The 53,500-nt window shown below is 63.0% G+C and carries 63 protein-coding genes and 3 pseudogenes (2 of these 66 cut by a window edge); 50 read left to right on the forward strand and 16 right to left on the reverse strand.

What is annotated here, in order from left to right; all coding sequences use genetic code 11:
* On the reverse strand, positions 1 to 309 hold the 5' portion of the coding sequence (locus tag ACSQ3Z_RS28160; protein WP_436174535.1) for an RDD family protein. Its footprint begins 162 nt before the window's first position; 309 of the gene's 471 nt are visible here — the first part of the coding sequence; its start codon is at positions 307 to 309; the stop codon falls past the left edge of the window.
* A 216-nt stretch (positions 310 to 525) separates the two neighbouring features.
* Between ACSQ3Z_RS28160 and sthA the strand changes: the two genes are divergently transcribed.
* Positions 526 to 1,914, forward strand: coding sequence for a Si-specific NAD(P)(+) transhydrogenase (gene sthA, locus ACSQ3Z_RS28165; RefSeq protein WP_436174536.1), 1,389 nt, complete (start codon positions 526 to 528; stop codon positions 1,912 to 1,914).
* 12 nt (positions 1,915 to 1,926) lie between these two features.
* Here the strand turns inward: sthA and ACSQ3Z_RS28170 are convergent, their stop codons facing one another.
* On the reverse strand, positions 1,927 to 2,598 hold the full coding sequence (locus tag ACSQ3Z_RS28170) for an alpha/beta hydrolase (protein WP_436174537.1): 672 nt from the start codon (positions 2,596 to 2,598) through the stop codon (positions 1,927 to 1,929).
* A 218-nt stretch (positions 2,599 to 2,816) separates the two neighbouring features.
* Between ACSQ3Z_RS28170 and ACSQ3Z_RS28175 the strand changes: the two genes are divergently transcribed.
* Positions 2,817 to 4,034, forward strand: coding sequence for an OpgC family protein (locus ACSQ3Z_RS28175; RefSeq protein ID WP_436174538.1), 1,218 nt, complete (start codon positions 2,817 to 2,819; stop codon positions 4,032 to 4,034).
* A 15-nt stretch (positions 4,035 to 4,049) separates the two neighbouring features.
* Here ACSQ3Z_RS28175 and ACSQ3Z_RS28180 read toward each other — a convergent pair whose 3' ends face one another.
* Positions 4,050 to 5,132, reverse strand: coding sequence for a LacI family DNA-binding transcriptional regulator (locus ACSQ3Z_RS28180; protein ID WP_436174539.1), 1,083 nt, complete (start codon positions 5,130 to 5,132; stop codon positions 4,050 to 4,052).
* Positions 5,133 to 5,264: 132 nt separating this feature from the next.
* On the opposite strand from ACSQ3Z_RS28180, the gene ACSQ3Z_RS28185 reads away from it, so the two are divergent.
* Both ACSQ3Z_RS28185 and ACSQ3Z_RS28190 read left to right on the forward strand, forming a co-directional pair.
* On the forward strand, positions 5,265 to 5,408 hold the full coding sequence (locus ACSQ3Z_RS28185) for a hypothetical protein (RefSeq protein ID WP_436174540.1): 144 nt from the start codon (positions 5,265 to 5,267) through the stop codon (positions 5,406 to 5,408).
* Positions 5,409 to 5,471: 63 nt separating this feature from the next.
* On the forward strand, positions 5,472 to 5,621 hold the full coding sequence (locus tag ACSQ3Z_RS28190) for a hypothetical protein (protein WP_436174541.1): 150 nt from the start codon (positions 5,472 to 5,474) through the stop codon (positions 5,619 to 5,621).
* A 22-nt stretch (positions 5,622 to 5,643) separates the two neighbouring features.
* Here the strand turns inward: ACSQ3Z_RS28190 and ACSQ3Z_RS28195 are convergent, their stop codons facing one another.
* The 3 genes from ACSQ3Z_RS28195 to ACSQ3Z_RS28205 all read right to left on the reverse strand — a co-directional run bounded on the left by ACSQ3Z_RS28195 (position 5,644) and on the right by ACSQ3Z_RS28205 (position 7,780).
* Positions 5,644 to 6,018, reverse strand: a complete 375-nt coding sequence (locus tag ACSQ3Z_RS28195; protein WP_436174542.1) for a DUF423 domain-containing protein — start codon at positions 6,016 to 6,018, stop codon at positions 5,644 to 5,646.
* A gap of 73 nt (positions 6,019 to 6,091) precedes the next feature.
* Positions 6,092 to 6,472: a YkvA family protein gene (locus ACSQ3Z_RS28200; RefSeq protein ID WP_436174543.1), complete on the reverse strand. Its 381-nt coding sequence runs from the start codon at positions 6,470 to 6,472 to the stop codon at positions 6,092 to 6,094.
* Positions 6,473 to 6,532: 60 nt separating this feature from the next.
* On the reverse strand, positions 6,533 to 7,780 hold the full coding sequence (locus tag ACSQ3Z_RS28205; protein ID WP_436174544.1) for a multidrug efflux MFS transporter: 1,248 nt from the start codon (positions 7,778 to 7,780) through the stop codon (positions 6,533 to 6,535).
* Positions 7,781 to 7,897: 117 nt separating this feature from the next.
* Between ACSQ3Z_RS28205 and ACSQ3Z_RS28210 the strand changes: the two genes are divergently transcribed.
* The 3 genes from ACSQ3Z_RS28210 to ACSQ3Z_RS28220 all read left to right on the forward strand — a co-directional run bounded on the left by ACSQ3Z_RS28210 (position 7,898) and on the right by ACSQ3Z_RS28220 (position 9,920).
* On the forward strand, positions 7,898 to 8,563 hold the full coding sequence (locus tag ACSQ3Z_RS28210; protein ID WP_436175176.1) for a GntR family transcriptional regulator: 666 nt from the start codon (positions 7,898 to 7,900) through the stop codon (positions 8,561 to 8,563).
* A gap of 70 nt (positions 8,564 to 8,633) precedes the next feature.
* Positions 8,634 to 8,894, forward strand: a complete 261-nt coding sequence (locus ACSQ3Z_RS28215; protein ID WP_006201925.1) for a DUF982 domain-containing protein — start codon at positions 8,634 to 8,636, stop codon at positions 8,892 to 8,894.
* A gap of 60 nt (positions 8,895 to 8,954) precedes the next feature.
* On the forward strand, positions 8,955 to 9,920 hold the full coding sequence (locus tag ACSQ3Z_RS28220) for an IS481 family transposase (RefSeq protein WP_436173744.1): 966 nt from the start codon (positions 8,955 to 8,957) through the stop codon (positions 9,918 to 9,920).
* 125 nt (positions 9,921 to 10,045) lie between these two features.
* On the opposite strand, the gene ACSQ3Z_RS28225 is transcribed toward ACSQ3Z_RS28220, so the two are convergent.
* The gene (locus ACSQ3Z_RS28225) at positions 10,046 to 10,948 is read right to left on the reverse strand and encodes a DMT family transporter (RefSeq protein ID WP_436174545.1); all 903 of its coding nucleotides are present in this window, start codon (positions 10,946 to 10,948) and stop codon (positions 10,046 to 10,048) included.
* 222 nt (positions 10,949 to 11,170) lie between these two features.
* Complete coding sequence (locus ACSQ3Z_RS28230) at positions 11,171 to 11,329, reverse strand: hypothetical protein (RefSeq protein ID WP_436174546.1); 159 nt, start codon at positions 11,327 to 11,329, stop codon at positions 11,171 to 11,173.
* A 199-nt stretch (positions 11,330 to 11,528) separates the two neighbouring features.
* Between ACSQ3Z_RS28230 and ACSQ3Z_RS28235 the strand changes: the two genes are divergently transcribed.
* On the forward strand, positions 11,529 to 12,500 hold the full coding sequence (locus ACSQ3Z_RS28235) for a glycosyl transferase family 90 (RefSeq protein WP_436174547.1): 972 nt from the start codon (positions 11,529 to 11,531) through the stop codon (positions 12,498 to 12,500).
* 28 nt (positions 12,501 to 12,528) lie between these two features.
* Here the strand turns inward: ACSQ3Z_RS28235 and ACSQ3Z_RS28240 are convergent, their stop codons facing one another.
* Entirely contained in the window at positions 12,529 to 13,572 is a 1,044-nt protein-coding gene (locus tag ACSQ3Z_RS28240) for an aldo/keto reductase (RefSeq protein ID WP_436174548.1), read from the reverse strand.
* A 268-nt stretch (positions 13,573 to 13,840) separates the two neighbouring features.
* On the opposite strand from ACSQ3Z_RS28240, the gene ppk2 reads away from it, so the two are divergent.
* Positions 13,841 to 14,761 carry a polyphosphate kinase 2 gene (ppk2, locus tag ACSQ3Z_RS28245; RefSeq protein WP_436174549.1) on the forward strand — a complete coding sequence of 307 codons (921 nt, stop codon included), beginning with the start codon at positions 13,841 to 13,843 and terminating at the stop codon, positions 14,759 to 14,761.
* Positions 14,762 to 14,815: 54 nt separating this feature from the next.
* Here the strand turns inward: ppk2 and ACSQ3Z_RS28250 are convergent, their stop codons facing one another.
* The 3 genes from ACSQ3Z_RS28250 to ACSQ3Z_RS28260 all read right to left on the reverse strand — a co-directional run bounded on the left by ACSQ3Z_RS28250 (position 14,816) and on the right by ACSQ3Z_RS28260 (position 17,579).
* Positions 14,816 to 15,463, reverse strand: a complete 648-nt coding sequence (locus tag ACSQ3Z_RS28250) for a dihydrofolate reductase family protein (RefSeq protein ID WP_436174550.1) — start codon at positions 15,461 to 15,463, stop codon at positions 14,816 to 14,818.
* A gap of 185 nt (positions 15,464 to 15,648) precedes the next feature.
* A complete protein-coding gene (gene hemB / locus ACSQ3Z_RS28255) occupies positions 15,649 to 16,680 on the reverse strand; it encodes a porphobilinogen synthase (RefSeq protein WP_436174551.1) in 1,032 nt (343 codons plus the stop codon).
* Positions 16,681 to 16,754: 74 nt separating this feature from the next.
* Positions 16,755 to 17,579, reverse strand: coding sequence for a DUF2066 domain-containing protein (locus ACSQ3Z_RS28260; RefSeq protein WP_436174552.1), 825 nt, complete (start codon positions 17,577 to 17,579; stop codon positions 16,755 to 16,757).
* A 183-nt stretch (positions 17,580 to 17,762) separates the two neighbouring features.
* On the opposite strand from ACSQ3Z_RS28260, the gene ACSQ3Z_RS28265 reads away from it, so the two are divergent.
* From ACSQ3Z_RS28265 to ACSQ3Z_RS28370, 22 genes and pseudogenes are all read left to right on the forward strand, one after another.
* Complete coding sequence (locus tag ACSQ3Z_RS28265; RefSeq protein ID WP_436174553.1) at positions 17,763 to 18,320, forward strand: methyltransferase family protein; 558 nt, start codon at positions 17,763 to 17,765, stop codon at positions 18,318 to 18,320.
* A gap of 123 nt (positions 18,321 to 18,443) precedes the next feature.
* Positions 18,444 to 19,487 carry an enoyl-CoA hydratase/isomerase family protein gene (locus ACSQ3Z_RS28270; protein WP_436174554.1) on the forward strand — a complete coding sequence of 348 codons (1,044 nt, stop codon included), beginning with the start codon at positions 18,444 to 18,446 and terminating at the stop codon, positions 19,485 to 19,487.
* On the forward strand, positions 19,484 to 19,906 hold the full coding sequence (locus ACSQ3Z_RS28275) for a DUF6163 family protein (RefSeq protein WP_436174555.1): 423 nt from the start codon (positions 19,484 to 19,486) through the stop codon (positions 19,904 to 19,906). Before ACSQ3Z_RS28270 ends, ACSQ3Z_RS28275 begins: the two co-directional genes overlap by 4 nt.
* Before the next feature lie 236 nt (positions 19,907 to 20,142).
* Positions 20,143 to 20,658 carry a transcriptional regulator LdtR gene (gene ldtR / locus ACSQ3Z_RS28280; protein ID WP_436174556.1) on the forward strand — a complete coding sequence of 172 codons (516 nt, stop codon included), beginning with the start codon at positions 20,143 to 20,145 and terminating at the stop codon, positions 20,656 to 20,658.
* A 191-nt stretch (positions 20,659 to 20,849) separates the two neighbouring features.
* Positions 20,850 to 21,200 carry a hypothetical protein gene (locus ACSQ3Z_RS28285; protein ID WP_436174557.1) on the forward strand — a complete coding sequence of 117 codons (351 nt, stop codon included), beginning with the start codon at positions 20,850 to 20,852 and terminating at the stop codon, positions 21,198 to 21,200.
* Positions 21,201 to 21,569: 369 nt separating this feature from the next.
* Complete coding sequence (locus ACSQ3Z_RS28290; RefSeq protein ID WP_436174558.1) at positions 21,570 to 22,823, forward strand: L,D-transpeptidase family protein; 1,254 nt, start codon at positions 21,570 to 21,572, stop codon at positions 22,821 to 22,823.
* Between the two features lie 143 nt (positions 22,824 to 22,966).
* A pseudogene (locus ACSQ3Z_RS28295) lies at positions 22,967 to 24,598 on the forward strand (Na+/H+ antiporter).
* Between the two features lie 127 nt (positions 24,599 to 24,725).
* Positions 24,726 to 26,039, forward strand: a complete 1,314-nt coding sequence (gene glyA, locus ACSQ3Z_RS28300) for a serine hydroxymethyltransferase (protein ID WP_436174559.1) — start codon at positions 24,726 to 24,728, stop codon at positions 26,037 to 26,039.
* An 84-nt stretch (positions 26,040 to 26,123) separates the two neighbouring features.
* The gene (locus ACSQ3Z_RS28305) at positions 26,124 to 26,765 is read left to right on the forward strand and encodes a hypothetical protein (protein WP_436175177.1); all 642 of its coding nucleotides are present in this window, start codon (positions 26,124 to 26,126) and stop codon (positions 26,763 to 26,765) included.
* 42 nt (positions 26,766 to 26,807) lie between these two features.
* Entirely contained in the window at positions 26,808 to 27,137 is a 330-nt protein-coding gene (locus ACSQ3Z_RS28310; protein WP_436174560.1) for a GlpM family protein, read from the forward strand.
* A gap of 86 nt (positions 27,138 to 27,223) precedes the next feature.
* The gene (gene nrdR / locus ACSQ3Z_RS28315; protein ID WP_006201907.1) at positions 27,224 to 27,703 is read left to right on the forward strand and encodes a transcriptional regulator NrdR; all 480 of its coding nucleotides are present in this window, start codon (positions 27,224 to 27,226) and stop codon (positions 27,701 to 27,703) included.
* Between the two features lie 2 nt (positions 27,704 to 27,705).
* On the forward strand, positions 27,706 to 28,836 hold the full coding sequence (gene ribD, locus ACSQ3Z_RS28320) for a bifunctional diaminohydroxyphosphoribosylaminopyrimidine deaminase/5-amino-6-(5-phosphoribosylamino)uracil reductase RibD (protein WP_436174561.1): 1,131 nt from the start codon (positions 27,706 to 27,708) through the stop codon (positions 28,834 to 28,836).
* Positions 28,836 to 29,450 carry a riboflavin synthase gene (locus ACSQ3Z_RS28325; protein ID WP_436174562.1) on the forward strand — a complete coding sequence of 205 codons (615 nt, stop codon included), beginning with the start codon at positions 28,836 to 28,838 and terminating at the stop codon, positions 29,448 to 29,450. Before ribD ends, ACSQ3Z_RS28325 begins: the two co-directional genes overlap by 1 nt.
* Positions 29,451 to 29,495: 45 nt before the next feature.
* Positions 29,496 to 29,849 (forward strand): hypothetical protein, encoded by a 354-nt coding sequence (locus ACSQ3Z_RS28330; protein ID WP_436174563.1) that lies wholly within the window; start codon positions 29,496 to 29,498, stop codon positions 29,847 to 29,849.
* 102 nt (positions 29,850 to 29,951) lie between these two features.
* On the forward strand, positions 29,952 to 30,446 hold the full coding sequence (gene ribH, locus ACSQ3Z_RS28335) for a 6,7-dimethyl-8-ribityllumazine synthase (RefSeq protein WP_436174564.1): 495 nt from the start codon (positions 29,952 to 29,954) through the stop codon (positions 30,444 to 30,446).
* On the forward strand, positions 30,443 to 30,943 hold the full coding sequence (gene nusB / locus ACSQ3Z_RS28340) for a transcription antitermination factor NusB (RefSeq protein ID WP_436174565.1): 501 nt from the start codon (positions 30,443 to 30,445) through the stop codon (positions 30,941 to 30,943). The genes ribH and nusB overlap by 4 nt, the downstream gene beginning before the upstream one ends.
* Positions 30,940 to 32,160: an MFS transporter gene (locus ACSQ3Z_RS28345; RefSeq protein WP_436174566.1), complete on the forward strand. Its 1,221-nt coding sequence runs from the start codon at positions 30,940 to 30,942 to the stop codon at positions 32,158 to 32,160. Before nusB ends, ACSQ3Z_RS28345 begins: the two co-directional genes overlap by 4 nt.
* 157 nt (positions 32,161 to 32,317) lie before the next feature.
* On the forward strand, positions 32,318 to 33,229 hold the full coding sequence (gene osmF, locus ACSQ3Z_RS28350) for a glycine betaine ABC transporter substrate-binding protein OsmF (protein ID WP_436174567.1): 912 nt from the start codon (positions 32,318 to 32,320) through the stop codon (positions 33,227 to 33,229).
* Positions 33,230 to 33,272: 43 nt separating this feature from the next.
* A pseudogene (locus tag ACSQ3Z_RS28355) lies at positions 33,273 to 34,030 on the forward strand (ABC transporter permease); the annotation flags it as partial.
* Positions 33,979 to 34,641: pseudogene (locus tag ACSQ3Z_RS28360) on the forward strand (ATP-binding cassette domain-containing protein); the annotation flags it as partial. The pseudogenes ACSQ3Z_RS28355 and ACSQ3Z_RS28360, both read left to right, overlap by 52 nt.
* Positions 34,638 to 35,387, forward strand: a complete 750-nt coding sequence (locus ACSQ3Z_RS28365) for an ABC transporter permease (RefSeq protein ID WP_436174568.1) — start codon at positions 34,638 to 34,640, stop codon at positions 35,385 to 35,387. The pseudogene ACSQ3Z_RS28360 and the gene ACSQ3Z_RS28365, both read left to right, overlap by 4 nt.
* Positions 35,388 to 35,659: 272 nt before the next feature.
* Positions 35,660 to 37,801: a sodium-translocating pyrophosphatase gene (locus ACSQ3Z_RS28370; protein ID WP_436174569.1), complete on the forward strand. Its 2,142-nt coding sequence runs from the start codon at positions 35,660 to 35,662 to the stop codon at positions 37,799 to 37,801.
* A 176-nt stretch (positions 37,802 to 37,977) separates the two neighbouring features.
* Here ACSQ3Z_RS28370 and ACSQ3Z_RS28375 read toward each other — a convergent pair whose 3' ends face one another.
* Entirely contained in the window at positions 37,978 to 38,493 is a 516-nt protein-coding gene (locus ACSQ3Z_RS28375) for an outer membrane protein assembly factor BamE (protein ID WP_436174570.1), read from the reverse strand.
* A 115-nt stretch (positions 38,494 to 38,608) separates the two neighbouring features.
* On the opposite strand from ACSQ3Z_RS28375, the gene ACSQ3Z_RS28380 reads away from it, so the two are divergent.
* The 7 genes from ACSQ3Z_RS28380 to ACSQ3Z_RS28410 all read left to right on the forward strand — a co-directional run bounded on the left by ACSQ3Z_RS28380 (position 38,609) and on the right by ACSQ3Z_RS28410 (position 43,460).
* Positions 38,609 to 39,151 (forward strand): ubiquinol-cytochrome C chaperone family protein, encoded by a 543-nt coding sequence (locus tag ACSQ3Z_RS28380; protein WP_436174571.1) that lies wholly within the window; start codon positions 38,609 to 38,611, stop codon positions 39,149 to 39,151.
* Between the two features lie 11 nt (positions 39,152 to 39,162).
* Entirely contained in the window at positions 39,163 to 39,711 is a 549-nt protein-coding gene (locus ACSQ3Z_RS28385) for a YceD family protein (RefSeq protein WP_436174572.1), read from the forward strand.
* Positions 39,712 to 39,843: 132 nt separating this feature from the next.
* Entirely contained in the window at positions 39,844 to 40,914 is a 1,071-nt protein-coding gene (gene plsX, locus ACSQ3Z_RS28390; RefSeq protein ID WP_436174573.1) for a phosphate acyltransferase PlsX, read from the forward strand.
* A 9-nt stretch (positions 40,915 to 40,923) separates the two neighbouring features.
* Positions 40,924 to 41,895, forward strand: a complete 972-nt coding sequence (locus ACSQ3Z_RS28395) for a beta-ketoacyl-ACP synthase III (protein WP_436174574.1) — start codon at positions 40,924 to 40,926, stop codon at positions 41,893 to 41,895.
* A 102-nt stretch (positions 41,896 to 41,997) separates the two neighbouring features.
* A complete protein-coding gene (locus tag ACSQ3Z_RS28400) occupies positions 41,998 to 42,321 on the forward strand; it encodes an integration host factor subunit alpha (protein ID WP_006201891.1) in 324 nt (107 codons plus the stop codon).
* Between the two features lie 197 nt (positions 42,322 to 42,518).
* Positions 42,519 to 43,061, forward strand: a complete 543-nt coding sequence (locus tag ACSQ3Z_RS28405; RefSeq protein ID WP_436174575.1) for a MerR family transcriptional regulator — start codon at positions 42,519 to 42,521, stop codon at positions 43,059 to 43,061.
* A 96-nt stretch (positions 43,062 to 43,157) separates the two neighbouring features.
* Positions 43,158 to 43,460, forward strand: a complete 303-nt coding sequence (locus tag ACSQ3Z_RS28410) for a hypothetical protein (protein ID WP_436174576.1) — start codon at positions 43,158 to 43,160, stop codon at positions 43,458 to 43,460.
* Between the two features lie 70 nt (positions 43,461 to 43,530).
* Here ACSQ3Z_RS28410 and ACSQ3Z_RS28415 read toward each other — a convergent pair whose 3' ends face one another.
* Positions 43,531 to 43,806, reverse strand: a complete 276-nt coding sequence (locus ACSQ3Z_RS28415) for a hypothetical protein (protein ID WP_436174577.1) — start codon at positions 43,804 to 43,806, stop codon at positions 43,531 to 43,533.
* 112 nt (positions 43,807 to 43,918) lie between these two features.
* On the opposite strand from ACSQ3Z_RS28415, the gene ACSQ3Z_RS28420 reads away from it, so the two are divergent.
* The gene (locus ACSQ3Z_RS28420; RefSeq protein WP_436174578.1) at positions 43,919 to 44,329 is read left to right on the forward strand and encodes a hypothetical protein; all 411 of its coding nucleotides are present in this window, start codon (positions 43,919 to 43,921) and stop codon (positions 44,327 to 44,329) included.
* Positions 44,330 to 44,405: 76 nt separating this feature from the next.
* On the opposite strand, the gene ACSQ3Z_RS28425 is transcribed toward ACSQ3Z_RS28420, so the two are convergent.
* Both ACSQ3Z_RS28425 and ACSQ3Z_RS28430 read right to left on the reverse strand, forming a co-directional pair.
* Entirely contained in the window at positions 44,406 to 44,588 is a 183-nt protein-coding gene (locus tag ACSQ3Z_RS28425; RefSeq protein WP_436174579.1) for a hypothetical protein, read from the reverse strand.
* 171 nt (positions 44,589 to 44,759) lie between these two features.
* Positions 44,760 to 45,368 carry a hypothetical protein gene (locus tag ACSQ3Z_RS28430; RefSeq protein ID WP_436174580.1) on the reverse strand — a complete coding sequence of 203 codons (609 nt, stop codon included), beginning with the start codon at positions 45,366 to 45,368 and terminating at the stop codon, positions 44,760 to 44,762.
* A 307-nt stretch (positions 45,369 to 45,675) separates the two neighbouring features.
* Here ACSQ3Z_RS28430 and ACSQ3Z_RS28435 point away from each other — a divergent pair, with 307 nt between their 5' ends.
* From ACSQ3Z_RS28435 to ACSQ3Z_RS28485, 11 genes are all read left to right on the forward strand, one after another.
* On the forward strand, positions 45,676 to 45,939 hold the full coding sequence (locus tag ACSQ3Z_RS28435; RefSeq protein WP_436174581.1) for a helix-turn-helix domain-containing protein: 264 nt from the start codon (positions 45,676 to 45,678) through the stop codon (positions 45,937 to 45,939).
* A 935-nt stretch (positions 45,940 to 46,874) separates the two neighbouring features.
* Entirely contained in the window at positions 46,875 to 48,110 is a 1,236-nt protein-coding gene (locus ACSQ3Z_RS28440) for a tyrosine-type recombinase/integrase (protein WP_436174582.1), read from the forward strand.
* On the forward strand, positions 48,110 to 48,484 hold the full coding sequence (locus ACSQ3Z_RS28445) for a hypothetical protein (RefSeq protein ID WP_436174583.1): 375 nt from the start codon (positions 48,110 to 48,112) through the stop codon (positions 48,482 to 48,484). The genes ACSQ3Z_RS28440 and ACSQ3Z_RS28445 overlap by 1 nt, the downstream gene beginning before the upstream one ends.
* Before the next feature lie 79 nt (positions 48,485 to 48,563).
* A complete protein-coding gene (locus ACSQ3Z_RS28450; protein ID WP_436174584.1) occupies positions 48,564 to 48,773 on the forward strand; it encodes a helix-turn-helix transcriptional regulator in 210 nt (69 codons plus the stop codon).
* On the forward strand, positions 48,770 to 49,000 hold the full coding sequence (locus ACSQ3Z_RS28455) for a hypothetical protein (protein ID WP_436174585.1): 231 nt from the start codon (positions 48,770 to 48,772) through the stop codon (positions 48,998 to 49,000). The genes ACSQ3Z_RS28450 and ACSQ3Z_RS28455 overlap by 4 nt, the downstream gene beginning before the upstream one ends.
* A gap of 19 nt (positions 49,001 to 49,019) precedes the next feature.
* Complete coding sequence (locus ACSQ3Z_RS28460; protein WP_436174586.1) at positions 49,020 to 49,238, forward strand: hypothetical protein; 219 nt, start codon at positions 49,020 to 49,022, stop codon at positions 49,236 to 49,238.
* A 73-nt stretch (positions 49,239 to 49,311) separates the two neighbouring features.
* Positions 49,312 to 49,545: a hypothetical protein gene (locus ACSQ3Z_RS28465; RefSeq protein ID WP_436174587.1), complete on the forward strand. Its 234-nt coding sequence runs from the start codon at positions 49,312 to 49,314 to the stop codon at positions 49,543 to 49,545.
* Positions 49,526 to 51,208: a DUF3987 domain-containing protein gene (locus tag ACSQ3Z_RS28470; RefSeq protein ID WP_436174588.1), complete on the forward strand. Its 1,683-nt coding sequence runs from the start codon at positions 49,526 to 49,528 to the stop codon at positions 51,206 to 51,208. Before ACSQ3Z_RS28465 ends, ACSQ3Z_RS28470 begins: the two co-directional genes overlap by 20 nt.
* Before the next feature lie 152 nt (positions 51,209 to 51,360).
* Positions 51,361 to 51,555: a hypothetical protein gene (locus ACSQ3Z_RS28475; RefSeq protein WP_436174589.1), complete on the forward strand. Its 195-nt coding sequence runs from the start codon at positions 51,361 to 51,363 to the stop codon at positions 51,553 to 51,555.
* Between the two features lie 461 nt (positions 51,556 to 52,016).
* The gene (locus ACSQ3Z_RS28480; RefSeq protein ID WP_436174590.1) at positions 52,017 to 52,778 is read left to right on the forward strand and encodes a hypothetical protein; all 762 of its coding nucleotides are present in this window, start codon (positions 52,017 to 52,019) and stop codon (positions 52,776 to 52,778) included.
* 257 nt (positions 52,779 to 53,035) lie between these two features.
* Positions 53,036 to 53,500, forward strand: partial view of a hypothetical protein gene (locus ACSQ3Z_RS28485; protein ID WP_436174591.1) — the 5' portion only. It continues 69 nt past the right edge of the window; 465 of the gene's 534 nt are visible here — the first part of the coding sequence; its start codon is at positions 53,036 to 53,038; its stop codon lies beyond the right edge, outside the window.

Consider the following 53,500-nt stretch of genomic DNA (forward strand, 5'->3'; position numbering starts at 1 on the left):
GCCGTCGAGGCGATCGAGCCGGATGCCCATCATCTTCATGCCGGTCGTGGCCTGGTCGCGGCTGCCCAGCGTGTTCCAGATGTAGAGAATGGCGACCGCCGGCACGAGCACGGAAAACAGCATCCAGCCAAGGCCGAGCGTCAGCACCCCGAGCAGGAACACCAGGATCGCGAACGGAATGGTGAGCAGCGCGACGATGCAATAGTCGATGATGAAGGCCAGGATGCGCCGCGTGCGCACGCCGTCATAGGCTCTGACATCGTCGAGCCTGCTGGTGATAATTTCGCCGTCGAGAACGCGCGCGTTCATGTCATACCCTCGCAACCGGGCCCGCAATAGGGTGCGGGCGCATTGCTGATGAAATGGTGAAGGCCTGCGGTGGAATCAAGATCGGGGCCTTTCGCCCGGCATATATGACCTGGCCATGCCAACGCCTTTCGAATCGGTTGAATTTGCCGCGCGGATGGCATTAGCTTGCTGCGGCGCAACAAAGCGCTCAGGGGCAGAGACGAGGGACGGGGCGATATGGACTATGACATGCTGGTCATCGGCAGCGGCCCTTCCGGGCGCCGTGCCGCCGTGCAGTCGGCCAAGCTCGGCAAATCCGTGCTGGTGGTCGACAGGGGCCGGCGCCTCGGCGGCGTCTCCGTGCACACCGGTACCATCCCGTCGAAGACGCTGCGCGAGACCGTGCTCAACCTGTCCGGCTGGCGCGAGCGCGGCTTCTACGGCCGCGGCTACCGGGTCAAGCAGGACATTTCCATCGGCGATCTCGTCGAGCGCCTGCACAAGACGCTCGACCACGAGGTCGAGGTCCTGCAGCACCAGTTCATGCGCAACGCGGTCAAGAGCGTGCGCGCCACGGCGAAATTCCTCGGCCCCAACAAGGTCAGCCTGACGAGCGATAATGGCGATTACAGCGAGGTCGGTTTCGCCAATGCGCTGATCGCGGTCGGCACGAGGCCGCATCGGCCGCGCGACGTACCCTTCGACCAGACCCGTATCTTCGACAGTGACGAGATGCTTGAACTCGGCAGATTGCCGCGCACGCTGACGGTGATCGGCGCCGGCGTCATCGGTGTCGAATACGCGACGATCTTTTCGGCGCTCGACGTGCCGGTGACGCTGGTCGAGCCGCGCAACACCATCCTCGATTTCGTTGACCGCGAAATCGTCGACGACTTCATCCATCAGATGCGCGACCGCGGCATGACGATCCGGCTGGGCAGCACGGTCAAGGAAATCGCCTCCAAGCCCGACTATGCCGAAGTAACGCTTGCCGACGGCCGCACAATCCGCTCGGAGATCGTGCTTTATGCCGCCGGCCGCAGCGGCAATCTCGGCAGCCTCGGGCTGGATGTGGTCGGCATCGAGGCCGACTCCAGAGGCCGCATCAAGGTCGATCCGCAAACCTTCCAGACGGCTGCGCCCAACATCTATGCCACCGGCGACGTCATCGGCTTCCCGAGCCTTGCCTCGACCTCAATGGAGCAGGGCAGGGTGGCCGCCTGCCATGCTTTCGGCGTGACGCTGCCGCCGCCGCCCGAAACCTTTCCCTATGGCATCTACGCCGTGCCGGAAATATCGACCGTCGGCCAGTCCGAGGAGCAGGTGCGCGAGAGTGGTGCGGCCTACGAGGTCGGCGTGGCGCGCTTCCGCGAGACCTCGCGCGGCCACATCATGGGCGTCAACACCGGCTTCCTGAAACTTCTGTTCTCGGTCGAGACGCGCCGGCTGCTCGGCGCCCACATCGTCGGCGAGGGCGCGACCGAACTCATCCATATCGGCCAGGCGGTGATCAATCTCGGCGGCACCGTCGACTTCTTCGTCAACAACACCTTCAACTACCCAACGCTGGCCGAGGCCTACAAGATCGCCGGGCTTGATGCGTGGAACAGGATGGGGCAGGGATAGATCCCCGGACCGCTAGCTTGCCGGCGAGACCGCGATTGTCTTGCTGGCCAGCCATTGCCTGACGATTACGGCGTCCGGGTCGCCGAATTCATGACCTGATGAAACGATCCGGGCATCGACCTCGGCGCCATGCCGGCTGAGCAGCGTGACCAGTGCCGGCGCGAAGGGAGCGTAGGTAAGGTCGGTGGCGCCGGCGATGATCAGAATTCGAATTCCGTTCAGATCGGTCGGCGGCACCTCGTCCAGCACCGGCATTGGCCGCAGCAATGCAGCCCGTGGCATGAGGCCCGGACGGAGCAGCATCAGGCTCGAAACCAGATTGGCGCCGTTCGAGTAGCCGAGGAAGGTGCTGCGGGAGAGATCGAGTTCGTGGCGCTGCGCGACTTCGGCGACAAATCCCGCGAACGCGTCCGTCTCCGTGCGTATGCTTTCCTGTTCGAATCGGGTCGGCGTGATCCGAGCGAACCAGCGGAAACCGTCCTCCTGGGCGATGCCGCCACGCGCCGCGACAAGGGTGGCCTTGGGCGCGATCTGCCTCGCCAATGGCATCAATGTGGTCTCGTCGACGCCGGAACCATGCAGCAGGAACAGGCATTCGCCGCTTGCGTCCGCTGGCCTGAAGAGGCGGTAGGGGAAGGCCAGATCGCGGTGCAGGATGGTGTTTTCGACGACATATTCGGACATGCTTATATCCTATTGATTCCATGGCCGTTTTGTTGGTTTGCCGGCTTCAAAACGGAATATTTTCTTGCTCCGCGAAAGTTGATTGAACCGGGCGCATTTCAGTCCGTTTCTTCGCGGATATGCTCCTGCGGGAGGAATCGAAGCGGTGCGCCGGGCGGTCGCATTGCTGGTGTGAACAACGAGAGCATCCTCTGCTCTCCCTTTGAGGCCTTTTGTCGATGACCACCCAGATTTCACCGGATCGCTCTGGGCGTATCCCGGATCGCGGTATGCGCAGGCCAGAGCGCGACACGCGTATCGATGTGTTTCGCGCTCTCGCGCTGCTCACCATTTTCATCGACCATGTGCCGGGCACCGTCTTTGAAACCCTGACCTACAAGAATTTCGGCTTTTCGGACGCGGCGGAAGCCTTCGTACTGATTTCCGGCATGTCCGTCGCTCTTGCCTATGGCGGCAAATTCCAGCCGGGAGGCCGGTTGCTCGCGACGCTCAAGATGTGGCGCCGGGCAGGTGTCCTCTATACCGCCCATATCGTCACGACGATGGTGGTGATGGCCATGTTCTGCGCGGCGGCGGTGTTTGCCAAGCGCCCGGAACTGCTGAAACTGATCAACATCGAGCCGCTGATGAAGAACACGCCGGAAGTGCTGGTCGGCATCGTCACCCTTGGCCATCAACTCGGCTACAACAACATCCTGCCGGTCTATGCGGTGCTGCTGTTGCTGGCTCCGCTGTTCCTGCTCTTCGTCAGCTACAGGCCCTTGGCGGCGCTCGCCGTTTCCGGAGTGCTGTGGCTGCTGGCCGGCATCTACCAGATCGCTCCGCCCAACTATCCCGAGCCCGGCTTTTGGTTCCTCAATCCGCTGTCCTGGCAGTTCCTGTTCAACATCGGCCTGGCGGTCATGCTGCATGTCAGGCGCGGCGGCACAATTCCGGTCAATCGCTGGTTGATCGGCGTTGCCGCAACCTATGTCGCCGGGGCGCTCATCTGGGTGCACAGCCCGCTTTGGGGGCACGTGTCGTGGCTGGACCTGCCAGTGGTGTTGAGCGGTTTCGACAAGACGTTCCTGTCGCTGCCGAGGCTGCTGCACATCCTTGCGGTCAGCTACCTGATCGTGGCTATTCCGGCCCTCTCGAATCTGTTCCGCACTGCGCCCGACCATCCGCTTGCCATACTCGGCAAACGGTCGCTGCCGGTCTTCATCGCCGGCACGGTGATCGCGATGGTGGCGCAGGTGATGAAGCGGATCAATCCTGGCGGCCTTGCCTATGACACCCTGCTGATCGCGGCCGGCATCGCCATGCAGTTCGCGCTCGCCTTCTATCTGGAATGGCTTTCGGGCATCGGCTCGTCAGGCAAGAAGTCGGCTCGCAGCGAAACAGCGCCTGTGCTCACCGCGTTCGGCGCTCGGCCGGCAACGGCGGTCAATCGTTGAAAGCAGGGAGGAGGTTCAGCTGCCTGCGGGCGGGCGCCCGGACGACGCCCTGACGACCAGTTCGACATCGAGCGTCTCGCGCCGCACCGCGCCGTCGAAATCGAGGATCATGCGCGCTGCCCGGCGGCCGATCTCGATGATGGGCTGGGCGATGGTGGTCAGCGGAGGATTGCACAGCGCACCATCCGGCACGCCGTCGAAGCCGATGATGGAGACATCGCCGGGAACCTTCATGCCGCGCTCGGCCAGCCATTCGATCGCGACCATGGCCATGCGGTCCGACATCGCCAGAATGGCTGTGGGTGGTTTGTCGGCGGCGAAGATCGTTTCGAGGCCGGCCCTGGTGGTGGCCGCGTCGTTTCCGGTCTCGTAGACCGGCACCTTGGCGGTGTCGACGCCGAAGCGGGAGAGCTCGTCGAAATAGCCGGCAAGGCGGTTGCGCGTTGCGGTGTAGATCGCCGTCCCGAACCGCTCGGGCGTGACAAGACCGGAACTGTCGTCAACGAAAGGCAGCGTCAGAACGGCGAAGCGGCGATGCCCGAGTTCGGCGAGATGGCGCGCAGCCATCCTGGCGCCGGCCGCATTGTCGATGCGGATCGTCGAGATGGTGTCATCCTCGAAGCCGAGCTCGAGCGCGACGAATGGCAGCTTGCGCTCGCGCGTCAGCTCGACGAGGCGCGGGCCGCCTTCGATGCAGAAGAGGATGAAGCCGTCGACGAGGGCACTCTGGATGTTCCAGGCGAGTTTCTCGTCATTGCCGGCCGAGACGAGCGCGATCCCAGCGCCAGTGGCGTCGCAGGCCTCGGAGATGCCAGCCATCATGACGCGTGCGAACGGATCGTCGAAAAAGTAGGAGAGGGGCTCGGTCGTGGCGACGCCGATCGCGTTGACCTTGCCGGCGCGCAGCAGGCGGCCCTTGGGATCTGGGCCGGCATAGCCCATCGCTTCGGCCGCAGCCTTGACCCGTTCGCGTACTTCCTCGCGCACGATCTCGGGGCGGCTGAACACATTGGACGCTGTGCCGTGCGATACGCCCGCGGCCTTGGCGATGTCGGCCAGCCGGACCGGTCTTGGGTTGCCTGTGACGAGTGATGCCATTTTTCGCTGCCTCCGTTCCCCTATCTAGCACTTTCGTTGGATCGATTCAAATTTTTGCTTGACATTGGCGCGCCAAAGCCTATTTTTGAATCGATCCAATCACGTTGATTGGCAAACCGAGAGGAGGGTGCCATGCATCCCGTCAATTACCTGTTCGAAGACATCTACCGCAACGATTGGGGCCTCGCCTCGATCACCACGACCGAGAAGCGCCGCGGTAGGGCCAGCGCCTGGAAGCGCGACCTGCGATTGCTCGTGGAGCGCAAGCGCAGCTAAGCGGCGTGCCATTTTTGCGGCCGTCGATTGGATCGATTCAAGATTGGAAAGGAGACCAAGGTCATGCACCCGATCAGCCATCTGTTCGAGGACATCTACCGCAACTATTGGGGCATCTCGCCGGCGTCCGACCGGCCCGAGCGGCGGCGCCTGGCTGGACCGGCCGCGAGTGACCGCGAATTGCTGGCCAAGCGCGAACGCCGGCAAGATTGAGCTTTCGCGCCTCCGGCAAACGTCAGGGGCGAGAGCGCAGCAGCGCCGAGCCGGCGATCGCCAGCCAGCCGGCGATGAGCAAGGTGCCGCCGATCGGCGCCGACATCGGAAACAGCCGCGAACCCAGGAAATCGCGGGCGAGAAGATCACCGCAGAAAAGCACCAGCCCGACAAGCAGGATCAGGCTCGCGATCCGCAGCACCCGGCCTGCGCCGATAAGGCCGACGGCGAGAAAGACCGGCGCATGCATCAACAGGAAAGACGCGGCGGTGCTGACGAAAGCGCCGCCCAGATGCGCAGCAGCGGCTGACAGTGCCACGCCCGTCGCGCCGCAGAGGCCACCTGCCAGCACAAGGAGGCGGCTGCTGTCGCTTGCCGGTTGTTCCGTTGTGTCCATGGTGGGGTGCCTCGTGAATTGCCAAGCGACGAATGCGGTGTTGCGAAACCTAGACGTGGATAGTGCCCAGAGCTCAGTCGGTGAAGTAGCGATAGCCGAGCCACGCGGCCAGTGCGGCGAATGCGCCCCAGACGCAGGCGATCACGACGGCGGCGGTTCGATTCACCGGGCGCTGTGCCGCAAGCGCGGCGGCGGCTCGATGTTCTGCCATGACCTCTGGTGGGATCATTTTCAGCACAGCCAAAATGCCGAGCGGCACAATTATCGCGTCGTCGAGATATCCCAGCACCGGTATGAAGTCGGGTATCAGGTCTATTGGTGACAGCGCATATCCGGCGACGCACAGCGCCAGCGCCTTCGCATACCACGGGGTGCGGGGATCTCCGGCTGCGAGGTAGATCGCGTGCACGTCTCGTTTGATAGTGCGTGCCCAGTCCTTCAGCCTGCCGTTCATGGGGCGGGTTTATCCGCAAAAGGTGACGGCCGCCAGTCAAACCGGGACGCCGGAACAGCGTCAGGATTTGCCGGCTTGCGCCAGCATGTTGCGCGTGCGGCGCGACTGGACAATCCAGTTGTAGGCCGCGCCACCAGCCATCAGCACCGATGTGCCGAGAAACACCGAGCGCATGCCGAAATGGCCGCCGGCGAAGCCGCCGAGCAATGGCCCGACGACCTGGCCGACATATTGCGCCGAGATCGACAGACCCAGCACGTTGCCGCCGACGCCATCGGGAACATTGTGGCGGATGACGCTGGTAATGCAGGGCAGCAGGCCGCCCAGCGCCAGCCCCATCAGGAAACGCAAGCCGATGAGCTGCCAGCCCTCGGTGACGAAGGCCTGCGGAATGAGCAGCAGGGCCGAGACCGCAAGTGCTGCAACAACGACATTCCAGTGGCCGATGCGGTCGGCAAGCTTGCCCATCCACGAGGCCGACAGGATGGCGCCGAGTGCTGCTGCAGACATGACGACGCCGGCAACCATCGTCACCCGGCTCTGGTCCTCGATCAACTGCTGCACATAGACGGTGATGATCGGCTCGATCGACATGGTTGCGAAGGCGAGCAGCATGCCGGTTGCCAGCATGGCGACGACTGGACGCTTGTCGGGGATCTGCGACCAGCCGCTTTGCGGTTTCGCTGCCGTCTTGGCGGCCGGCGGGCGAGGGTTCTCCTTGATGAGAAAAGTCGTCGCCAGGAAGGCAAGGAAGATGACGCCGCCCGACAACAGGAAGGTGGCGCGGATGCCGATCAGCGGCGGCAGCGCGCCGCCGAGCAAGGGGCCGACCAGGCTGCCTGCGGTGATGCCGGACGACATCACGCCGAGCGCCCAGCCGGAACGGTCCTTCGGCGTCTGCATGGCGACCAGGATGGTCGAGCCCGAGGAATAGCCGCCGGCAAAGCCGATCAGCAGGCGCAGCAGAACCAATTGCCACACGCTCTCGACCATGCCGGTCAGCGACATGCAGATGGCCATGCCGAAGCTGGCGCGCACCAGCATCAATTTGCGACCGTACCGGTCGCCGAGCCGTCCCCACAGCGGCGCGACAAGTGCTGCGGCAAGGAAGGTCGCGCCATAGGCAATGCCGGACCACTGCACGATCGCCACATGGCCTTCGGCGCCCAGCTGTTCGACATAGAGCGGCAGGAAAGGCAAGAGCAGGGTCATGGCGATCAGCGTGCTGAACGAACCTGCAAAGCACACGGCGAGATTGCGCCGCCAGTGGACGTTGTAGGTGCTTTGTTCGGTGCCGTCTTGCGCCATGTCATGTCCTGCCCGGTATCGACCTTGCTACGGATACCAATTTGGGATACCAAGCTGGTATCCGTCATGAACCTCAGTGCCGTCGCTGTCAATGCGGCCGATACGAACGGAACCATCATGTCGCAGATGCAGAGCGTCGAACGACAATTGCGCGAGATGATCCTCGGTCTGGAGATCGGTCCCGGCGAGCGCCTGACAGAGCGCTGGATCGAAAGCCGCTTCGGCGCTTCGCGCACGCCGGTCAGGGCGGCATTGCTGCGGCTTGAGACCGAGGGCCTGATCTGCCGCGACGGTCGCGGCTGGACGGTCTCGCCCATCAATCTGTCCGAGTTGAAGCAGATCGCGGTCTACCGCGAGGCGGTGGAGGTCGCTGCGGTGCGGCTGACCTGCACGCTAAGCGACAAAAGCGTTATCGACGACATCGAGGCGATGCTCGATTCCTGCGATGCCGATACCCCGCGCGAGGAATGGCACCGCGTCGGCATGGATTTCCATATCGAGCTTTCGCGCCTGTCCGGCAACGACTTCCTGTTCCGGGCGGTACGCGATGCGATGACGCGGCTGTCGCGCGCCCGGTGGCTGGAAGTTCGTGACGAGGCCGCCCTCGGCCGTGCCTGGACGGAGCACCGTGCCATCCTGGCGGCGGTACGCGTCGGCAACGCGGAAGAGGCGGCCCGGCTGCTCTCGGCTCACATCATCGGTAGCCGCGACCGGCTGGTGACATCGCTTCACAACGACCGGCGTGGCCTGCGCGCCAGGGGCTTCGCCGTCGTCGCCGCGTGAAAAGCCGGCACCCAACGATGAAACGCACTTTCGGTCTCGCTTCGCCGCCGCCGATGGCGTAAGAGCGGCGATGGAAAACAACCGATTTGAAACACCCGTGACCGTCAAGTCGGCCACGGCCGGACCCAATCAGCTCTTGCGTTCGGCGCGTGAGGCTTCCGATTACCTGCTCAACAGCTGGCCGGGCAAGCGCAGTCCCAAGCATCGCGAAGCGCTGCAGGCCTGTCATGATGCGCTGGCCGGCGACAAGCCGGCCATGAACGCAAGGCGCGCCTTCATTGCCGCTGCGCGCGAAGTGAACGTCTTCGTCAGCGACAAGGCGCCGGCCTAGGTGTCTAGTCCCAGAGTGTGGGGGAATCAGTCAAGCTGATCCTTCATTGAGGGATAAGCTATGGGACAGATACTCCACGGCAGCGCCACGACCACGTACGCCATCCGAGCAGCGATACAGCGATCGAAGGCTCCGCTCAAGGAACTCGCCACGCAGCACGGCCTAAATCAGAAGACCGTCGCCAAGTGGCGCAAGCGGACCTTCGTCCACGACGCGCCGATGGGCCCGAAGGCTGTACGCTCCACCGTTCTGACGGCTGAGGAAGAGGCAATGGCCGTCGCTTTCCGCAAGCACACGCTGCTGCCTCTGGATGACTGTCTCTATGCGCTGCAAGCGACGATCCCGCACTTGACGCGGTCGTCCTTGCACCGTTGCTTTCAGCGCCACGGGATCAGCCGCCTGCCCGAGGTCGCCGGCGACAAGCCAGCCAAACAGCCCTTCAAGCGCTACCCGATCGGCTATTTCCACATCGACATCGCCGAGGTCCGAACCGAAGAGGGTAAGCTCTACCTATTCGTGGCGGTGGACCGGACCTCGAAGTTTGCATTCGCTCGGCTGATGCAGAAGGCGACCACTGTCACCGCCAGAGCTTTCCTCGACGAATTGGTCGAAGCAGTCCCTTACAAAATCCACACCGTGCTCACCGACAACGGCATCCAGTTCGCTGACCTGCCCAAGAACCGGGATGGCCCTACCGCGCGCTGGCGCGGCCATCCATTCGACCGGGCCTGCTGGGGGCATGGCATCGAACACCGTCTTACCAAGCCCAACCACCCATGGACCAACGGTCAGGTCGAACGGATGAACCGAACGCTGAAGGAGGCAACCGTCCGGCGGTATCACTACGATACCCACCGCCAACTCGAAAATCACCTAGCTGCCTTCCTCGACGGATACAACTTCGCCAGGCGCCTCAAGACCCTTCACGGCCTCACACCTTACGAAGCCATCTGCACGGCATGGGCCAAACAGCCAGACCGGTTTAGACTCGATCCAATCCACTTGACCTCGGGACTGAACACCTAGGGTCGACCTGGTTCGACCCCAACCAGCCGTCGCGATGCGAACCCACGCGCTTGTCGATTGGGGAAGCCATCGCTGATCTCGTGCCAAAGGCTGTCTTGGTGTCGGTGTGCGCGTATGCAGTGCACTCAGGCAATAGTCTCTGCACTTGGACCGGCTCGCAGCTCCATGACAATATTCCACAGGATCGCTGCAAGCACCAATGCACCGCCTACGAAGGTTTCCATCGCAGGCATCTCATCGAAAAAGAACCAGACCCAGAGCGGAGCCATTGGCATTTCCGCCGAGCTGAGCAGAGTGGCTTGAGCTGCGGGCAGGCGCCGTGCGCCCATCGTGTAGACCCCGAGGGCAACACCTTGCGTGATGATTCCAAAAAGGCCGAGCAGCGCTATCTCGCCGATAGGGACATTGAATGGATCAGCGAAAAAGAACGCAAAGATGGCCGCCATGAAGCAGGCGACAGCGACGGATTCCAGCATTGGTGTGTCGCGATAGCGGCGCATGATGACGGTCATCATCGCGATCGCGAAGGCCACGTAGACCATCGCAAGATCGCCTTTCAGATGCCCGCCACCCGCATTGACAGTACCGCTTACGGTTACGACAACACCCACGATGGCAGCGAATGTGCAGAAAATCGTGCTGACACCGGGTCGCTCCCGAAACCATAGCCAGGCAAGAATGGCTGCCATGAAAGGAACGGTGGAGTAGATGACACCACCATTCGCGATGGTGGTGTTCTGCATGGAATAAATGGAGGCGAAGAGGCCGGTGGCAATGAGCGAGGTTATCGCGATGCCGGCTGGCGCCATGGTTCGACGCCATTCGAACGACCAACGCTTCCGTTCGATCATGGCGAGAGCAATGATTGAAGGTCCACCAAAGATGCAGCGCCAAAAAACGACATTCCATATGTCTACGTCAGGCACCATGCGCACGAACAAGCCCATGGTACTCCACGCTAGCGCAGAGGTGAGAACGAGCAGGATGCCTAACCAGGCGTCACGATGACTGCCCGTATTGACGTCCATTGCACTTGCCAAGGACGACCCCGACTGGACTGCGCACGTTACGCGCGCACGGCAACACTGCGCCGCGGTTGCCAGGGGGTCAAGCAGAGGGGGCTGAAAGTATCACCTCCAGCGCCGATTGCGGATACTCTACGCACCGCGGATCAGTCCAGAAGGCCCAAAACGATCTAACCTGAGCTTGCGGCCATCCTCCAATGGATAGCGAACAGGTCGGCGGCTGTGCTACTCGGCCGTCTCCGTTTCGACTTCCGCGTTGGTATCGTCCTCAGGCTTATCGCGTTCCTTTGCCGCGACCTTGGCCGCCAGCTTTTCGGCCTTCTTGGCGGCCTTCTGGCGGTCACGCTCCTTGCGTTCCTGTCCGTAATTCGGTGCTCGCGCCATATCGGTTCCCTTTCGTATGCCCGGAGGCTCCTGACCCTGCCTAGGAGCATTGGTCGGCAAACACAACAGCTGAAGCGATGGTGCCGGCAGTTTGCTCTCGCGCGGTTCCGGGCTTGCAAGATGCGTGGCACAATGGTGTAGGAGAGAACCGGGGGGCCGAGATTTGTGGGAGCCACCTTTCATTTTGATCAAGTGACCGATGGCCACAGCTCTGCGCAACGCGGTAAAAGTGTTCTATTACGCACGCAATGCCGCGCGCGATATCGTGCCGCAGGCACTGTTCCGTCGCAGGCTGGCCGGCTGGCTTGACCAGGTCAGGCTCTCGGACGCCACGGTCCGCGAGAGGCTGAATTACTACAACAAGCTGCAGCACGCCTTCGTGCCGAGCCCGGCTGCGCTGCCCGTCAGCCGTCTGCCGTTTTCACCGAGCATGTACTACTACGATCTGAAGGAGTTTGCGCGCTACTTCGATCCCGGACTGCTCATCGATCTCGAATTCGGCGATGTCATCAACGTGCCCAGGACGCCGGCGGTCGTGAAGGATCGACCGATCAACGACGACAACAAAAATGCCGTCCTGATGAAGCTCGACAAATTCCGTCACTTCCACATGCCGGCGGACAGAATGCGTTTCGCGAACAAGCGCCCGGCCGTGGTCTGGCGCGGCGAGCTCAACAATCCGATACGGACCGTGTTTCTCGAGGCCACGCGCAACCTGTCTTTCTGTGACGTCGGTACGCCCAAACGATCAGCGGCGGAACAATACCGCAAGCCCTATCTCACCATCGAGCAGCAGCGGCACTACCGCTACATCGTTTCGCTCGAAGGCAATGACGTGGCGACCAACCTCAAATGGATCATGAGTTCGAACTCGCTGTGCCTGATGCCGCCGCCGACATACGAGACCTGGTTCGCTGAGGGGCAGATCGAGGCCAACGTCCACTATGTGCCGCTCGAGCCGGACTTTGCTGACCTTGCCGACAAGGTGCGCCATTTCGAGCGGCATCCGGCCGAGGCCGAACGCATCATCGGCGCGGCCAACGCCTATTGCCGCAAATTCCGCAGCGAGCGGGACGAGCAGGCGATTTCCCTGCTCGTCCTCTACAAATATTTCGTGCTCAGCGGCCAGGTCGAGCCCGACGCCGAGGTCTGGCGTTTTATCTCGGGCTAGACGCTGCTCATCGCGAAGCCTCTGTCTGTCAGAGGCCGCTGCGGTCGAGAACCAGATCGGCCGGGCCGAAGCGCTCCTTGGCCGTGAATTGCTGGTGCCAGTAGGGATAGAGCACCGGCGGCCTGCTGACGGCGTCGAGGCGCTGGCGCTCGTCAAAGGACAGCGTCAGGCCAGCGGCGGCGATGTTGTCCTTGAGCTGCGCTTCGCTGCGTGCGCCGATCACCAGCGAACTGACGGCCGGCCTGCCGAGCAGCCAGGCCAGCGCCACCTGCGCTGCCGATACACCGCGGCTCTTGCCGATCTCGTTGAGCACATCGACGATCCGCCACAGCCGGTCCTCGTCGCGGATCGGCGGTTCCGACCAGCCGCCGAGCTGGCGCGCGGTGGGACTGTCGCGATGGTATTTGCCGGACAGCAATCCGCCGGCGAGCGGGCTCCACACCAGCACGCCGAGCCCCTGGTCGACCGAGATCGGCAACAGTTCGTATTCCGCCTCGCGCGCTTCCAGCGTGTAGTGGATCTGCTGGGTGACGAAGCGCGGCTGGTGGCTCCTGTCGCTGATGCCGAGCGCCTTCATCACCTGCCAGCCGGAATAGTTGGAACAGCCGACATAGCGGACCTTGCCCTGGCCGACCAAGGTGTCGAGGGCGGCCATGGTCTCCTCCAGCGGCGTCACACCGTCCCACTCGTGCAGGAAGTAGATGTCGATGACATCGGTCTTGAGCCGCGTCAGGCTCCTCTCGCATTCGCGGATCAGGTGATGGCGCGACAGGCCTTCGTCGTTGGGGCCGTTGCCGATGCGCATGCGCGCCTTGGAGGCGATCAGCACATCGGCCTTGCGCTTGCCGCCGAGCGCCTCGCCGATGATCTCTTCCGAAATGCCGTTCGAATAGACATTGGCGGTGTCGATGAGGTTGATGCCGGCATCGATGCACATGTCGATCATTCGCTTTGCTTCCGCGAGATCGGTCTTGCCGACCGCCGCGAATGCGCCGGCGCCACCGAAGGTCATGGTGCCCATGGTCAGCGTCGAAACTTTCAAGCCGGAACGGCCGAGGGTGCGGTATTCCATGTCAGATCCTCGCGATTTGATTGAGAAGCGGGCTCGGGTGAGCTCGTCGCATTTGTAGGACAATTCCCGCCGCTTGTCGCCCCTCTGCTGGACCTGGCCGATCACAATCCCACCGATTGGCCCTGACGGACGGCGCACCGGGTCACTGCAATAAAACCGTCATTGCCGGCCTATATTGAAGTCGGCTCAAAGTGTCTCCATCCAGGCCGCGGGCAAGGGCTCGAGGTGCTAGAGATGACCCGACAGGGCTTGCAAGCGGAGCAGCGCGATGACCGAGCTAAAACAGAATTCTCCCGCCAAGGACTGGCTTGAAGCCGAGCTCGCCGACACGCTCGACGAAGACTATGAGCTCGAAATGTCGGAGCCCGCGCTGTCGATGGAGATCGCCAAGATCTACAAGAACGCGCATCCGCCATCGATCGATCGCATGCAGTATTTTCGCGACCTGATCACCTTGCAGTCGGAACTGATCAAGCTGCAGTCCTGGGTGGCCTATCACAAGAAGAAGGTCGTGGTGGTCTTCGAGGGCCGCGATTCCGCCGGCAAGGGTGGCGTCATCAAGCGCATCACCCAGCGGCTCAACCCACGCATCTGCCGCGTCGTCGCACTGCCGGCGCCGACCGAGCGCGAGAAATCGCAATGGTATTTCCAGCGCTACGTCCCACATCTGCCGGCCGGCGGCGAGATCGTGCTGTTCGACCGCTCCTGGTACAACCGCTCCGGCGTCGAGCGGGTGATGGGTTTCGCCGGTCCGGACCAGGTGGAGGAGTTCTTCCGCGACGTGCCGGAGTTCGAGCGCATGCTGGTGCGTTCCGGCATCACGCTGGTGAAGTATTGGTTCTCCATCACCGACGAGGAACAGCAGATGCGCTTTCTGATGCGCATCCACGATCCGATGAAGCAGTGGAAGCTGTCGCCCATGGATCTGCAGTCACGCGTGCGCTGGGAGCAGTACACCAAGGCCAAGGAAGAGACGTTTGCCCGCACCAACATCCCGGAAGCGCCCTGGTTCATCGTCGAGGGCAACGACAAGAAGCGGGCGCGGCTGAACTGCATCGACCATCTGCTCAAGCAGATGCCCTACGAGGAAGTGCCGCACGAGGAGATCACGCTGCCGGAACGCGTCTTCAATCCCGAATATGAGCGCCAGACGCTGCCGCGCGAGCTCTACGTGCCGGAGAAGTATTGAGGTTTCAAAGCGCCGGCGTGGCAAGGTTCGATCCTGGCCACGCCGCTTTGGTTTCTAACCACGCTTGATCACGACATGCGTGGCAAGCGGCGTCGCGACCTGTTCGGTGCACGTGTAGCCCAACTTGAGCATATCGAGGCCGGCAAAGAGGTTCTCGCCGGAACCGAGCAGCATCGGTGAGACCGCCAGGTGCATCTCGTCGATGAGCTTCTCCTGGAGATACTGTCGGATGGTGGCGACGCCGCCGCCCACCCGCACATCCTTGCCGTCAGCCGCGGCTTTCGCCTGTTCGAGCGCCGCGTGGATGCCGTCGGTGACGAAATAGAAGGTCGTGCCACCCTCCATGACGATTGGCTCGCGCTTGTGGTGGGTCAGCACGAAGACCGGCACATGGTACGGCGGGTTGTCGCCCCACCAGCCCTTCCAGCTTTCGTCAGGCCATTCGCCGCGGATCGGCCCGAACATGTTGCGGCCGAGGATCCAGGCGCCGACATTCTCGAAGCTGCGTGCCGCGAACGCCTCGTTGGTATCGGTGGTGCCGCCATCTTGTTCGAGCACCATCTTGCGGAAGGTTCGGGTGCCGAGCATCCATTTGTGCAGGGCTTCCCCGCCGACACCGAGCGGGTTGGTCAGAGTCTGGTCGGGACCGGCGCCATAGCCGTCGAGCGACAGGGTGAAAGCATTGACGCGAAGCTTGGACATGAAAGCCTCCTCCATAACCAGTTGTGATTTGCAAGCAGTTAGTTTCTAGCTGCACTGATTGCAAAAGGCAAGCGGTTTTTCCTGGATACGATCAGCCACTGCAGGAAGCGGCCGCTCGTGCAGTGACGACGGGTCTTGGATCGAGACGTCGCGGTCGGCCAGCCGGTTGGCGCGACCGGAAGGGACTACCCTTTCAGCATCGCCGCCACTTGCGGAGCGAAATAGGTGAGGATGCCGTCGCAGCCGGCGCGCTTGAAGGCGAGCAGGCTCTCAAGCATCGCCCTTTCGCCGTCGATCCAGCCATTGGCGGCCGCTGCCTTGATCATCGAATATTCGCCAGACACCTGGTAGGCGAAGGTCGGCATCTGAAGCTCGTCCTTCAGCCGGCGGATGATGTCGAGATAGGGGAGGCCCGGCTTGACCATCAGCATGTCGGCGCCCTCGGCGAGGTCCTGCTCGGCCTCGCGCACCGCTTCGTCCGAATTGGCGTGGTCGATGTAGTAGGTCTTCTTGTCGCCCTTGAGCAGGCCGGCGGTGCCGACCGCCTCGCGGTAGGGACCGTAGAAGGCGGAGGCGAATTTCGTCGCGTAGGACATGATCGCCACGTCCTGAAACCCATTGGCGTCGAGCGCGTCGCGGATGGCGCCGATGCGGCCGTCCATCATGTCGGAAGGCGCGATGATGTCGGCGCCCGCCGCCGCCTGGATGACGGCTGCGGCGGTGACCTGTTCCACGGTCTCGTCATTGACGATGATGCCGTCGCGCAGGATGCCGTCATGGCCGTGGCTGGTGAACGGGTCGAGCGCGGCGTCGGTGATGAGGCCGATCTCGGGCACCGCATGCTTGATGGCGCGGGTGGCGCGGTTGATGATGTTTTCGGGGTCGAGGATGTGCGAGCCGGTCTGGTCGCGCAGGCCGAGTTCGACATTGGGGAAGGTGGCGATCGCCGGAATGCCTAGCTTCGCCGCGCGCTCCGCTTCCTTGACCGCAAGGTCGAGCGACAGGCGGAAGACGCCGGGCATGGCGGCGATCGGCTCGCGCACATTCTTGCCGTCGACGACGAAGATCGGCCAGATCAGATCGTCGACCGAAAGCCGGTTTTCCTGCACCAGGCGGCGCGACCAGTCGGCCTTGCGCATGCGCCGCAAGCGGCGGCTGCCGGTGATCTCGTCGACGCTGCGCGCGCCGGCAGGCTTTGCGGGGGTAAATCTGTTCATCGCCAAAACTCTCGTTTGGCCGGCTTTTACCACGCGCCTCCGCCGCTGACCAATGCGACACGATTGTGCCAGTGTCAGTCGGGCTGCCCGTTCCCCGACAGCACCTGCGCGGCTCCGCGCATGGCAACGCGGAACGCCTCGTCGAAACTGACGCCGCGCACCTGCCAGGCATAGGTCTTGCCTTCCATGGCCAGCCGCCAATCGGCGATCCAGCCCAACTCCTTGTCGCTCCAGACGATGCTGCCGGCCAACGCCTGGTCGGCTCCGGCCCTTTTTGCGAGTTGGTCGAGCATGGCGATGTCGGCGGCACGCAGCGCCTTTTCGTCCATGCTGGAAGGCAGCACTGCCGGCGGGAAGACGATGTGCATCAGCAACGGGCCGGTGGCATTGACGAAGGATTCGCGCATGGCTTCGCCGCGCGGATCGTCGGCCGTCAGCACGAAACGCTTGGCACCTTGTTCGGCAGTGAGGAACACGGCGAGCCGCGGTCGCTCGCCAAGCCACGGCTTGCTGCCCAACTGAGTGAGTAGCTTGTCGATTACCTCCGGCTTGTAGAGGCAGGTGAGGTCGTGCGGCCGGTCATGCGTGCCTTGCTCGTCATGCACCGGAATGCCTTCCAGCCGGTCGCGGTAGCGGAAAGTGTCGACGAAATCGCCGGCCTTGTCGTGCAGAGCCAGCATTTCCGGCTTCTGCGGCAGCCGCTGGTCGCCGGAAACCCTGACCAGCACCCGGTCCAGGCAGTCCCTGAAGCCGATCTGGCGGTTCACCTCGCCTTGGCCGGTGACGATGGTCTGCGCCTGGTAGAGCTCTGCCGTGCCTGCGGCATCTGCGGGCCGAACAATCGACAGGGCGGCCGTCAGGCCGATCATCGCCAGCACAACACGTGAAAATCCAGGCATGCCTTGCCGTCCGGTTCGAGGCGGCCACTTTTTAGCACCGGGCAAGGCCGGTCGCCAAGACGCCGCGCTTGCGCCGCCGGCATTGACGCATCCAGGCGCCGCACTCACATCTAATCCGCTGGGCTTCGCGACAGCCCCAACTTCCCTGGGGCGTCAAATCGGGGGCGAAGAAGGAGCAATGCCATGAACCCTATGGCTTTCATCTGGCTCGTATACGCCGCCTGGATCCTGCTGATCGTCTATCTGACCGTTTCGGCGTTCGGCGCGAAACGCGATACCGAGGAGCACATGCCGCAGCGCCTGGGCCTGATGGTCGCCATGATTGCTGCTTTCCTGCTGCCGCGTCTGTCGATATTCCGGTTCGTCAACTTCGCCCCTGTCAACGCGGTCTTGAGCAGCATCGGTGTCTTCGTAACTGTTGCCGGGATGGCCTTCCTGGTCTGGGCGCGGCAAAGCCTTGGCGGCAATTGGAGCCAGATCGTCTCGCCCAAGCAGGGGCATGAACTCGTGACCTCGGGCCCGTACCGCTTCGTGCGCCACCCGATGTACACCGGCGGCCTGGTCGCAGGCATCGGCTCGGCGATCGTGGTCGGCGGCGGCTTCGTCTTTCTGCTGATCCTGCTGGGCGCGATCTTCCTCTGGCGCGTCGGTGCGGAAGACAGGCTTCTGGCACGGCAGTTTCCCGAAGAATTTCCGGACTATGCAAGGCGGACGAAGGCGCTGATCCCGTTCGTGTGGTAGTGCTCCGTCGGACCGCCATTCGAGCGGTACGAGGCTGGCCGTCGCGGCGCCCGGCAATTGACCTTCACTCTGTCGCCGCTTAGCACTTCAGTCCCGCACACACGGGGGAGGGATTCTCTGGCGATGGATTTTGATGGAGGCGACGAGATTCGCTTCGAGCGGTTGGGCAGGGCCGGCGTCGTCACGCTGACGCGGCCGCAGGCGCTCAATGCCGTCACCCATCGCATGGTCAAGGCGCTCGACAAGGCGTTGCGCGCCTGGGAGCGGGATGACGGCGTCGACGTCGTCATCGTCAAGGCCGAGGGCAGGGCGTTCTCCGCCGGCGGCGACATCCTGCACATCTACGAAGCCGGCCGGGCCGGACAGCCTCCGGTCGAGTTCTTCGCCGACGAATACCGCCTGAATGCCAGCATCAAGCGGTTCAAAAAGCCCTATGTCGCGCTGATCGACGGCATCGTCATGGGCGGCGGCGTCGGCATCTCGTTCCACGGCTCTCAGCGTGTGATGACCGAGAACGCCCAGTTCGCCATGCCGGAAGTCGGCATCGGCTTTTTCCCCGATGTCGGCGCCAGCCACCTTTTGCCCGACCTCGGCGGCAGCTTCGGCATGTATCTGGCGCTGACGGGGAACCGCATCCGCCACGGCGATGCGCTGTGGTCGGGCCTGGCCACCCACACCATCAAGGCCGAGGACCAGTCGGGTTTTCTCGATCGGCTCTGCGCGACCGGCGATCCGGAAACGGTGCTGCGCGGCTTTTTCGTCCCGGCAAAGCGCGAGACCGACCGGCCGGTTCTGGAAGCGATCTCCCGCCATCTCGCACAGCCGTCTCTGTCGGATATCATCGCCAGCCTGGAGCGGGCGGCGCCCGCCGACGAGTTCGCCGCCAGGACGCTGGCGACGATCAGGACGCGCTCGCCGACCAGCCTGCACGTCGCCTGGCGCCAGATCGGCGCCGGGCTGACGCTGTCGATGGACGAGTGCATGAAGATGGAATTCCGCATCCTCAACCGGATGCTGGCGGGCCACGATTTTTACGAGGGCATCCGCGCCGCCATCATCGACAAGGGCTCGAAACCGCAATGGCGCCCGGAAAGCCTCGATGCGGTACGAGCAGCGGACGTCGACGCCTATTTCGCGCCGCTCGGCGACCGGGAGCTCGACCTGTGAGCGAGGTCACCTCCAGGCGCGTCGTGCTGCAGCCCTCGACCACCGAAATCATCTTCGCCTGGTTCCAGCGCGTCGTCGCTGGCTACTGCCTGCTGTTCGGCATCCTCTACTGGGTCCGGCTGATCGGCTTCTATCCGGGCCCGCTGTGGCGCTTCGACCTGATGCCGGTGCACTGGCAGGTGGCGGCGGTGATGCTCGCCGTTTTCTTTCCCTTCGCCGCGGCCGGCCTCTGGATGCTCGCCTCCTGGGGCCCGGTGATCTGGTTCATCTGCGCGGCGACCGAGATCGTCATGTATGCCGGCTTTCCCGACCTGTTCGGCCACCGGTTGCTGATCATTGCCTCGCATGCCGCGGTGGCATTGCTTTACATCGTCTTCCGGGTGATCATCTGGCTGCAGAAGCGCCAGGCCCGGCGGTAGCTGCCGCCCGCAGACCGCCCAATTTGAACCTGCCAGGATTCGCCCCAAATCATTGGCTAAATCTTTAGGTTAATTATCCTTGCTCGGGTGACCGATCGTTAAGCCTCTTTCGAAACCTCTTACCGGTAAGCTCTTGTTAGCCTTGGCGTTTAAGTCGAATTTTATGAGTATTCGATAGTGTCGCGATCAAGGTGAAAAACAAAAAATCACCGGGCGACAAACGAGAGGCAAAGACAATGATCAATTCGCGTCCGGCGGTGAAGCCCGCCACCGTATCCGACGACCGCCGCGAGGCGATCCGTTCGCTGTACATGGAATCGCTGCAGCTGGTGGAGCGTCTGCACCGCCGCCTGCTTGACGTTATCAAGGACGAGTTCGACCGCAACGGCCGCTCCGACATCAACGCCATCCAGGCGCTGCTGCTGTTCAACATCGGCAATTCCGAGCTGACCGCCGGCGAACTGCGCTCGCGCGGTTACTATCTCGGCTCGAATGTCTCCTACAATCTGAAGAAGCTGGTCGACCTCGGCTTCATCAACCACCAGCGCTCGCGCATCGACCGCCGTTCGGTCCGCGTCTCGCTGACGCCGAAGGGCAATGAGGTGGCCGACGTCGTCGCCGGCCTCTACGAACGCCACGTCGGCTCGATCGAGCAGGTCGGCGGCATCAACACCGACGAATTCAAGCAGATGAACCGCGCCTTGCAGCGGCTGGATCGCTTCTGGAACGATACCATCGCTTATCGGATGTAAGGCGCCTGCACGCCAGGGGACTTGAAGCCGCGCCGTAGAAGCGCGGCCGGGCAAGCTATGGGGATCGGTGCCAGAAGGCGCCGGTCCTTTTCTTTTCCTGATCCAAAAGTCCAGCCGACCGTCGGCACCATCGCTGCCAGCTTTGCTTTCGCTGCAGCAGTGCCTAATGTCACGGCTTGGCGGGGGAGCGCATGATGGACCTGGGAAAACGCTGGAACATTTGCTCGGTTGCCGTGACGCTTTTGCTGGTCCCGCAAATGGCTTTCGCCGAGGAGTGGTGGAAGGATTCTTTTGCTGCGGAAGGCAGCTCCCCTTGCGACAACAATGACTCGATCGTGACATTCACCGACAAGGCAGTGGAGATGTGGGAGGTTGGCTGCACACTGAACAAAGTTCAGAAGATCAAGCGCCTGGACGCTGTCCTTCTGGACATGACCTGTACGGACGGTGAGAGCACAAGAGACGGGAGCTGCTGCTCAAACTGGACAACAAAGTCCTGCGCTATCCTCAGAATGAGATGTTGCAACGATGCTCGGAATTGAAGGCGCCGCCAGGTCAGGACCCAAAGGGTTGAGACTTTGCGCTCGGGGACAAAGGCCTGTTTCAGATCCGACGGGATTGTCACAGGTGCCGAAAAGCACCGGTCCTTTCTTTTCGCGGCGCCGCCCGCTGCAAATCGCGGGCCAAGGCCACGTTGCCGCCATAATCCCAGTGGAAGCGAGGATGCGGGTGATGCTGCGGGCCAGCGCTTGCGCTCACTCGAACCGGCATCGCGACAGCGCATTTCACGCCCAAGTGATGCAGGTCATGGTTGGCTAATTGTTAACATTGCCAACCCTAGAGTGCGGGCGTAATCGCCCGTTAGAGCGAACCGAGCGAGATCGAACACCGCTAAAATGTCTGGAACGTCCATGAGAACCAGCCGCCGTTTCTTCCTTTCCGGAGCCTCCGCGCTCGCTGCCGCTCTTGTTGCGAACAGCGCCAGCGCTCAGGACGTCATCGGGGATATCCTGAAGTCCTCGGGCCGCGGCAATTGGGACGACCAGTTCGACGCCCGCGCCAGCGAGGGCGGCAAGGTGGCTTCGACGCTGCCGATCTTCAGCCTGCAGACCGTCGCCTTCACCGAGCAGGCGGTGGCGCAATATCAGAACATCGTCGCCCAGGGCGGCTGGGGCGAGGTTCCCGCGACCAAGAAGCTGCAACTCGGCGTCGACGATCCGGATGTGGTGCCGCTGCGCAAGCGCCTGATGATGTCGGGCGACCTGGCGCAGAGCGCCGGCATTTCGACCGCCTTCGATTCCTATGTCGATGCAGCGGTCAAGCGCTTCCAGTTGCGCCATGGCCTGCCTGCCGACGGCGCAATGGGCAAATACACCTATACGGCGATGAACGTCTCGGCACAGATCCGGCTCGGCCAGTTGCAGACCAATCTGCAGCGTCTGCGTGAAAAGGCCGGCACGCTCGGCAGCCGCTACGTGCTGGTCGACATTCCGGCGGCTCAGATCGAGGCGGTCGAGAACGACCGCGTCGTGCTTCGCCACACCGCAGTCGTCGGCAAGATTGATCGCCAGACGCCGATCGTCAATTCCAAGATCAACGAGATCATCGTCAATCCCTACTGGAACGCTCCGGTCTCGATCGTGCGCAAGGACATCATTCCGCTGATGCGCAAAGACCCGAACTATCTCAAGGACAGCCATATCCGCCTGTTCGCGCCGGATGGCAGCGAGGTCGATCCGATGACCGTCGACTGGTCGACGGACGATGCCGAGAAGTACCGTTTCCGCCAGGATCCGGGCGCCGGCAATGCCATGGCCTCGGTCAAGATCAATTTCCCGAGCCCGGACGGCGTCTATATGCACGACACGCCGCAGCAGAGCCTGTTCGGCAAGCTGATGCGCTTCGATTCCTCGGGCTGCGTGCGCGTCCAGAACGTGCGCGACCTCGTCACCTGGATCTTGCGCGACACGCCCGGTTGGGACCGCCAGCATTTCGAGGGTACGATCAAGACCGGCGAGAACACCCCGGTTCAGGTCGTCAACCCGGTGCCGGTCCACTTCCTCTATCTGTCGGCCTGGTCCACGGGACCTGGCGTTGTGCAGTTCCGCGACGACATCTACGGCCTCGACGGCAACGAAGAGCTGCAGATCACGTCTTCGCTGTAAATAGCTGATATCTTTTCAAAAAAAGGCCGCCGACAGGGCGGCCTTTTTTGCTTTCCGCTGCAAGGCTGACAGCCTTGGCCAGAGACCTGGCTGGACGGAGCGGTTTCCACTGCGCATGGTCCGCCAACACCCGGAATCGCACCATGCAAGTCGCCGTCTTCATCCTGGTCGTGCTCGGCTTCGTCGCTATCTCCGGCGCGTTGGTGCGGCTGGTGCGGGTGCCGCTGCCGGTGCTGCAGATCGCGATCGGCGCCGCACTTGCCTGGCCGGCTCGCGGCCTGCATGTCGAGATCGATCCCGAACTGTTCCTTCTGGTTTTCATCCCGCCATTGCTGTTCAGCGACGCCGCCACCGCGCCGAAGCGTGAATTGCTGGCACTGCGCGGCCCGATCCTCGACCTTGCCATCGGGCTCGTCTTCTTCACCATCGTCGGCTTCGGCTACGCCTTGCACTGGTTGGTGCCGAGCATCCGCTCGTCGTCGCCTTCGCGCTGGCCGCGGTGCTGTCGCCGACCGACGCGGTGGCTGTCTCCTCGATCGTCGACAGAAACGTGGTGCCGGCGCGGCTGATGCACATCCTCGAAGGCGAGTCGCTGCTCAACGACGCGTCGGGCCTGGTCATGTTTCGCTTCGCCGTGGCGGCAGCGCTGACCGGCAGCTTTTCCCTGGGCGCCGCGTCGCTGAGCTTCCTCTATGCCGTGGCGGCCGGCATCCTGGCCGGCGTGGTGGCCTTGATCGTCGCCGCCAAGACTTTGCAGCTGTTGAACCGCATCGGCGGCGTGCCGGCCGAGGCGCAGGTGCTGGTGATGATCCTGATCCCTTTCATCGCCTATCTCGGCGCCGAGCATGCCGGCGCTTCCGGCATCCTGGCGGCGGTCACCGCCGGTGTGCTCACAAGCGGCTCCGGCATATTCCGCTATCTCGGCGTTTCGGCGCGCATGCAGACCATGTCGCTATGGACGACGCTGTCCTTCGTCTTCAACGGCGCGCTGTTCATCCTGCTCGGCCTGCAGCTCCCCGATATCATCCGCAAGGTGCCCCACGAGCTCTCCAGCCGGCACTGGCTGATCGAGCCGGTCGCCACGGTGCTGATCCTCACCCTGTGCCTGATCGGCTTGCGCTTCCTTTGGATCTGGGTCGGCGATATAGCGCAGCGCCTTGCCGCGCGGTTTGGCAAGCGCAAGGCGGAGCCGTTCGGCCTGCGCGTGCGGCTTGCCGGCTCGGTGGCAGGCGTGCGCGGCGCGATCACTTTGGCTGGCATCCTGTCGTTGCCCTTAGCCATGCCCGACGGCTCACCCTTTCCGGCGCGCGACATTGTCATCTTCCTCGCCGCCGGCGTCATCATCTGCTCGCTCACCATAGCCAGCCTTGCCTTGCCGAAGATCGCGCGTGGGCTGGTCGAACCGGGCGAGGATCCAGGCGCCGCCGAGGAGCGCCGGGCACGCGTCGGCGCGGCCAATGCGGCCATCGCCCGCATCGAAAGCGTCGCCAATGACGCAAGCGAAGGGGAGGCGGCCGATGCCCGCCTTGCCGTCGCCGATAGCATCGTCGCCGGCTACCGTCGCCGTATCGCCGCCTCCGACGAGGCCGATGAAGCCCGCGCCGAAGCTCGCGAAGCCGGGCGGCTGGAGCTCGAGCTCCGCTTTGCCGCCATCGAGGCCGAGCGCACGGCCGTGCGCGCCATGTTGCGAAATCAACGACCATACGGCGCGGGCGCTATTTGCCGAGATCACCCTGACCGAGGCCCTGCTGAAAGGCCGGCAGAAGCGGAAATAGCAGCCGCGCAACCTTACTGGCGCAATTCGGCCAGCAAATTTCGCGCCGCAAACGTGGCGAGGCGAAAACAACTGTGTTAATGCCGCGGCGAACCTTCCAGACCTTCGGACCCAGGGGATTTCAGGCCATGGCTACAGCAACGGCAGTGTCGAACAAATTCGAATCCTTCTTCGAAACCACGCTGGAAGATGCCGATCCGGAGATTTTCGGCGCCATCCGCAACGAACTCGGCCGCCAGCGCCATGAGATCGAGTTGATCGCGTCGGAAAACATCGTCTCGCGCGCCGTGCTCGAAGCGCAAGGCTCGATCATGACCAACAAATATGCCGAGGGCTACCCGGGCAAGCGCTACTATGGCGGCTGCCAGTTCGTCGACGTGGCCGAGGAACTGGCCATCGAGCGCGCCAAGAAGCTGTTCGGCTGCAACTTCGCCAATGTCCAGCCGAACTCCGGCAGCCAGATGAACCAGGCGGTGTTCCTGGCGCTGCTGCAGCCCGGCGACACCTTCATGGGCCTCGACTTGAATTCCGGCGGCCATCTGACCCACGGCTCGCCGGTCAACATGAGCGGCAAATGGTTCAAGGTCGTCTCCTACGGCGTGCGCAAGGAAGACCATCTGCTCGACATGGACGCGATCGAGAAGACCGCGCATGAGACCAAGCCGAAGCTGATCCTGGCCGGCGGTACCGCCTATTCGCGCGTCTGGGACTGGAAGCGGTTCCGCGAGATCGCCGATGCGGTGGGCGCCTATCTGATGGTCGACATGGCCCACATCGCCGGCCTCGTCGCCGGCGGCGTCCACCCGTCGCCGCTGCCGCATGCCCATGTCGTGACGACGACGACGCACAAGTCGCTGCGCGGCCCGCGCGGCGGCATGATCCTGTGCAACGACGAGGACATCGCCAAGAAGATGAACTCGGCCGTCTTCCCGGGCCTGCAGGGTGGCCCGCTGATGCATGTGATCGCCGCCAAGGCGGTGGCCTTCGGCGAGGCCTTGAAGCCGAGCTTCAAGGTCTATGCCGAGAGCGTGGCCGCCAATGCCAAGGCGCTGGCTTCGAGCCTCAAGGAAACCGGCCTCGACATCGTCTCCGGCGGCACCGACAACCATCTGATGCTGGTCGATCTGCGTCCGAAGAACGCCACCGGCAAGCGCGCCGAGGCGGCACTCGGCCGCGCCAACATCACCTGCAACAAGAACGGCATCCCCTTCGATCCGGAAAAGCCCTTCGTCACCTCGGGCGTGCGCCTCGGCACGCCGGCCGGCACCACGCGCGGCTTCGGCCAGGCCGAGTTCCGCGAGATCGGCAAGCTGATCGCCGAGGTGCTGGACGGGCTGAAAGTGGCGAACTCCGACGAAGGCAATGCGGCGGTCGAGGCGGCAGTGAAGGCCAAGGTCGTGGCGCTGACGGATCGTTTCCCGCTCTATCCCTATCTCGGTTGACCTGACGCCCGGCCTCATCCCTTATTGGCGATGACGAGAAGCGCCGCTCCTGATGGAGCGGCGTTGCGGACAGGAGCCTTGATGATGCGAATTCTTCAACTTGCCGGCCTTGGCGTGCTGGCCATGCTGCAATTGGCCGGCGCCGTCTCGGCGCAGACCACGACCACCCAACCTGCGCCCCAGGCCACGGCGCCCCAGGCCACGGCGCCCAAGGCCGCTGCACGCCAGGGTGCGGCACCAGAAGCCGCCGGACCCAAGACGGAAACCTTCGGCAAATGGTCGACGATCGTCGACGAGGTCAGCACCGGCGAGGATGTGCGCAGGACCTGTGCTGCATCGACCGCTTTCCTCGACGCGAACGGCACCAGCGGCACGCTGACGCTCGCCATCTCCAACGGTGACGTGCTGCCCCCCAACGGCTATCCGAGCCTCATCATTGCCTTGAGGAACAAGGATTTGCCGACCGGCGAGAACATTCCCGCGGTGTTCGGTGACGACAAGGGCAAGGTCAAGGCGACGGTCAGCGCCGATATTGGCGACCAGTGGATGATGAACAACAAGGCCGAGACCACGCTGGCGGTCCTGCGCGCCATGCGCCGCGCCGGCGCGCTCGACGTCGCTTTCGCCAACGCCCCGGTCGCGACCATCTCGATGGACGGCTTCACCAAGGCCTATCGCAGCCTCGGCGCATCCTGCGGCTTCCCGACCACTGACGTCGCGCCCTGACGCGGCCTGCACACCGGCAGATCCCCAGCAAGGAGCCGCGTCATGGACATTCTCTGGAAAGGTGTGGTCGGCGGCCTGGTCACCGCACTGATCGTCTGGGCCTCGAAGCGCGGCAACATCTTGCCCGGCATCCTGCCGCTGGCGCCGACTTTCGCCGTGATCGCGCTGCTCGCCGTCGGCGCCAAGGGCAATCCGATCGGCTTTCGCGAAGCCTGTCTTGCCGGTTTCAAGACGATCCCCGCTTATCTCGCCTTCCTCGGCGCCTGCTGGCTGTTCATCGATCGCGTCGACTACCGGCTCGCCGTTCTCGGCGGCATCGCGGTGTGGCTGGTCGCGGCGCTGGCAATCTTCCTCGCGCCTCGCTATCTCTGAGGCGCGGAAGGCCATCCGTGCTTTGCCATTGCGGCAAAAACCTCTAAGCCTTCCGTCCCACGAGAATCGCGAACCGAAGGCTCTCCATGCGCTGCCCCTACTGCCAGTCCGAAGATACGCAGGTGAAGGATTCGCGCCCCGCCGAGGATGGCGCGGCGATCCGCAGGCGGCGCGTCTGCCCCGATTGCGGCGGTCGTTTCACCACGTTCGAGCGCGTGCAATTGCGTGACCTCGTCGTGGTCAAGAAATCCGGCCGCAAGGTGCCGTTCGACCGCGACAAGCTGCTGCGCTCGGTCGAGATCGCGGTGCGCAAGCGCAATGTCGACCCCGAGCGCATCGACCGCGCCGTCACCGGCATCGTGCGCCAGCTCGAAAGCTCGGGCGAGACAGAAGTGGCATCCGGCGAGGTCGGCCGGCTGGTCATGGAGGCGCTGAAGTCGCTCGACGACGTCGCCTATGTGCGCTTCGCCTCGGTCTACCGCAATTTCCGCGAGGCCAAGGATTTTCATGAGGTGCTGGGCGAGCTCAAGGGCGACGAGCTGAAGAGCGAAGAGGACGCCGGCTGAGCATGGCAAGCCCGAAGCTCAGCCCGGCCGAACAGCAGGCCCTCGATCGCCGCTTCATGGCGGCCGCGTTGCGGCTTTCGCGCAAGAATGCCGGCCGGACCTCGACCAACCCGTCCGTCGGCACGCTGATCGTGCGTGATGACGGCGCCGGGCCGATGATCGTCGGCACCGGCGTCACCGCGGTCGGCGGGCGTCCGCATGCCGAAACCGAGGCCTTGGCCGAGGCCGGCGAACTGGCCCGCGGCGCCACCGCCTATGTCACTCTGGAACCTTGCGCCCACCATGGCCGCACGCCGCCTTGCGCCCATGCGCTGGTCACTGCGGGCGTCGCGCGCGTGGTCGGTGCGGCGAGCGATCCCGACCCGCGCGTTTCCGGCCAGGGTTACGCGATCCTGCGCGCCGCGGGCATTGAGGTGGTCGAAAAGGTGCTGGCGGCCGAGGCTTCGGAGCAGATGGCCGGCTATCTGATTCGGTCTCTCAAAAAACGCCCGGAAGTGATTTTGAAACTTGCGCTTTCCAGCGACGGCAAGATCGGCGTGGAAGGCGAGGGGCAGGTCGCGATCACCGGCGAGATCGCGCGGCGCGAAGTTTATCTGATGCGGGCCGAGGCCGACGGCATCCTGGTCGGCATCGGCACCGCGCTGGAGGACGATCCGGCGCTGACCGTGCGTTTGCCGGGGTTGGAAAACCGTTCGCCGGCACGCATCGTGCTCGACCGCCAGATACGCTTGCCGGAAGCCTCGAAACTGGTCTCCGGTGTCGACCGCGTTCCGCTCTATGTCGCCGCTTGCCTGGAGGCCGACCCGCACCGGCGTGCCGCGCTCGAACGCGCCGGCGTCCGCTTCATCGGCACCGAGACCCATGAGGGCGGCGTTGCCTTGCCCGAGCTGCTGGAAGATCTGGCGGCGCTCGGCATGGCCAGTGTGCTGGTCGAGGGCGGCGCCAAGGTGGCTCGAGCCTTCCTCGCCGAAGGGCTGGTCGACCGCATCGTGCTGTTCCACGGACCCGAGGCGATCGGCGAGGGTGGCATTGCATCGCCCATCGACGCCAACCATATCCCGGCAGGATTTCGCAAACTGCGCGACATGCAGTTCGGCGAGGACAGCTACGCCGAGTGGATAAGGGATTTCTGATGTTCACCGGGATTGTCACCGATGTCGGCACGGTCGCTGCCGTCAAGCCGCTCAGGGAAGGGGTGGGCCTGCGCATCGACACCGCCTACGATCCCGAGACCATAGCCATCGGCGCCTCGATTTCCTGTGGCGGCGTCTGCCTGACGGTGACCGCGCTGCCCGAAAGGGCCAATGCGCGCTGGTTCGAGGTCGAGGCCTGGGAAGAAGCGCTCCGGCTGACGACGGCCATGGGCTGGAAATCCGGCACGCGGATCAATCTTGAGCGGGCGCTGAAGATCGGCGACGAGCTCGGCGGCCACATCGTATCGGGCCATGTCGACGGCATGGCCGAGATCGTGGCCCGCAAGGAGGGGGGCGGCGCCGTGCGCTATACCCTCGAGGCGCCGCGCGAACTGGCAAAGTTCATCGCGCCAAAAGGCTCGGTCGCGCTCGACGGCACCTCGCTCACAGTCAACAAGGTCGAAGGCACCCGCTTCGACGTATTGCTGATCCATCATTCGCTGACGGTCACCACCTGGGGCGAACGCCAGGTCGGCGACCGCGTCAACCTCGAGATCGACACCATGGCCCGCTACGCGGCGCGCCTGGTGGAGGCAGCGAAAGAGGGGCTATAGCGGTCAAATGATGGGTATGTCGCTAGCCGTCTTTAAGGCGGCAAATTGATCGACGATCCTAAAAACCCTGTCTATGAAGGGGTCAGGGATCTCGAAGACCTCCTCTATGGTGATGTGCACGAGCAGGTCCGGGCTATTCTCAGCATATCGCAGCACGACGACTGGTGTTTCGCGCAGGATGTCTGCCTAAAATACGCGCGTGATCCCAACCCAGATGTGCGAAACATTTCCATTGTCGGATTGGGTCATATCGCGCGCATCCATGGTGCTATCGAAATAGGTTCTGTTTTGGAACTTGTTGGCGCTCTTCGCCGAGCCGGACGCGATCGCGGTTCCATCGAAGGCATGTTTAGCGACATCATGGTCTTTGTTGCACAGCAGGGGCGACGAGCGGTTTAACCCGGTAGGCCAGCCGACGCTCGGAAATTGGACTGGCCCTTCGGACAAAGCTTGCGAACGCCGCCGCTTCGGCCTAAGTCACCGGCGATCCCGGAGACATTTATGGCTGGCACATCCCAACACGGCAAAGCGTTCATCCGTCCGAAGACGAAGGCGCACCTTCTCGTCATCGAGGCGCGCTTCCATGACGACCTTGCCGACGCGCTGCTCGAAGGCGCGACCAGCGCGCTCGACGAAGCCGGCGCGACCTATGACGTCGTCACCGTCCCCGGCTCGCTGGAGATTCCGGCCGTGATCACCTTCGCCCTCGACGGTGCTGCCGACGGCGGGAAGAGCTATGACGGTTTTGTCGCGCTTGGCACCATCATCCGCGGCGACACCTATCATTTCGACATCGTCGCCAATGAATCCAGCCGTGCGCTGATGGACATTTCGGTCCAGGATTCAGTCTGCATCGGCAACGGCATCCTGACCACCGAGAACGACGCCCAGGCCTGGACGCGCGCCAAGCGCTCGGAAGGCGACAAGGGCGGCTTTGCCGCGCGTGCGGCGCTGACCATGATCGCCCTCAAAGAGCAGTTGGGGGCGCAATCGTGAGCGAACCCGCTTCGCCCGGCCAGCCCGCGATACGCCACGCCAACAAGCGCGGCGCCGCCCGTCTGGCCGCCGTGCAGGCGCTCTACCAGATGGATGTGGCCGGCAGCGGCATCTTCGAGATCACCGCCGAATATGAGGCGTTCAGGCTCGGCAAGGAAGTCGACGGCGCGCTCTATCGCGAGGCCGACGCGCAATGGTTTCGCGCCATCCTCACCGGCGTGGTCGAGAACCAGAAGACCATCGATCCGGTCATCCGCCAGGCGCTGACCGACGACTGGCCGCTGTCCAGGCTGGATTCGACGCTGCGCGCCATTCTGCGCGCCGGCGTCTATGAATTGATGAAGCGCGATGACGTGCCGGTCGCCGTCATCGTCTCCGAATATGTCGACATCGCCAAGGCCTTCTACGAAGAGGACGAGCCGAAGCTCACCAACGCCGTGCTCGACCGCGTGTCACGCCGGGTGCGTGGTGAGGGCCGCGGCAAGGACGCTTCGTGACCGCCGCGGCTGTCGTCGCCGAGGCAAGCAAGGAAGCACGCCGCACGGCATTCATCCTTGCTGCCGCGCAGGCGATCATCGGTTCGGCCGCACCCATTGCCATTTCCGTGGGCGGGCTGGCCGGCCAATACCTGCTTGCCGCCGACAAGTCGCTGGCGACGGCGCCGATCACCGGCTTCAATGTCGGTGTAGCGCTCGGCGCACTGCCGGCTGCCGCAATCATTCGCAGCCTCGGCCAGCGCGGCGGTTTCATGACCGGCACCATCATCACCGCGCTCGGCGGGCTGGTCGCTACGCTGGCGCTCTTCCATCCGAACTTCTGGCTGTTCGCGTTCGGACTGTTGGTGATCGGGATCGGCGGCGCTTTCGTCAAGCAGTTTCGCTTCGCCGCCGCCGACAACGCACCTTCGGAATTCAAGGCGCGCGCCATTTCCTTCGTGCTGGCCGGCGGCATCGTCACCGCCATACTCGGGCCGCAGATCGTCATCTTCACCCGCGAATTGTTCGCGCCGGTGATGTTCGCCGGCTCGTTCGCCTCCATCCTTGTGCTGGCCGCTGTCGGCGCCATCATCCTATCTTTCCTGCGCATCCCGTCCCGGGCTGCCGGCAAGACGGAAGTCGCCGACAGCGATGCGCGGCCGCTCTCCGAGATTGTCACCCGGCCGCGTTTCGTCGCGGCGCTCTTCTGCGCCGTCGGCAGCTATGCGCTGATGAGTTTCGTCATGACCGGCGCGCCGCTTGCCATGGTCGGCTGCGGCCTGTCGACCGATGATGCGATGCTCGGCATTTCCTGGCATGTCATGGCGATGTTCGCGCCGAGCTTCTTCACCGGTTCGCTGATCCACCGCTTCGGCGCCGAACGCATCGTCGCAGCCGGCCTGATCCTGCTCGTCGCTTGCGCCGTGGTGGCTCTGTCGGGACTGGCGCTGTGGCAATTCTGGACGGCGCTGATCCTGCTCGGCCTCGGCTGGAATTTTGGCTTCATCGGCGCCACCGCCATGGTCGCCGACAGCTATCGGCCATCGGAAAAGGGCAAGGTGCAGGGCTTTCATGACTTCGTCCTGTTCGGCTCCGTCGCCTTCGCCTCGCTGATGTCGGGCGCTGTCTACAATGCCTGGGGCTGGGAGATGCTGAACTGGATCGTCTTCCCGGTTACCGCGCTCTGCTTCGTGGCGCTGGGCGCGCTGAAGTTGACGGGCTTGCGCCGGGCCACCTGACACCACCTTGTCTGGATGGGCGGCGTCGGATTGGGCCAGCCCGCATAAAATTATTGCGTGCATCCTCTTTGTTATGAAACCGTGTGCCCCGACGGGGCGTTGAAGCCATGCTCATATGCGGCAACCGTAATCCGGTTCACAGCAAGGGATTCCCAACATGTTTTCAATCAAGCTTCTGGCCGGCGCCGCGCTTGCGCTCGGTATTTCCGCGGCCTCGGCAAATGCCCAGGTGGTCGTCTCCTCGAAGATCGACACCGAGGGCGGCGTGCTCGGCAACATCATCCAGCTGGTGCTGAACGCCAACGACATCAAGACCACCGACCGCATCCAGCTCGGCGGTACGCCGGTGGTGCGCAAGGCGATCACCGCCGGTGAGATCGACATCTATCCGGAATACACCGGCAACGCCGCCTTCTTCTTCGAGAAGGCTGACGATCCGGTGTGGAAGGATGCCGCCAAGGCCTATGAGACGGCCAAGAAGCTTGACTACGACGCCAACAAGATCGTCTGGCTGTCGCCGTCGCCGGCCAACAACACCTGGGCGATCGCGCTGCGCAAGGAAGTCGCCGACGAGAACAAGCTCGCCACGCTCTCCGACTTCGGCAAATACGTCGCCGGCGGCGGCCAGGTGGTGCTTGCGGCTTCGGCCGAGTTCGTCAATTCGGCGGCGGCACTGCCGGCCTTCCAGACCACCTACGGCTTCACGCTGAAACCCGACCAACTGATCACGTTGTCCGGCGGCGACACCGCCGCGACGATTGCCGCGGCGGCCAACCAGACCAATGGCGCCAATGCTGCCATGGTCTACGGCACCGACGGCGGCATCGCGCCCTCCGGCCTGGTCGTGCTCGACGACGATAAGGGCGTGCAGCCGGTCTACCAGCCTGCGCCGATCATCCGCGAAGCGGTGCTGAAGGAGCATCCCGAGATCGAGACGTTGTTGAAGCCGGTCTTCGCCAAGCTCGATTTGGTCACGCTGCAGGAACTGAACGGCCGCGTCCAGGTCGGCGGCGAGCCGGTCAAAGGCGTCGCCGAGGACTTTTTGAAGAAGAACGGCTTCCTCAAGTAGGACGATTGCGGCGCGCCCTATCGGCGGCGCGCCGCATCGGCTGATGGGAGAAGGCGTGCGCATCCGGTTCGACAAGCTCGGCGTCGTCATCGCTGCGATTGCCGCCTATGCGGCATTCCTTGATCCGTTCGCCACCTTCCGCGCCAACCGCATCGTGCCGGGCGAAGCGCGCTCGATCCTGGAAGCGCTGCCGGCAATATCGGGCCGCTGCTGTTGGCAATCGTCGTTGCTGGCGCGCTCATCGCGCTGCTGAAAACCCCGCTCGTCCTGCGCCTCGCCGCCGGCGTTATTGCGCTTGCGGCACTTGCCATCCTGATCGGCGTCGCCGGCAGCTTTCTCACCCCGGTGGGCAACACCTTCGCCCGCATCTCACCGGCCTCCGGTTTCTGGCTGCTGATCTTCGCCTTCACGCTTCTGCTGGCCGACGTGCTGACACGGCTGAACCTGTCGCCCTGGGCGCGCGTCGGCGTGCTGGTCGTGGCGGCGCTGGCCATCGGCCTGCTGTTGATATCCGGGCAATGGAACGGCCTGTCGATCCTCAAGGAATATGCCAACCGTGCCGACAGTTTCTGGGCCGAAGGCTCCAAGCACATTACGCTGGCGTTGGGTTCGCTGGCCGCCGCAGTGATTGTCGGCCTGCCGCTCGGCATTCTCTGCCATCGCGTCGAGAAATTGCGGGCCGGCGTGCTCAATGTGCTCAACATCATCCAGACCATCCCCTCGATCGCGTTGTTCGGCCTGCTGATCGCGCCGCTCGGCTGGGTCGCGGCCCGGTGCTGCTCGGCTGGGACAAGGCCCGCATCAAGGCGCGCGTCGATGAGTTGATGACGCTCTACCAGCTTGATCCCGAGGCTTACGGGCCGCGTTATCCGCACGAACTCTCGGGCGGCCAGCAGCAGCGCGTCGGCGTTGCCCGCGCGCTCGCCGCCGAGCCCAACGTGCTTCTGATGGACGAGCCGTTCGGCGCGCTAGACCCGATCATCCGCACCAAGGCGCAGGAGGATCTGCTGGCGATCCAAAAACGCTTCGGCACCACCATCATCCTCGTCACCCATGACATGGAGGAGGCCGTGCATATGGGCGACAAGATCGCCGTCATGGATGCCGGCAAGCTGGTGCAATACGCCAAGCCCGCCGAGATCCTGGCGAAGCCGGCCAGCGCCTTCGTCGAGACCCTGGTTGGCGCCAGCGAAAAACCGTTCCGGCTGCTGTCGCTCGGCCGTGTCAGCGACGCGGTGGAGAAGGGGACCGCCGAAGGCGAGGCGATCCCCGGCGATGCCAGCCAGCGCGACGCGCTGGCTGAGCTGCTCTGGTCCGGCCGCCCGGCGCTGCCGGTGAAAGGCGAAGACGGCAAGCCGCTCGGCCGCGTCACTGTGGACGGCTTGGTCAAGCGCGCGGCGAGGCCGGCATGAAAGCCTGGCTGCCCTCGCTGCTCAGGCTTTTGCTGGTGGTGCTGCTCGTCGCCTTCGTCACCAATCCTGGCTGGTTCCAGCCGCTCCTGAGGCCGCTGACCGAGAACGGCGCGCCGGCGATCTACAATCAGGGCAGTCTTTTGACGCTGACCTTGCTGCATCTGAGGACCGTGCTGATCGCCACGGTGGCGGCCACCCTGGTCGCAGTGGCGCTCGCCATCCTTGTCACCAGGCCGGCTGGCGCCGAGTTCCTGCCGCTGTCGCGCAGCCTGGTCAATATCGGCCAGACCTTTCCGCCGGTGGCGGTGCTGGCGCTGGCCGTGCCTGCTGTCGGCTTCGGCGAAAAGCCGACGCTGATCGCGCTGTTTCTCTATGGCCTGTTGCCGATCTTCGAGAATGCGCTGACCGGCCTCACGACACTGCCGGCCAACGTCATGGAGGCGGCGCGCGGCGCCGGCATGACCGGCTGGCAAAGGCTCACCAAGGTCGAACTGCCGCTCAGTGCCCCGATCATCCTCGGCGGCATAAGGCTGTCGGTGGTCATCAGCCTCGCCACCGCCACCATCGGTTCGACGGTTGCCGCCAAGACGCTGGGCGAGGTGATCATCGCCGGCCTGCTGTCGAACAACCTCGCCTTCGTCCTGCAGGGCGGCCTGATCGTCGCCGCCCTTGCGGTGCTGATCTATGACGGGCTGTCGGCCATCGAGCGCTACACGGCGCGCCGCATGGGGCAGGACACGGCGTAGCACCGCTCAGGACTGCAGTCGGCGATCTCAGCCGGCCTTATTCCGCTACGTCATTTCAATCGATCTAAAAGGAAGGCGGAGCGGGAAGCTGCGTCGCCGTCTGCGCCTTTTGGCCGAAAGCCGGGCAAAAACCGAACAATATCTTGACGTTCCGAGCCCTGTTTCGCATACACCGCTGCGAAGGGACGGAATCCGCCTGGCGGAATGCCGCTCCCCGTCTCAACGGCCCAGGGAGGGGTTCTTTTGGGCCATCAATCGAGGAAAATTCGGCAATGACCATCATTTCCGCCGTCATCGCCTGCGGCCTGCTTTCAGTCCTTTACGCAATCTGGGCGACCCGATCGGTCCTCGCGTCCGATCAGGGCAATGCACGCATGCAGGAAATCTCCGCGGCCATCCGCGAAGGCGCGCAGGCCTATCTGGCGCGCCAGTACACCACCATCGCCGCCGTCGGCATCGTCGTGCTTTTGCTTGCCTGGTGGCTGCTTTCGATCACCGCCGCGATCGGCTTCCTGATCGGTGCCGTGCTCTCGGGCGCCGCCGGCTTCATCGGCATGCACGTCTCGGTGCGCGCCAATGTGCGCACCGCGCAGGCGGCGTCGAACAGCCTCGCAGCCGGTCTCGACATCGCCTTCAAGTCGGGCGCCATCACCGGCATGCTGGTCGCGGGCCTGGCGCTGCTCGGCGTCTCGATCTACTATCTCATCCTGACCCATTTCATGGGCCTTCAGCCCAATGACCGCATCGTCATCGACTCGCTGGTCTCGCTCGGCTTCGGCGCCTCGCTGATCTCGATCTTCGCCCGTCTCGGCGGCGGCATCTTCACCAAGGGCGCCGATGTCGGCGGCGATCTCGTCGGCAAGGTCGAAGCCGGTATCCCCGAAGACGATCCGCGTAACCCGGCCACCATCGCCGACAATGTCGGCGACAATGTCGGCGACTGCGCCGGCATGGCCGCCGACCTGTTCGAGACTTATGCGGTCACCGTCGTCGCCACCATGGTTCTCGCCGCCATCTTCTTCGGCGGCACTCCCGTTCTCAGCGCCGCCATGCTCTATCCGCTGGCCATCTGTGGCGCCTGCATCCTGACTTCGATCGTCGGCACCTTCTTCGTCAAGCTCGGCTCCAATGGCTCGATCATGGGCGCTCTTTACAAAGGCCTGATCGTCACCGGTCTGCTGTCGATCGTCGGCCTCGGCGCCGCCACCTCGGCGACCCTCGGCTGGGGCGAGATCGGCACCGTTGCCGGCATGACCATTACCGGCAAGAATCTGTTCATCTGCGGCCTGATCGGCCTTGTGGTGACCGGCCTCATCGTGGTGATCACCGAATACTACACCGGCACCAACAAGCGCCCGGTCAACTCCATCGCCCAGGCTTCGGTGACCGGCCACGGCACCAACGTCATCCAGGGCCTTGCGGTGTCGCTGGAATCGACAGCACTTCCGGCGATCGTCATCGTCGGCGGCATCATCTCGACCTACCAGCTCGCCGGCCTGTTCGGCACCGCGATCGCGGTCACCACCATGCTCGGCCTCGCCGGCATGATCGTTGCGCTCGACGCCTTCGGCCCGGTTACCGACAATGCCGGCGGCATTGCCGAAATGGCCGGACTGCCCAAGGAAGTGCGTCACTCCACCGACGCGCTCGACGCGGTCGGCAACACCACCAAGGCGGTGACCAAGGGCTACGCCATCGGTTCGGCCGGCCTCGGCGCGCTGGTTCTGTTCGCAGCCTATTCGAACGACCTGAAGTTCTTTGCCGCCAATGGCGACAAATACCCTTACTTCCAGGGCATGGGCGAGATCTCCTTCGACCTCTCCAACCCTTACGTCGTCGCCGGCCTGATCTTCGGCGGCCTGATTCCATATCTGTTCGGCGGCATCGCCATGACGGCCGTCGGCCGCGCGGCGGGCGCCATCGTCGAGGAGGTGCGCAAGCAGTTCCGCGAGGACCCGGGCATCATGGCCGGCACCTCGAAGCCGAACTATGCGCGCGCGGTCGACCTGCTGACCAAGGCGGCGATCCGGGAAATGATCATCCCGTCGCTGCTGCCGGTGCTGGCGCCGCTCGTCGTCTATTTCGGCGTGCTGCTGATCTCGGGCTCGAAGGCGTCGGCCTTTGCCGCGCTCGGCGCCTCGCTGCTGGGCGTCATCGTCAACGGCCTGTTCGTCGCCATCTCGATGACCTCCGGCGGTGGCGCCTGGGACAACGCGAAAAAATCGTTTGAGGACGGCTTTACCGACAAGGACGGCGTCAAGCATCTGAAGGGCTCCGAGGCGCACAAGGCCTCGGTCACCGGCGACACGGTCGGCGATCCCTACAAGGACACCGCCGGTCCGGCGGTCAACCCGGCGATCAAGATCACCAACATCGTCGCCTTGCTGCTGCTGGCCGTGCTCGCGCACGGCTGAGCGATCGGGCAAGAGCTTTCAAGACGAAACCCGCGGGAGCGATCCCGCGGGCTTTTTCTTGCGACGATCAGATGCCCCGTCAAAACAAGAGCCCGCAGGATTGCTCCCGCGGGCTCTTGGTTGCCTGAGATGGTTACTGCTTCACGGAAGAAGCAAGAAAGGGAATGCGGGACGCCTCAGGGCGTGCCGCCGCCGGGAATGCCGGGCGACAGCTTGCTGGCGCCTTTGATGATCTGGCTGAGGAAGTTCTGGTCCTTGCCGCCAGTCGGCGTGGTGCGCGAGATGAAGTCGAACATCCTGCCGTCTTTCAAGCCGTAGTTGGCGATCTGGGTGACACGCCCGTCAGCGCCGAAATACACCGCCAGAACTTTCTGGTCGACCAGACGCGGCTTGTCGAAGGCGACGTAACGCTTGCGCGTCTGCGAGATGTAGTAGAAGGCCTCGTTGTCGAAGGTGGCCGTCGTCGATGGTGTGCCGAGCGCCAGCAGCACCTGTTCGCGGCTGGAGCCGACCGGCACCGAGTCGATCGCCTGCTGGTCGATCACATAGCCTTGCGTCAGCGTCTCGCTGGGGTTGAGGTCACCGACCATCTTGGACGTGTTGCAGGCGGAAAGCGCTGCAGCCGCCACCAGCAGCGAGACCATGCCGGCGGGCCGGGGCAAAAAAGACGACTTGAATTTCAGCGCGCGCAACAACAACTCCATTAGCTGGCCGCAACTTGCGCTGGGCGGCAAAACCGGTAAACCAGCTTGCCTGCCGATGCAACAAGGCCAATTCAAACAAACGGTCCCCGGGAGACCACCCTCAATGTTCCAGCGCCTTTTTGGCCGCGAACGCCACGCCAACCGCGCCATCACCGAGGCGCTCTACGCACAAATCGTGGCAGCGGCGCGGCAAACGATATTTTATTCCGACTGGAATGTGCCGGACACGCCGCTCGGCCGTTTCGAGATGCTGTCGCTGCACATGTTCCTGTTCCAGCACCGGCTGCGCGGCGAGAGCGGTGCCGCGACGGAGCTCGCGCAGGTGCTGATCGACGAGTTTTTCCTCGATGTCGAGCATTCGCTGAGGGAACTGGGCATAGGCGATGTCGGCGTGCCCAAGCGCATGAAGAAGCTGGCAAAAATGTTCTATGGCCGCACCGCCGCCTATGACGATGCGCTGGAGCGCGACGACCGCGAGGCGCTGGCCAGCGCGCTTGCCCGCAATGTCAGGCCCGATGCCGGCGCCTGGCCGCAGGCGCCGCTGCTGGCGGCCTATGTCGCCGATGCCTCACGGCAACTCGCCGCGCAGCCGGCCGAATCGATCGTTTCCGGCACGGTGGTGTTTCCCGTGGCCAGGGCAGCTTGAAGGAGGGGGAGATGAAACATGCCGATCCCCAAGGCCCGGTGTCCTTCGTGGCCAACGTCGCCCGCCTGCCGCAAAAGGGGCTGCCTGTGGTGATCGATGCCGACGACCGGCAGCGCGCCGCACTCGCCACCGAGCACGAACTGCTTTCTGTCGAACGCTACCGCGCCGAGCTTTTGGTGACGCCGTGGAAGCGGCACGGCGTCAAGGTCAGCGGCCGTGTCGAGGCCGACATCACCCAGGCCTGCATCGTCACCCTCGACCCGGTCGCGGCCCATATCGACGAGCCGTTCGAAGCGCTTTTCCTGCCGGAGCAGTCCAAGCTCGGGCGGCAGGGTTTCGAAGGCGGGGGCGAGATCGTGCTGGATGCCGACGGGCCTGACAGCCCGGAGACTTTTTCCGGCGAGACGATCGACGTCGGGGCGCTTGCCGAGCAATTTTTCGGCCTGGCGATCGATCCTTATCCGCGCAAGGCCGGGGCATCGGTGGAGGCCGCCGGCGATACCGAGCCCGCTGAAAGCGAATTCCAGCAAAAGCTGCGGTCCCTGCTTGGAAAATCCTGAAAGCGGACGAGATATTGGAAAAGCCGGTTGTGCGGCAGCCCAAAACCGCTATTTTCGCCGAACCTTCGCGAGCCCCCCGTACCTTGGCAAGCCCTCAGTCGCAGGCCAGGCAAACCGTGAGATGAATACCGCGTGATCAGGATTTCCATCGATGCCATGGGCGGCGATCACGGACCGAGCGTGGTTATCCCGGCGCTCATGACCGTCGCCATCCGCCGACCCGACATCCGCTTCGTCATTTATGGACGTGAGGAGGCGGTTCGCCCCGAGCTTGCCAAATTCCCCAAGCTGGCCGAGATCAGCGAGTTCGTCCATTGCGAGATCGCGGTCAGGATGGACGACAAGCCGAGCCAGGCGCTGCGCCACGGTCGCTGGAAGTCGTCGATGTGGAAGGCGGTCGAGGCGGTCAAATCAGGTACCGCGCAGGCCTGCATCTCGGCCGGCAACACCGGCGCGCTGATGGCGATGTCGAAATTCTGCCTGCGCACCATGGCGACCATCGATCGCCCGGCGATCGCTGCTCTTTGGCCGAATACGCGCGGCGAAAGCGTGGTGCTGGACGTCGGCGCCACCATCGGCGCCGATGCGCACCAGCTCATCGATTTCGCCATTCTGGGCACCGGCATGGCGCGCTCGGTTTTCGGCATCGAACGGCCGACCGTCGGCCTGCTCAATGTCGGCGTCGAGGAGATCAAGGGTCAGGAAGAAGTCAAGGAGGCCGGCCGCATGTTGCGCGAGGCCAACATGGCCTCGATGAACTATCGCGGCTTCGTCGAGGGCGACGACATCGGCAAGGGCACGGTCGACGTGGTCGTCACCGAGGGCTTTGCCGGCAACATCGCCCTGAAGACGGCGGAAGGCACCGCCAGGCAGATCGGCGGCTATCTGCGCGCCGCCATGAGCCGTACGCTGATGGCCAGGATCGGCTATGTCTTCGCCAAGGGCGCCTTCGACCGGCTGCGCGAAAAGATGGATGTCGGCCGCTCCAATGGCGGCGTCTTCCTGGGCCTCAACGGCATCGTGGTGAAAAGCCATGGCGGCGCCGATTCGGACGGCTTTGCGGCGGCGATCGAGCTCGGTTACGACATGGTGCGCAACAATCTGCTTGACCGCATCGAGGCCGATCTCGATCTGTTCCATGCGCGCAATCCGCATGCCCAGGCAAACAGGAAATCCGACGTCGTCGTCGACGCAAAGGAATAGGAAAGAGCTTTGATCAGATCAGTCGTGCGCGGCTCGGGCGCCGCGCTGCCCCGCCGCATCATGAAGAATGCCGATTTCGAAGGCATGGTCGAGACCTCCGACGAGTGGATCGTCCAGCGCACCGGTATCCGGCAGCGCCATGTCGCGGCCGACGACGAGACGACGGCCTCGCTTGGCGAGGCGGCGGCGCGCGCAGCCCTCGACAGCGCCGGGCTGACGCCCGCCGACATCGACCTCATCGTGCTGGCCACCTCGACGCCCAACAACACCTTTCCGGCGACCGCCGTCGAGATCCAGAACCGGCTCGGTATGCATCACGGCTTTGCCTTCGACATGCAGGCCGTGTGCTCCGGCTTCGTCTATGCGGTGGCGACCGCCGACCTCTACATCCGCGGCGGCCTGGCAAAGCGCGTCCTGGTGATCGGCTCGGAGACCTTCTCGCGCATCCTCGACTGGAGCGACCGCTCGACCTGCGTCCTGTTCGGTGACGGCGCCGGCGCGCTGGTGCTGGAAGCGGGCGAGGGGGCCGGCGGGGTTGCCGACCGCGGCGTGCTTGCGGCCAGCCTGCGTTCCGACGGCGTCCACAAGGACAAGCTTTTTGTCGATGGCGGACCCTCGACCACCGGGACGGTCGGCCATCTCAGGATGGAAGGCCGCGAAGTGTTCAAGCACGCCGTCGGCATGATCACCGATGTCATCGAGGCGACCTTCGCGCAGGCCGGCATCACCGCCGACGATCTCGACTGGTTCGTGCCGCATCAGGCCAATAAACGGATTATTGACGCTTCCGCCAAGAAGCTTGGGATCGCCGAGCAAAAGGTAGTGGTTACAGTCGATTTGCACGGTAACACCTCGGCTGCCTCCGTGCCGCTGGCGCTCTCGGTGGCCGTCGCCGACGGCCGCATCAGGAAGGGTGACCTGGTGCTGCTCGAGGCGATGGGTGGGGGCTTCACCTGGGGCGCGGTTTTGGTTCGCTGGTAAGTGCCGAACGTACGGGTTCGGTCCTTGACCTTGCCGGATCAATTACTTAGGCTCTGCCGTTGCTTGTATCGATTTATGTTTTTGAGCTGATGGGACGGTCGCATGGGGGGAAAGACACTGACGCGCGCCGACCTTGCCGAAGCTGTTTACCGCAAGGTTGGCTTGTCGAGAACTGAATCGGCCGAACTCGTCGAAGCGGTCCTGGACGAGATCTGCGAAGCCATCGTGCGCGGCGAGACGGTGAAGCTGTCGTCCTTCGCTACATTCCATGTTCGTTCCAAGAACGAGCGCATCGGCCGCAATCCCAAGACCGGCGAGGAAGTGCCGATCCTGCCGCGCCGGGTGATGACCTTCAAGTCGTCGAATGTGCTGAAGAGCCGTATCCTGCGCTCGCACCAGAACAGCAAAGCCAAGGGCGGCAAATAGCCGGCTACAGCAATTCCAGGAAAAGTGTGAAGCGGTTTTCCGTCCGGAATTGCGTCAAAACAAGGATATAGAAAGCTTCGGTTGAAAACGGCGGCCGATTTTGACGCCGGGCTTGAATGTTGTTTCATAAACCGCTGAAATAATACCCGATTCGGCACAACAGGCCCAATCGCCGTCCAGCGTGGAGGATTTCGCCCATGGACAAGAGCCCCGACGCATTCCGTACCATCAGCGAGGTCGCGGAGGATCTCGATCTGCCGCAGCATGTGCTGCGCTTCTGGGAAACGCGTTTCAACCAGATCAAGCCGATGAAGCGTGGCGGTGGCCGCCGCTACTACCGGCCGCAGGATGTCGACCTGATCAAGGGCATCCGCCACATGCTCTACGACCAGGGCTATACGATCAAGGGCGTGCAGAAGCTGCTGCGCGAGAACGGCAACCATTTCCTGGTCGCCATCGGCAATGGCGACATGGCAGCGGTCGAGGCGATCGCGCAGCGCCGTCAGGCCGATCAGGTGCCGCTGACGCCGGCGGCCCAGCCGCGCGGCGCGGACGACGAGATGCTGGTCGGCCAACCCAAGGTGAAGCCGAGCCGCCGCTTTTTCGGCATGGGCAAGAGCGACGACGAGGGACCGGTGCAGCCGGGCTCGTCGAAACTGTCGCGCGACAATCGCGCCTTGCTGCAGGAGGCGCTGTTCGACCTTCTGGAATGCAAGCGCCTGCTCGACCAGGTGCGCTAAACCTCGTCCGCTGCCGAGGCACATCCCGCCGGCAGACCGGAACCGGTTCTGCGGCCATGCGTTTGGCCTTCTCTGAAGAAGGAAGGACAGACAATCATGGCATCGCTTTCGAGCCTCTCCGATCTTGATCTCGACAAGCAGGTGGCGGCGCTCTCCAGGGAACTGGCCGCCCTGCGGAAGACCGTGGCCAGACAAGGTGGCGCCTATTACGAGGACGGTCGCGACGCTGCTTCCAACTACTATTCGGAGCTTGCCGGGCGCCTCACCGAAGCGCTGCCCGCGATCAGGAACAAGGGCAGGGCGATCGAAAGGACGGCGCGCAACCATCCGGCGACCGCGGCCGCGGTGGGGCTGGTTGTCATCGGGCTCATCGCCAGCTTGGTCCTCAGCAGACGCTAAACCCGAAGTTGCAGACAAGAAAATGGCGGCCGTCTCGCGGACGGCCGCCATTTTCTTCGACGACAGGCGATCAGTTGGCGAGCTTGAGCCGGGTCTTCGGGTCGATCTTCATGACCTGGCTGCACTTGCCGTAAACGGTGCCGTTCTTGTCGGTGGCATCGGTGTAGGTGCCCTTGCAGTCGATCTGCAGCACCAGACAGGAGCCGGAGCCCTTGCAGACCGCGCCGCCGTCGCCGGTGGGGTGCGTGCCTGCGAAAGCCGAGCTCGGAACCGAAACCGAGCCGAAGGCCGAGACGGCGATGACAGCGGCGAGCGAGATGCGCTTGAAATTGGTGAAGTTGGTCATTTGAGCATTTCCTTCTCTTTGATCGAGGATCGCCGTCATGGCGTCCTTCCGGTTTGGGGACCGCCTTCTTGGCGTCCATGCCGGTTTAGTGCGGCCCAGAGAGGAAAGGTTCATGGCTCGTTTCAGATTGTTTTTGCCGCGCGGCGCCAGCGATCGTCGATCCGCACCACGACGTCGCCGGCGGGCAGTTGAGGCGGATCTCGGCAGGATCACGCGCCAGCCACAGCGTTTCGGAAACCGGCAGTGCGGACAGACGCTGCGGGGCCTTGGCCGCGAGCTTTGTCGATCAGCGTCACGAACAATGGATTATGGTCGACGATCTTTCGCCGGAGCGTTCGTCATAGCTTGGGGCGCGGCGGGGATTGGGCAGATAGCCGAGCCGTATGGCGAAGCGGGCGACAAGGGCCGGATGACGAAGCGTGCGCCGCAGCCGGTAGGGACCAAGGACGAAGCGGTGTCTTGCCGGATATCGGCGCTGGTCCTCATCAAACCCAGGAATTTGGGTTCGTCCTTCATCCCGTGAGGGCAAGGCCCCGTCAGGAAAACCGCCCTTGGCCAAAAACCAAAGCCGGCCTTCCTGTCGGGGTAAGCCGGTATGCTTAGGCCTTCTTCGCCTCCACCTTCTTGTGGTGGTGGTGATGATGCTGGTGATGCTTGCGATGATGATGGCGGTGATGCTTGTGAACCACCGGAGCAGCATCAGCGCTGGTCGCGCCGAGGAGCGGCATCGAGACAGCGAGGGCTAAAGCCAACCCAAGCGCGGAGAGAAGGGACTTCTTCATGACGTTGTTTCCTTTTGTGCGGGCCGCATTCTGGAGATCACCGGACCAAATCGGTGACTCGAGCGCCGCGATCGGGACTATCGTCCTGAATTTTTTCGACAATTTTTCCCGACTATAGAATTTTGTTTCCGGATTGTGTCTGAAGCCCTGTCGTCCCGTGCGGGCGCCGCCTCACATCGGCGGAACGACGCCATGGTTGCCGACGACGACCCTTCGGGAGGTGAGCGTGCCGTCGCTGCCGCGCTCGGCGGTGACGAATACCGCCGCACCGGGCGTCAGGTCCGCGGGCGTGGCGGTCGCGTAGGTCACGATCGGCGTCGACTGCGGGATCGCGATCTGCTTCTTCTGGCCATTGTCATAGGTCAGCGTCACCGTACGGCCATCTATATCGGTCACGTCGGCGACTGTCCCATTGGTCATCCGGCTGTTGGGCTGCAGGTCCCATGGCCGGTCGCCTTCTCCCGTGCCTTTCAACGCGGCTGGGAAGATCACAACTTCCAGCGCACCGCTGCCGCCATCGACCTTCGAGACGGATGCGATGCCAAGGAAATCGCCCTGCTTGATCTCGGCGGCCGATGCCTTGGCGACGCCGGAGATTTTCCACCCTTCGGCTAGCGCTATCGCATCTGTCTTGCCCGCCTGGTCTTTCACCGTCAGCGTCGATCCTGCAAGGCCGACGACCGTGCCGCGCAGGCGCATCGTGTCTGCCGCCTGGGCCTCCGCCGCACCGGCAAGACCTGGAATCGTGCCGAGCACGATCGCGAATATCTTCAAGTTCATGGATTCGATCCTTCTGGAAAATGGCCGGCCCGACCTGTCTGTGCCAGCGACATCTGCGTAACGAACGCGGGCGCGAAAACGTCGATCAACTCGGCGTTCGATTCTTCAAAAGAACTTGATTGGAACTCGCCACGGGTGAGATGGCGCATTTGTACGGTTTTCGCTCCGGCAGGCCGTTCCCCGGCGGCAATTCACGTTGCCGTGACGCCTGTTTTGGCGCTTGGCAAATCGCGCGCGAGCGGGCATTCTGCCGCTCGTCTCAGGCAACCCATCATTTGATCAGACCTTTCAGCCCACGGAGTTGCCAATGCCCGCTACTGCAACACGCGAAGTTCCGTCCGAATTGATTGCCACATCCGGCTACAGCGCCCTCAAGGCCGTCCGCGAAACCAGGGGATACAGCGTCGAAGAGCTGTCCCTGACATGCGGTCTCTCGGTCCATGAGATTGCCGACATCGAAAACGGCAAGGATGCTGATCCGTCGAAGCTCAAACGAATAGCCTTGGCGCTTCAGGTGCCGGAAGGCGCTTTGATGGACATGCCAACGGCAGAAAATCAGTCCATGCAATAGCCGACCCTGGGTCCGCCCAACGAGCCCGCCATGGTTTGCCCTGGCGGGCTTTTTAGTCCCAAACAGGCGGGGTTGCTGGCGCTTGCGAATAGCCGCCGCCCCATGCGCGAATCCGAACAAGATTCGCCAAAGATCGCACGCGGCTCAGAATTCGGTGCATAACGCTCCGCGCCGTCCTTTAGCGCTTGCTGATGCATCCGTCCTGGCGCAGCGTCGCCCGGGGCTTTCAGAAGGCGAAATGCTAAAGCGGATCGTAACTCCCACCACAGCCAGTTCGCGCCAATTCAACTTTCTTGTTCCCGACGACGTCATCGACGCGGTGGAACGATATATCGACTGCGCTGCTCCCGGACGCATTGTTTCAACCTATTCCGCAGTTCAGTCGGTGCGAGACAAAATCCCCGGCTGCGAGCTATCCGACGAACAGATTGAACGATACGCCGTTTTGTGCGCCGTAGACCAGGCACTCGCCGTGCATTTCGACAGGAGAGGAAGCTCGCGGGATCCCTATTCGCCCCTGAGCAGGGCTCACTGGCGACTTGTGACGAAGTGGAAAATCAAGGCGCGGACGCGACTGGCTTGGTTCCATCGGCCCGCGTCTCGTCCCAACATCACCAGTTCGCAGCACCTGTGATTACGGCGAATTGAGCGCCTTCGTTCCGAAAACAATAAAGGCGCCGCTGGGCGCCTTCGATAAAAGCCGGGGATTTCAAGGAAAAATGGTCGGAGTGGCCGGATTCGAACCGACGACCCCTTGACCCCCAGTCTTAAAATACATGTTGTATAGCCATTTCTAGCGTTGCATGGTCGCTAAGGGAACGACGCCAAGGCCCTCTAAAACCGCAGAAATCCAACACCGTCCAACCTAAGCCCGCTTGACTAATTCGCCACCTCCGCCTAAATGCTGGCTACATGGTGGCTACACGGAGCGGGAAATGGCTATTTTGAAGATTTCGGCTGCGACCGTCGACGGGGTCATGAAATCGGCGCGGCCTAACAAGACGACGTTCTACTTCGACGCCGATTTGAAGGGCTTCGGCTTCTATCGGACGCCTGGCGACGTCGGCACTTACTTCGCGGAATTCCGCCCGGTTGCGGGTGGCAGCAAGAAGCGCCTGAAGCTCGGGACGGTCGGTACATTGAAGGCGACCGAAGCCCGCGAGGCGGCACGCAAGGCCATTGCTAACGCAGCGCTCGGAAAAGACCTTGCGCAGAACCGCACCGACGAGCGGGCAAGCGGCACGGTGAAGCAACTGGTTGCGGCCTACATCTCCGACAAGGCGATGAAGGAGTCGACCCGATCGTTTTACAAAATCACGCTGGCCAAACACATAGAGCCGCAGATCGGCTCAACGAAGGCTGTCGCGGTGACTCGCGTCGACGTGCAGCGGGCGCATTCCGCCATGTCCAAGAAGGCGAAATATTCAGCCAATCGCGCTATGGCGCTGCTGTCAGCGGCCTTTGTTTGGGGCGCTAAGCGCGGCTATGTGCCAGAGGGTATGAACCCGGCAGGCCGGATCGATCGCAATAAGGAGGAGGCGCGCGAACGTTTCCTTTCTGCTGATGAGATGGCACGCCTTGGCGATGCGCTGCGGGAGGCTGAAACGATAGGCATCCCGCACAGGCCGTCCGACAGTAAGCACGCTCCTAAAGAAAAGAATCGCACGATTTACGGCCCGCACGTGACCGGCGCCATCCGCCTCTTAATGTTGACTGGATGCCGGTTGCGGGAAATCCTGCATTTGCGTTGGGCCGAGTACGACGAAAAGCGCGGGCTGCTGCTCCTGCCTGACAGCAAAACGGGACGAAAGACCGTGGTGCTATCCGCCGCAGCGCAAGGCGTGCTGGACGGCCTGCCGCGCGTCGGCAAGTTCGTGATCGCCGGGCATTCCGCTGGAACGGACCATGAAGCACCGCGGGCCGACCTGAAAAAGCCTTGGGCGGCAATCGCGGGCAGGGCACAGCTATCGGACGTTCGGCTACACGACTTGCGGCACACATTTGCTTCTGTCGGTGCGGGCGATGGTATGTCGTTGCCGATCATCGGTAAGCTGCTCGGCCACGCAGACGCAGGCACCACGCAACGGTATGCACACCTTCACGTCGACCCGGTTCGAGCCGCAGCCGACGCCATTGCGGGCAAGATCGCCGACGCGATTGGAGGCAAGTGATGGCGCCGTTTCCGAAGGTATTTAGTCTGCAGGCATCGGCGATCAAATCTGCGCTGAGCGAGGGTCGCACCAAAGACGCGCGCGACCTGATCGTTGACATTTTGCGCTCGGGGAAGGCGGATACCGTTGTACAGGGCTTAGCCGCTGACCTTCTAAAGCCTGCTAAGCGCGCGCGTGGAAGGAAGGCTTCACTGACACGCCACTGGTTCGAAATCGGTGAGCAGTTTCACCGGCTACGCGATGATGGCGTTCGATACGAAGACGCGATGCACCAACTGGCCGAGAAATTTGGGTACTCTGAGACTCACATACGAAAGGCAGTATCGGGCTTCGATTCGGCCAAGGAAGCCCACGACGCGGAGCACCGCGAATAAACCCCAGTTCTTCGCCTAAAACGCTTAGGCGAAAACGCCTATACCTCTGTGCAATGCCAAGCATGGAGGTAACAACCTAATGGCGAATCTCAGGGTACACGACGCGGCCAAATACCTCGGCCTATCGAAGTCATTTCTCGACAAGGCGCGCTGTTACGGCGGCGGGCCGGCTTTCATCAAGCTTGGAGCCAGTGTCATCTACCGCACAGACGACCTAGACGCCTGGGTCGCAGCCAATCTGCGCGTACCTTCGAATGACAACAGCCGCGCAGCACGAGCCGCAGCATGACCAAACCCATCAGCGAAATGACCTTGGCCGAACTAGACGCCGAACTTGCCGCCATCCGCGCAGTGCTGGCCTGGCGACGAGCGCAGCGGGAAGCATATAAGTTAATTTACGCGGGCGACTTGCCGACATTCAAATTAGGTGGGACGGTCTCCGCTCGCCGTTCTTCTATCCTCGCCACGATTGCCGCCAAGGAAGCGGCTGCCAATGTGGCGCGAGCAGCCGCATGACCGATCAGGAGGGGGACCGATGAAAATCACCCGCATAGAACGTGTCGAATCCTTTAGCGACCGCACGTGGCTCGCAACGTTTGACGTCGAGCTTGACGACGGCACCCGGTTTGTCGACCTCGCCCTCGTGCAGACCGATGGCCGGCGCGAGATTGCAAGGCGCGAAAACTTATCGCCAGTGATTGCCAAACGCATCGCCGCCGCGGCGTCCGTGGAATACGACCGACTGCCGGACTAACGCCAAGAGCCGCGCAAAGCGGCCGGGAACTGCCGCCCTTGGGCGGATTGAAACACTAGAACGGGAACACCCCTTGAAAATCCTCAGTATCAGACCGGAACCACCGGGCGGCGGAGCCGTGCGTGCACGCTTCGACGTCGAGATGGATGACGGTATCCGACTATACGACCTGAAGCTCGTCCATGCGCGTGCTGGGTGGCGTGTGTACGGGCCGCAACATCACGGGGGCGCTGCCGTCACCTTTCCAATCGCTATTGCAGATGAAATCGCCAAGGAGGCAGTCGCCCTTGTCCAGCACCAGAAATAATTCAGCAGCACAGCCCTGTCCCTATAGCGTCGGTGACCGCGTCGAACACCCGAAGTTAGGTCATGGAACTGTCGTCAAGGTCGTGTCGCCTGGTGGTCAGGTAAAATTTGACAGAGGCGGTCCTGATCCCGTTGGTTTCGCATTCATGGACTACCTGTCACCGTCTGACGTTCTCGTCCCGCCGCCCCCCCATGCAGCCAACGACAACAACAGCCCCGTCGACCTATGGGCGCGCTACGCTCACCCGCCGCTGCCTTCCGGTCTGCTTCCTTCTGTCATCGAGGAGTACGCCCGCGTTCAGGCCGAGATGATGGGCGTCGATGCTGGCGGGCTTGCCGCAGCGGCACTGGCCGTTTGTGCGGCAGCAATTCCGGACAGCATTCAGTTGAAGGTGAAGCGTCATGACGACTGGATGGAATCGCCGCGAATTTGGGTCGCGTTGATTGGCAGCCCGAGCACCAAGAAGAGCCCGCTCATTGCCAACGCCACGGCGCCGCTGAAGAAAATCGACCGTGAACTCTACCGCGCCTACGTCGAGGCCAAGGCCGAATATGATGCGCTGGACAAAGAAGCAAAGAAGACCGCGACGGCACCAAAGCACGTTCGGCTACGCCTCGAGGACACCACCATCGAGGCGGCACAGGAGGTGTTGAAAGATAGTCCCAACGGCGTCCTATGCCTTCAGGACGAGCTTTCCGGCTGGTTTGGTTCGATGGACAAATATTCGGGAAACAGAGGTGCCGCGAAAGACCGCGCCTTCTGGCTTCAGTCCTTCAACGGCGGAAATTACACCGTCAATCGGATTGCGCGGGGCGCAGTCTGGATTGACAATCTCTCCGTCTCAATGCTTGGCGGGATCCAGCCGGAGCCGATGCGAAAGGTGGCAGGCGACGCCGTTGATGACGGCTTGCTTCAACGACTCTTTCCTATCGTGCTGGGCAACGCATCCATCGGGAAGGATGAGCCGACACCGCCTGTCGTTGAGAAGTACGCGGCACTTGTCGAGAGGCTTCACGGCCTCAGCAAACCCCTTGCCAGCAGCAGCATGGTGGAAGTGCCGTTGCGGTTTGACAAAGGCGCACAAGTTGTCCGCAATGACCTGGAGGCAAAGCACCACGCCATGGCTGCATGCTGGGAGGCGGTGAATAAGAAACTTGCCGCACACATCGGAAAGTATGACGGACTGTTCGCTCGTCTATGCGCCATCTGGCACTGCATCGAGTCGACGGGAAGCCGTCCCGCATCGGAAGTAAAGGAGGACACGGCGCGCCGTGTTGCGGCCTTCCTACACGACTTCCTGTTTCCTCACGCCATTGCCTTCTACGCGGACGTGCTCGGCCTCTCCGAGCGCCACGACGCGTTACTGGCGACTGCTGGCTGGATACTCGCACACCAACCATCCGCCGTTACCGTTCGGAGTGTTCGCCGCGGCGATAGTGTCATGCGCGCAATGGACAACCACGAAGCGCAATCGGTGCTGGAACGCCTCGACGCCTTCGGTTGGCTGGAGCCTGTACCGACTGCCAGGCGAGACAGCTTGCAATGGACCGTCCGGCCAGCCGTGCATACGCTGTTTGCGGCTCGCGCCACGGAAGAGGCGGAACGCAGGCGGAAGGTTCGCGAGGTAATCGCCGACGCCGGGCGATTGAAACAGGCAGCTTAAGCAAGTGTCACCGAGTGGCCCTTGTGCGCGTGAGACAGAAACCATCTTCGTTCACTTTTTCCTATATTGGGACGTTGATTATTCTATCGCCTCACACACGCAAGGGACGGTCGGTGACAATGTGAACTTTCAACCAGAGGAGAACACAACGAATGGAAACAGAAGTGATTTCTTTGACCAATCAATTTGATGCCATCGCCCCCGACACCGGCAAGACTGTAAAAGTTGTCGGCGTCGACATGTCGGACCCACATGTCCGACCCAAGCTGATTTGTCTTGTGACCGACATCGACGGCACGCGCGTGGAAATCTATGACCGCGTCAAGAACAAGCGGCCTAGCGCATGAACATGGAGGATGTGAATGAGATCAGCCACGATCGCAGTCGGCTCCGAGACGGCGCAGTGAATCCGGACAATGACAACCACGCAACACCGCCTAACCAGCACACTTTGACAGAACCGCTAGCGAAACAGCCACAACAATTGGCATTATCTTGAACACCTCATCTCGTGAGAGGTGCCACCATGGCCGCTTTTGCTTTCTGGGAGTTCGCACAGAGTTCTCCATTAATTGAATTCATGGAGATTTTTTCGGTGCGATTTAGAATCCTTGGACCAAGATGTCCCCATGCGTCAAGGGCGAAGCCCTGGATCGGGGCGGTTTCACAGGCTTTTTGGGGATTAACACCCGTGTCGGTGGACTCTGGGGATAACTGCCAACTTTCTACCCCTCCCGCGCATTGCGGGCGGCACTTACCGGCCTGGCCTGATCACCCATCCTGGCGGATGGAAAAATGGGAACACAACATGTCGATCAACGATCGGACTCTGACTGCCGCCAACGACAATCGCCGCGGCCCTACGGCTTGGCCTTTGAGGGAACAATACTCTCGGGGAGAGCTTGGAATAAGCGAGGTGGAGAACCGCCGACACTTCTTCGCGGCCAGCCGCTTTCGGCGCGACCATGAAACGGCAGGCACCTATCGCGACGACAGGGCCGATGAGGACTGGCGGGAGCTACTTCTCGAGGCAACCCATTTGGCGGGATTCGTACCTATAGGAGAGAATGGCAACACCCTGGTTTTTGATGAAGAAGCCGATGCGTGGAAGGACGGCGGCGAGGTCATTTCCGACGTGGTCGACAATGGTGGCTTCAACGTCTTTCGTGATCTGCCTTATGCGGCTGGCTCAATCCATGCACGGCAGGTTATCGCCCTAGCCGCGGACGTACTCGGCACCTGCTACCCCATCGCTGTCGCAGCGGCTTGCCGGAACTGGACACTATTGCAACTAGGCGAAACCGAAGCAGAGATCGGATCCCCTCCGGCGACCCTGCGCTCGATCGGCAAAGGCCTATTGCGGGTAGCGCTCCGCGAACTCTCAGCGTTCTACGTCAAGATGGACCGCGCAGAGGCAGGAGAGGTTGCGCTTAAGCCGACGTGGCCGCTAGTCGGTACGCCGGCCTGGCTCTTTGCGGACATGCCCAATCCTGCTTGGCGACGGGGCGAGACCCAGCCAGCATGGGTTGAAGGCAGTGCTTTCGTCTGTGAGCGAGACCTTGCCGCATAGCGTCAACGCCATGCCGGCGAAATAGGGTACAATAAGATATAGACATTCGTTAGCGAGCGCGTTCCCCGCCTGCTAGCGGGCCGGTTGCGTCGCCAGCGCGCCGGCAACCCGCCTTTCTGGCAGTTCCAGAGGCGGGACCAATCGCGTGCGTTCCCGCCAAGCTGCGTGCGCCTTTCGCCGTCCTGCCTAACCGCAGGGCGGCTTTTTTTATGACCCACCACATACGCAATTTCAAACAATGTAAGGAGGCCGCATGAATGGCCACACTTAAAGCCTGCTTGACCTCGATCGAGCACTATCTGGGATTTCCCAAATCTCGCAGCATAACCGTTTCCCGCCGCATGCAAGAGCGGGACGCACTGCCCATCGGGGCACCAGGCGTCGCGCCAGAACTTGACGCGCATGATGCCGTGTCGTTGATCATCGCGCTTGCCGCCGACACGGCTCTACACGAGGCGCCCGACGCTGTTGGGCGCTATCGCTCGCTAACACCTGGCGGCGTCGATTTGACCGATGCCCCAACCAGCATCGATACAGCCGGCCTCGCCTTGGACATCATGGCCGACATTGCTGTTCACGGTAGCGCCGACCTGTTGCGCCGAGATCGGATCGAGGTCGTCTCCAACTGGCCAGAGGTTGCCATTCACGACGCCACCAGCGGGCACACGAAACGTTTCGCGGCGGCCGGCGCTGCCGCAAGCCACTGGCAGCAAGTCGGTCAC

This window comes from Mesorhizobium sp. LjNodule214, from assembly GCF_964252735.1.
In the GTDB taxonomy this organism is placed as follows: domain Bacteria; phylum Pseudomonadota; class Alphaproteobacteria; order Rhizobiales; family Rhizobiaceae; genus Mesorhizobium.

Coding starts and splice junctions, on each gene's coding strand:
- ACSQ3Z_RS28450 (WP_436174584.1), top strand. CDS start 48,564: ATGGCGAATCTCAGGGTACACGACGCGGCCAAATACCTCGGCCTATCG.
- ACSQ3Z_RS28430 (WP_436174580.1), bottom strand. CDS start 45,368: ATGAACTTGAAGATATTCGCGATCGTGCTCGGCACGATTCCAGGTCTT.
- ppk2 (WP_436174549.1), top strand. CDS start 13,841: ATGACCGAGCTAAAACAGAATTCTCCCGCCAAGGACTGGCTTGAAGCC.
- ACSQ3Z_RS28285 (WP_436174557.1), top strand. CDS start 20,850: ATGATGGACCTGGGAAAACGCTGGAACATTTGCTCGGTTGCCGTGACG.
- hemB (WP_436174551.1), bottom strand. CDS start 16,680: ATGAACAGATTTACCCCCGCAAAGCCTGCCGGCGCGCGCAGCGTCGAC.
- nrdR (WP_006201907.1), top strand. CDS start 27,224: ATGCGCTGCCCCTACTGCCAGTCCGAAGATACGCAGGTGAAGGATTCG.
- ACSQ3Z_RS28435 (WP_436174581.1), top strand. CDS start 45,676: ATGCCCGCTACTGCAACACGCGAAGTTCCGTCCGAATTGATTGCCACA.
- ACSQ3Z_RS28250 (WP_436174550.1), bottom strand. CDS start 15,463: ATGTCCAAGCTTCGCGTCAATGCTTTCACCCTGTCGCTCGACGGCTAT.
- ldtR (WP_436174556.1), top strand. CDS start 20,143: ATGATCAATTCGCGTCCGGCGGTGAAGCCCGCCACCGTATCCGACGAC.
- ACSQ3Z_RS28305 (WP_436175177.1), top strand. CDS start 26,124: ATGCGAATTCTTCAACTTGCCGGCCTTGGCGTGCTGGCCATGCTGCAA.
- ACSQ3Z_RS28455 (WP_436174585.1), top strand. CDS start 48,770: ATGACCAAACCCATCAGCGAAATGACCTTGGCCGAACTAGACGCCGAA.
- ACSQ3Z_RS28210 (WP_436175176.1), top strand. CDS start 7,898: ATGTCGCAGATGCAGAGCGTCGAACGACAATTGCGCGAGATGATCCTC.
- ACSQ3Z_RS28180 (WP_436174539.1), bottom strand. CDS start 5,132: ATGGCATCACTCGTCACAGGCAACCCAAGACCGGTCCGGCTGGCCGAC.
- ACSQ3Z_RS28480 (WP_436174590.1), top strand. CDS start 52,017: ATGTCGATCAACGATCGGACTCTGACTGCCGCCAACGACAATCGCCGC.
- ACSQ3Z_RS28400 (WP_006201891.1), top strand. CDS start 41,998: ATGGGGGGAAAGACACTGACGCGCGCCGACCTTGCCGAAGCTGTTTAC.
- ACSQ3Z_RS28425 (WP_436174579.1), bottom strand. CDS start 44,588: ATGAAGAAGTCCCTTCTCTCCGCGCTTGGGTTGGCTTTAGCCCTCGCT.
- ACSQ3Z_RS28385 (WP_436174572.1), top strand. CDS start 39,163: ATGAAACATGCCGATCCCCAAGGCCCGGTGTCCTTCGTGGCCAACGTC.
- ribH (WP_436174564.1), top strand. CDS start 29,952: ATGGCTGGCACATCCCAACACGGCAAAGCGTTCATCCGTCCGAAGACG.
- ACSQ3Z_RS28445 (WP_436174583.1), top strand. CDS start 48,110: ATGGCGCCGTTTCCGAAGGTATTTAGTCTGCAGGCATCGGCGATCAAA.
- ACSQ3Z_RS28440 (WP_436174582.1), top strand. CDS start 46,875: ATGGCTATTTTGAAGATTTCGGCTGCGACCGTCGACGGGGTCATGAAA.
- ACSQ3Z_RS28240 (WP_436174548.1), bottom strand. CDS start 13,572: ATGGAATACCGCACCCTCGGCCGTTCCGGCTTGAAAGTTTCGACGCTG.
- sthA (WP_436174536.1), top strand. CDS start 526: ATGGACTATGACATGCTGGTCATCGGCAGCGGCCCTTCCGGGCGCCGT.
- ACSQ3Z_RS28405 (WP_436174575.1), top strand. CDS start 42,519: ATGGACAAGAGCCCCGACGCATTCCGTACCATCAGCGAGGTCGCGGAG.
- ACSQ3Z_RS28190 (WP_436174541.1), top strand. CDS start 5,472: ATGCACCCGATCAGCCATCTGTTCGAGGACATCTACCGCAACTATTGG.
- ACSQ3Z_RS28220 (WP_436173744.1), top strand. CDS start 8,955: ATGGGACAGATACTCCACGGCAGCGCCACGACCACGTACGCCATCCGA.
- ACSQ3Z_RS28260 (WP_436174552.1), bottom strand. CDS start 17,579: ATGCCTGGATTTTCACGTGTTGTGCTGGCGATGATCGGCCTGACGGCC.
- osmF (WP_436174567.1), top strand. CDS start 32,318: ATGTTTTCAATCAAGCTTCTGGCCGGCGCCGCGCTTGCGCTCGGTATT.
- ACSQ3Z_RS28195 (WP_436174542.1), bottom strand. CDS start 6,018: ATGGACACAACGGAACAACCGGCAAGCGACAGCAGCCGCCTCCTTGTG.
- ACSQ3Z_RS28290 (WP_436174558.1), top strand. CDS start 21,570: ATGAGAACCAGCCGCCGTTTCTTCCTTTCCGGAGCCTCCGCGCTCGCT.
- ACSQ3Z_RS28410 (WP_436174576.1), top strand. CDS start 43,158: ATGGCATCGCTTTCGAGCCTCTCCGATCTTGATCTCGACAAGCAGGTG.
- ACSQ3Z_RS28365 (WP_436174568.1), top strand. CDS start 34,638: ATGAAAGCCTGGCTGCCCTCGCTGCTCAGGCTTTTGCTGGTGGTGCTG.
- ACSQ3Z_RS28215 (WP_006201925.1), top strand. CDS start 8,634: ATGGAAAACAACCGATTTGAAACACCCGTGACCGTCAAGTCGGCCACG.
- ACSQ3Z_RS28170 (WP_436174537.1), bottom strand. CDS start 2,598: ATGTCCGAATATGTCGTCGAAAACACCATCCTGCACCGCGATCTGGCC.
- ACSQ3Z_RS28460 (WP_436174586.1), top strand. CDS start 49,020: ATGAAAATCACCCGCATAGAACGTGTCGAATCCTTTAGCGACCGCACG.
- ACSQ3Z_RS28225 (WP_436174545.1), bottom strand. CDS start 10,948: ATGGACGTCAATACGGGCAGTCATCGTGACGCCTGGTTAGGCATCCTG.
- ACSQ3Z_RS28270 (WP_436174554.1), top strand. CDS start 18,444: ATGGATTTTGATGGAGGCGACGAGATTCGCTTCGAGCGGTTGGGCAGG.
- ACSQ3Z_RS28325 (WP_436174562.1), top strand. CDS start 28,836: ATGTTCACCGGGATTGTCACCGATGTCGGCACGGTCGCTGCCGTCAAG.
- ACSQ3Z_RS28310 (WP_436174560.1), top strand. CDS start 26,808: ATGGACATTCTCTGGAAAGGTGTGGTCGGCGGCCTGGTCACCGCACTG.
- ACSQ3Z_RS28420 (WP_436174578.1), top strand. CDS start 43,919: ATGGCTCGTTTCAGATTGTTTTTGCCGCGCGGCGCCAGCGATCGTCGA.
- ACSQ3Z_RS28265 (WP_436174553.1), top strand. CDS start 17,763: ATGAACCCTATGGCTTTCATCTGGCTCGTATACGCCGCCTGGATCCTG.
- ACSQ3Z_RS28230 (WP_436174546.1), bottom strand. CDS start 11,329: ATGGCGCGAGCACCGAATTACGGACAGGAACGCAAGGAGCGTGACCGC.
- ACSQ3Z_RS28475 (WP_436174589.1), top strand. CDS start 51,361: ATGGAAACAGAAGTGATTTCTTTGACCAATCAATTTGATGCCATCGCC.
- ribD (WP_436174561.1), top strand. CDS start 27,706: ATGGCAAGCCCGAAGCTCAGCCCGGCCGAACAGCAGGCCCTCGATCGC.
- ACSQ3Z_RS28235 (WP_436174547.1), top strand. CDS start 11,529: ATGGCCACAGCTCTGCGCAACGCGGTAAAAGTGTTCTATTACGCACGC.
- ACSQ3Z_RS28380 (WP_436174571.1), top strand. CDS start 38,609: ATGTTCCAGCGCCTTTTTGGCCGCGAACGCCACGCCAACCGCGCCATC.
- ACSQ3Z_RS28175 (WP_436174538.1), top strand. CDS start 2,817: ATGACCACCCAGATTTCACCGGATCGCTCTGGGCGTATCCCGGATCGC.
- ACSQ3Z_RS28200 (WP_436174543.1), bottom strand. CDS start 6,472: ATGAACGGCAGGCTGAAGGACTGGGCACGCACTATCAAACGAGACGTG.
- ACSQ3Z_RS28370 (WP_436174569.1), top strand. CDS start 35,660: ATGACCATCATTTCCGCCGTCATCGCCTGCGGCCTGCTTTCAGTCCTT.
- ACSQ3Z_RS28205 (WP_436174544.1), bottom strand. CDS start 7,780: ATGGCGCAAGACGGCACCGAACAAAGCACCTACAACGTCCACTGGCGG.
- ACSQ3Z_RS28185 (WP_436174540.1), top strand. CDS start 5,265: ATGCATCCCGTCAATTACCTGTTCGAAGACATCTACCGCAACGATTGG.
- glyA (WP_436174559.1), top strand. CDS start 24,726: ATGGCTACAGCAACGGCAGTGTCGAACAAATTCGAATCCTTCTTCGAA.
- ACSQ3Z_RS28415 (WP_436174577.1), bottom strand. CDS start 43,806: ATGACCAACTTCACCAATTTCAAGCGCATCTCGCTCGCCGCTGTCATC.